Source organism: Streptomyces sp. NPDC006261 (genome assembly GCF_040613515.1).
GTDB lineage: Bacteria > Actinomycetota > Actinomycetes > Streptomycetales > Streptomycetaceae > Streptomyces.
The window spans coordinates 1-56365 of record NZ_JBEXSI010000045.1; the positions used below are offsets into that span (position 1 = coordinate 1).

General features: G+C 72.0%; 50 protein-coding genes and 3 pseudogenes (1 of these 53 cut by a window edge). 21 read left to right on the plus strand and 32 right to left on the minus strand.

The window, feature by feature from the left end:
- Nucleotides 1–106: 106 nt before the first annotated feature.
- From ABZ154_RS25670 to ABZ154_RS25695, 6 genes are all read left to right on the plus strand, one after another.
- The gene (locus ABZ154_RS25670) at nucleotides 107–1306 is read left to right on the plus strand and encodes an ROK family transcriptional regulator (protein ID WP_128851134.1); all 1200 of its coding nucleotides are present in this window, start codon (nucleotides 107–109) and stop codon (nucleotides 1304–1306) included.
- A 120-nt stretch (nucleotides 1307–1426) separates the two neighbouring features.
- Nucleotides 1427–2539 (plus strand): substrate-binding domain-containing protein, encoded by a 1113-nt coding sequence (locus ABZ154_RS25675; protein WP_356836356.1) that lies wholly within the window; start codon nucleotides 1427–1429, stop codon nucleotides 2537–2539.
- Nucleotides 2540–2816: 277 nt separating this feature from the next.
- Nucleotides 2817–3605 (plus strand): ATP-binding cassette domain-containing protein, encoded by a 789-nt coding sequence (locus ABZ154_RS25680; RefSeq protein WP_356836358.1) that lies wholly within the window; start codon nucleotides 2817–2819, stop codon nucleotides 3603–3605.
- Nucleotides 3602–4912 (plus strand): sugar ABC transporter permease, encoded by a 1311-nt coding sequence (locus ABZ154_RS25685; protein WP_356836360.1) that lies wholly within the window; start codon nucleotides 3602–3604, stop codon nucleotides 4910–4912. The genes ABZ154_RS25680 and ABZ154_RS25685 overlap by 4 nt, the downstream gene beginning before the upstream one ends.
- Before the next feature lie 163 nt (nucleotides 4913–5075).
- Entirely contained in the window at nucleotides 5076–6989 is a 1914-nt protein-coding gene (gene dxs / locus ABZ154_RS25690) for a 1-deoxy-D-xylulose-5-phosphate synthase (protein ID WP_356836362.1), read from the plus strand.
- A 191-nt stretch (nucleotides 6990–7180) separates the two neighbouring features.
- Nucleotides 7181–8647 (plus strand): amino acid permease, encoded by a 1467-nt coding sequence (locus tag ABZ154_RS25695; RefSeq protein WP_356836364.1) that lies wholly within the window; start codon nucleotides 7181–7183, stop codon nucleotides 8645–8647.
- On the opposite strand, the gene ABZ154_RS25700 is transcribed toward ABZ154_RS25695, so the two are convergent.
- Nucleotides 8644–9027 carry an NTP pyrophosphohydrolase gene (locus tag ABZ154_RS25700; RefSeq protein ID WP_356836366.1) on the minus strand — a complete coding sequence of 128 codons (384 nt, stop codon included), beginning with the start codon at nucleotides 9025–9027 and terminating at the stop codon, nucleotides 8644–8646. The two genes, ABZ154_RS25695 and ABZ154_RS25700, sit on opposite strands and share 4 nt — an antisense overlap.
- 37 nt (nucleotides 9028–9064) lie before the next feature.
- Complete coding sequence (locus tag ABZ154_RS25705; RefSeq protein ID WP_356836368.1) at nucleotides 9065–10168, minus strand: LCP family protein; 1104 nt, start codon at nucleotides 10166–10168, stop codon at nucleotides 9065–9067.
- A gap of 228 nt (nucleotides 10169–10396) precedes the next feature.
- Between ABZ154_RS25705 and ABZ154_RS25710 the strand changes: the two are divergent.
- Nucleotides 10397–10645, plus strand: a pseudogene (locus ABZ154_RS25710) (hypothetical protein); the annotation flags it as partial.
- A gap of 8 nt (nucleotides 10646–10653) precedes the next feature.
- Complete coding sequence (locus ABZ154_RS25715) at nucleotides 10654–11247, plus strand: hypothetical protein (protein WP_356836446.1); 594 nt, start codon at nucleotides 10654–10656, stop codon at nucleotides 11245–11247.
- A 319-nt stretch (nucleotides 11248–11566) separates the two neighbouring features.
- Here ABZ154_RS25715 and ABZ154_RS25720 read toward each other — a convergent pair whose 3' ends face one another.
- The 5 genes from ABZ154_RS25720 to ABZ154_RS25740 all read right to left on the minus strand — a co-directional run bounded on the left by ABZ154_RS25720 (nucleotide 11567) and on the right by ABZ154_RS25740 (nucleotide 18154).
- Nucleotides 11567–13696 carry a 3-hydroxyacyl-CoA dehydrogenase NAD-binding domain-containing protein gene (locus tag ABZ154_RS25720; RefSeq protein WP_356836370.1) on the minus strand — a complete coding sequence of 710 codons (2130 nt, stop codon included), beginning with the start codon at nucleotides 13694–13696 and terminating at the stop codon, nucleotides 11567–11569.
- Entirely contained in the window at nucleotides 13693–14919 is a 1227-nt protein-coding gene (locus ABZ154_RS25725) for an acetyl-CoA C-acyltransferase (protein WP_356836372.1), read from the minus strand. Before ABZ154_RS25725 ends, ABZ154_RS25720 begins: the two co-directional genes overlap by 4 nt.
- A gap of 308 nt (nucleotides 14920–15227) precedes the next feature.
- Nucleotides 15228–16502 carry a ribonuclease D gene (locus ABZ154_RS25730; RefSeq protein ID WP_356836374.1) on the minus strand — a complete coding sequence of 425 codons (1275 nt, stop codon included), beginning with the start codon at nucleotides 16500–16502 and terminating at the stop codon, nucleotides 15228–15230.
- A 116-nt stretch (nucleotides 16503–16618) separates the two neighbouring features.
- Nucleotides 16619–17281: a response regulator transcription factor gene (locus tag ABZ154_RS25735; RefSeq protein WP_003965521.1), complete on the minus strand. Its 663-nt coding sequence runs from the start codon at nucleotides 17279–17281 to the stop codon at nucleotides 16619–16621.
- 213 nt (nucleotides 17282–17494) lie between these two features.
- Nucleotides 17495–18154, minus strand: a complete 660-nt coding sequence (locus ABZ154_RS25740) for a DUF3000 domain-containing protein (RefSeq protein ID WP_356836376.1) — start codon at nucleotides 18152–18154, stop codon at nucleotides 17495–17497.
- A gap of 92 nt (nucleotides 18155–18246) precedes the next feature.
- On the opposite strand from ABZ154_RS25740, the gene hemE reads away from it, so the two are divergent.
- Nucleotides 18247–19332, plus strand: coding sequence for a uroporphyrinogen decarboxylase (hemE, locus tag ABZ154_RS25745; protein WP_356836378.1), 1086 nt, complete (start codon nucleotides 18247–18249; stop codon nucleotides 19330–19332).
- 30 nt (nucleotides 19333–19362) lie between these two features.
- Here hemE and ABZ154_RS25750 read toward each other — a convergent pair whose 3' ends face one another.
- Entirely contained in the window at nucleotides 19363–20751 is a 1389-nt protein-coding gene (locus tag ABZ154_RS25750) for an FAD-dependent oxidoreductase (protein ID WP_356836380.1), read from the minus strand.
- A 51-nt stretch (nucleotides 20752–20802) separates the two neighbouring features.
- Complete coding sequence (locus ABZ154_RS25755; RefSeq protein ID WP_356836382.1) at nucleotides 20803–21831, minus strand: DUF4349 domain-containing protein; 1029 nt, start codon at nucleotides 21829–21831, stop codon at nucleotides 20803–20805.
- Between the two features lie 126 nt (nucleotides 21832–21957).
- Between ABZ154_RS25755 and hemG the strand changes: the two genes are divergently transcribed.
- Nucleotides 21958–23445: a protoporphyrinogen oxidase gene (gene hemG, locus ABZ154_RS25760; RefSeq protein WP_356836384.1), complete on the plus strand. Its 1488-nt coding sequence runs from the start codon at nucleotides 21958–21960 to the stop codon at nucleotides 23443–23445.
- A 4-nt stretch (nucleotides 23446–23449) separates the two neighbouring features.
- Nucleotides 23450–24178 (plus strand): hydrogen peroxide-dependent heme synthase, encoded by a 729-nt coding sequence (gene hemQ / locus ABZ154_RS25765; RefSeq protein ID WP_356836386.1) that lies wholly within the window; start codon nucleotides 23450–23452, stop codon nucleotides 24176–24178.
- A 142-nt stretch (nucleotides 24179–24320) separates the two neighbouring features.
- Here the strand turns inward: hemQ and ABZ154_RS25770 are convergent, their stop codons facing one another.
- From ABZ154_RS25770 to ABZ154_RS25795, 6 genes are all read right to left on the minus strand, one after another.
- The gene (locus ABZ154_RS25770; protein WP_356836388.1) at nucleotides 24321–25886 is read right to left on the minus strand and encodes an alpha/beta hydrolase; all 1566 of its coding nucleotides are present in this window, start codon (nucleotides 25884–25886) and stop codon (nucleotides 24321–24323) included.
- A gap of 122 nt (nucleotides 25887–26008) precedes the next feature.
- Complete coding sequence (locus tag ABZ154_RS25775; protein ID WP_356836390.1) at nucleotides 26009–27052, minus strand: TIGR04222 domain-containing membrane protein; 1044 nt, start codon at nucleotides 27050–27052, stop codon at nucleotides 26009–26011.
- Nucleotides 27053–27057: 5 nt separating this feature from the next.
- Nucleotides 27058–28353 carry a DUF692 domain-containing protein gene (locus ABZ154_RS25780; RefSeq protein ID WP_356836392.1) on the minus strand — a complete coding sequence of 432 codons (1296 nt, stop codon included), beginning with the start codon at nucleotides 28351–28353 and terminating at the stop codon, nucleotides 27058–27060.
- Nucleotides 28354–28490: 137 nt separating this feature from the next.
- Nucleotides 28491–29237 carry a DUF4142 domain-containing protein gene (locus ABZ154_RS25785; protein WP_356836442.1) on the minus strand — a complete coding sequence of 249 codons (747 nt, stop codon included), beginning with the start codon at nucleotides 29235–29237 and terminating at the stop codon, nucleotides 28491–28493.
- Between the two features lie 235 nt (nucleotides 29238–29472).
- Nucleotides 29473–29676, minus strand: coding sequence for a hypothetical protein (locus ABZ154_RS25790; RefSeq protein ID WP_356836394.1), 204 nt, complete (start codon nucleotides 29674–29676; stop codon nucleotides 29473–29475).
- Entirely contained in the window at nucleotides 29673–30425 is a 753-nt protein-coding gene (locus ABZ154_RS25795; protein ID WP_356836396.1) for a peptidyl-tRNA hydrolase, read from the minus strand. The genes ABZ154_RS25790 and ABZ154_RS25795 overlap by 4 nt, the downstream gene beginning before the upstream one ends.
- A gap of 71 nt (nucleotides 30426–30496) precedes the next feature.
- Between ABZ154_RS25795 and ABZ154_RS25800 the strand changes: the two genes are divergently transcribed.
- Both ABZ154_RS25800 and ABZ154_RS25805 read left to right on the plus strand, forming a co-directional pair.
- Complete coding sequence (locus ABZ154_RS25800; protein WP_356836398.1) at nucleotides 30497–31171, plus strand: AIM24 family protein; 675 nt, start codon at nucleotides 30497–30499, stop codon at nucleotides 31169–31171.
- Between the two features lie 26 nt (nucleotides 31172–31197).
- Entirely contained in the window at nucleotides 31198–31380 is a 183-nt protein-coding gene (locus ABZ154_RS25805) for a hypothetical protein (RefSeq protein ID WP_356836400.1), read from the plus strand.
- A gap of 32 nt (nucleotides 31381–31412) precedes the next feature.
- Here the strand turns inward: ABZ154_RS25805 and ABZ154_RS25810 are convergent, their stop codons facing one another.
- The 7 genes from ABZ154_RS25810 to zapE all read right to left on the minus strand — a co-directional run bounded on the left by ABZ154_RS25810 (nucleotide 31413) and on the right by zapE (nucleotide 38540).
- A complete protein-coding gene (locus tag ABZ154_RS25810; protein WP_356836401.1) occupies nucleotides 31413–32384 on the minus strand; it encodes a GNAT family protein in 972 nt (323 codons plus the stop codon).
- A 357-nt stretch (nucleotides 32385–32741) separates the two neighbouring features.
- The gene (locus ABZ154_RS25815) at nucleotides 32742–33647 is read right to left on the minus strand and encodes a polysaccharide deacetylase family protein (protein WP_356836403.1); all 906 of its coding nucleotides are present in this window, start codon (nucleotides 33645–33647) and stop codon (nucleotides 32742–32744) included.
- A 45-nt stretch (nucleotides 33648–33692) separates the two neighbouring features.
- Nucleotides 33693–34553: a cytochrome c oxidase assembly protein gene (locus ABZ154_RS25820; protein WP_356836405.1), complete on the minus strand. Its 861-nt coding sequence runs from the start codon at nucleotides 34551–34553 to the stop codon at nucleotides 33693–33695.
- Nucleotides 34553–35167, minus strand: a complete 615-nt coding sequence (locus tag ABZ154_RS25825; protein ID WP_356836407.1) for a DUF2243 domain-containing protein — start codon at nucleotides 35165–35167, stop codon at nucleotides 34553–34555. The genes ABZ154_RS25820 and ABZ154_RS25825 overlap by 1 nt, the downstream gene beginning before the upstream one ends.
- A 188-nt stretch (nucleotides 35168–35355) precedes the next feature.
- Nucleotides 35356–36759, minus strand: coding sequence for an alkaline phosphatase PhoX (locus ABZ154_RS25830; RefSeq protein WP_356836409.1), 1404 nt, complete (start codon nucleotides 36757–36759; stop codon nucleotides 35356–35358).
- A 172-nt stretch (nucleotides 36760–36931) separates the two neighbouring features.
- Nucleotides 36932–37357: an OsmC family protein gene (locus ABZ154_RS25835; RefSeq protein WP_128848352.1), complete on the minus strand. Its 426-nt coding sequence runs from the start codon at nucleotides 37355–37357 to the stop codon at nucleotides 36932–36934.
- Between the two features lie 88 nt (nucleotides 37358–37445).
- A complete protein-coding gene (gene zapE, locus ABZ154_RS25840) occupies nucleotides 37446–38540 on the minus strand; it encodes a cell division protein ZapE (protein ID WP_356836411.1) in 1095 nt (364 codons plus the stop codon).
- Between the two features lie 37 nt (nucleotides 38541–38577).
- Between zapE and ABZ154_RS25845 the strand changes: the two genes are divergently transcribed.
- The 4 genes from ABZ154_RS25845 to msrB all read left to right on the plus strand — a co-directional run bounded on the left by ABZ154_RS25845 (nucleotide 38578) and on the right by msrB (nucleotide 41934).
- On the plus strand, nucleotides 38578–39396 hold the full coding sequence (locus ABZ154_RS25845) for a pyrimidine reductase family protein (protein WP_356836413.1): 819 nt from the start codon (nucleotides 38578–38580) through the stop codon (nucleotides 39394–39396).
- A 204-nt stretch (nucleotides 39397–39600) separates the two neighbouring features.
- Nucleotides 39601–40053, plus strand: a complete 453-nt coding sequence (locus ABZ154_RS25850; protein ID WP_356836444.1) for an indole-3-glycerol phosphate synthase — start codon at nucleotides 39601–39603, stop codon at nucleotides 40051–40053.
- A gap of 68 nt (nucleotides 40054–40121) precedes the next feature.
- Nucleotides 40122–41516 (plus strand): UDP-N-acetylmuramate--L-alanine ligase, encoded by a 1395-nt coding sequence (murC, locus tag ABZ154_RS25855; protein WP_356836415.1) that lies wholly within the window; start codon nucleotides 40122–40124, stop codon nucleotides 41514–41516.
- Nucleotides 41517–41526: 10 nt separating this feature from the next.
- Nucleotides 41527–41934, plus strand: a complete 408-nt coding sequence (gene msrB / locus ABZ154_RS25860) for a peptide-methionine (R)-S-oxide reductase MsrB (protein ID WP_356836417.1) — start codon at nucleotides 41527–41529, stop codon at nucleotides 41932–41934.
- Between the two features lie 112 nt (nucleotides 41935–42046).
- On the opposite strand, the gene ABZ154_RS25865 is transcribed toward msrB, so the two are convergent.
- The gene (locus tag ABZ154_RS25865; RefSeq protein WP_356836419.1) at nucleotides 42047–42520 is read right to left on the minus strand and encodes a hypothetical protein; all 474 of its coding nucleotides are present in this window, start codon (nucleotides 42518–42520) and stop codon (nucleotides 42047–42049) included.
- A gap of 384 nt (nucleotides 42521–42904) precedes the next feature.
- On the opposite strand from ABZ154_RS25865, the pseudogene ABZ154_RS25870 reads away from it, so the two are divergent.
- Nucleotides 42905–43294, plus strand: a pseudogene (locus ABZ154_RS25870) (ATP-binding protein); the annotation flags it as partial.
- A 27-nt stretch (nucleotides 43295–43321) separates the two neighbouring features.
- Here the strand turns inward: ABZ154_RS25870 and ABZ154_RS25875 are convergent.
- Both ABZ154_RS25875 and ABZ154_RS25880 read right to left on the minus strand, forming a co-directional pair.
- Nucleotides 43322–43681 carry a hypothetical protein gene (locus tag ABZ154_RS25875; protein WP_356836421.1) on the minus strand — a complete coding sequence of 120 codons (360 nt, stop codon included), beginning with the start codon at nucleotides 43679–43681 and terminating at the stop codon, nucleotides 43322–43324.
- A 275-nt stretch (nucleotides 43682–43956) separates the two neighbouring features.
- Nucleotides 43957–46398, minus strand: a complete 2442-nt coding sequence (locus tag ABZ154_RS25880) for a GTPase-associated protein 1-related protein (RefSeq protein ID WP_356836423.1) — start codon at nucleotides 46396–46398, stop codon at nucleotides 43957–43959.
- Nucleotides 46399–46657: 259 nt separating this feature from the next.
- On the opposite strand from ABZ154_RS25880, the gene ABZ154_RS25885 reads away from it, so the two are divergent.
- The 3 genes and pseudogenes from ABZ154_RS25885 to ABZ154_RS25895 form a co-directional block, all read left to right on the plus strand.
- The gene (locus ABZ154_RS25885) at nucleotides 46658–48136 is read left to right on the plus strand and encodes a hypothetical protein (RefSeq protein ID WP_356836425.1); all 1479 of its coding nucleotides are present in this window, start codon (nucleotides 46658–46660) and stop codon (nucleotides 48134–48136) included.
- A gap of 43 nt (nucleotides 48137–48179) precedes the next feature.
- Nucleotides 48180–48509: a hypothetical protein gene (locus ABZ154_RS25890; protein ID WP_356836427.1), complete on the plus strand. Its 330-nt coding sequence runs from the start codon at nucleotides 48180–48182 to the stop codon at nucleotides 48507–48509.
- Nucleotides 48510–48576: 67 nt separating this feature from the next.
- Nucleotides 48577–49002 (plus strand): annotated as a pseudogene (locus ABZ154_RS25895) (inositol monophosphatase family protein); the annotation flags it as partial.
- Between the two features lie 18 nt (nucleotides 49003–49020).
- On the opposite strand, the gene ABZ154_RS25900 reads toward ABZ154_RS25895, so the two are convergent.
- From ABZ154_RS25900 to ABZ154_RS25930, 7 genes are all read right to left on the minus strand, one after another.
- Nucleotides 49021–50352 carry a protein kinase gene (locus tag ABZ154_RS25900; RefSeq protein ID WP_356836429.1) on the minus strand — a complete coding sequence of 444 codons (1332 nt, stop codon included), beginning with the start codon at nucleotides 50350–50352 and terminating at the stop codon, nucleotides 49021–49023.
- Nucleotides 50349–51248, minus strand: coding sequence for a protein phosphatase 2C domain-containing protein (locus ABZ154_RS25905; protein ID WP_356836431.1), 900 nt, complete (start codon nucleotides 51246–51248; stop codon nucleotides 50349–50351). The genes ABZ154_RS25900 and ABZ154_RS25905 overlap by 4 nt, the downstream gene beginning before the upstream one ends.
- On the minus strand, nucleotides 51245–51907 hold the full coding sequence (locus tag ABZ154_RS25910; protein WP_151512287.1) for a tellurium resistance protein: 663 nt from the start codon (nucleotides 51905–51907) through the stop codon (nucleotides 51245–51247). Before ABZ154_RS25910 ends, ABZ154_RS25905 begins: the two co-directional genes overlap by 4 nt.
- Before the next feature lie 85 nt (nucleotides 51908–51992).
- Nucleotides 51993–52139: a hypothetical protein gene (locus ABZ154_RS25915; protein ID WP_356836433.1), complete on the minus strand. Its 147-nt coding sequence runs from the start codon at nucleotides 52137–52139 to the stop codon at nucleotides 51993–51995.
- Between the two features lie 51 nt (nucleotides 52140–52190).
- The gene (locus ABZ154_RS25920; protein ID WP_356836435.1) at nucleotides 52191–53828 is read right to left on the minus strand and encodes a hypothetical protein; all 1638 of its coding nucleotides are present in this window, start codon (nucleotides 53826–53828) and stop codon (nucleotides 52191–52193) included.
- The gene (locus ABZ154_RS25925; RefSeq protein ID WP_356836436.1) at nucleotides 53828–56323 is read right to left on the minus strand and encodes a GTPase-associated protein 1-related protein; all 2496 of its coding nucleotides are present in this window, start codon (nucleotides 56321–56323) and stop codon (nucleotides 53828–53830) included. Before ABZ154_RS25925 ends, ABZ154_RS25920 begins: the two co-directional genes overlap by 1 nt.
- Nucleotides 56320–56365, minus strand: partial view of a hypothetical protein gene (locus ABZ154_RS25930; RefSeq protein ID WP_356836438.1) — the final stretch only. 1226 nt of this gene lie beyond the right edge of the window; the window shows 46 of its 1272 coding nt (coding positions 1227–1272); the start codon falls outside the window, past its right edge; it ends in the stop codon at nucleotides 56320–56322. The genes ABZ154_RS25925 and ABZ154_RS25930 overlap by 4 nt, the downstream gene beginning before the upstream one ends.

Sequence of the window (56365 nt, forward strand, 5' to 3'; positions counted from 1 at the left end):
CGAGGCGCACAGCGGGGCCCTGGACATCAAGCTGTCCGACTTCAAGGTCGTCACGGTCGGCAAGAGCGGGAAGATCACCGTCGACGTCACCGTCATGGATGAGTCGATGGAGACTCCCGGGTCGCAGACATCGCTGCACAGGGCCAATCTGGAGCGGGTCGTACGGGCCGTACGGATGGCGGGGTCGCTCACCCAGGCGGAGATCGCCCGGAGCACCGGGCTCTCCGCAGCCACGGTCTCCAATATCGTCCGGGAGCTGAAGGACGGCGGAACGGTCGAGGTGACGCCCACCTCGGCGGGCGGCCGCAGGGCCCGCAGCGTCTCGCTCAGCGGCGACGCGGGCATCGTCATCGGGGTCGACTTCGGCCACACGCACCTGCGGGTCGCCGTCGGCAACCTGGCCCACCAGGTGCTGGCCGAGGAGTCCGAGCCGCTGGACGTCGACGCATCCTCCGCGGAGGGCTTCGACCGGGCCGAAGTGCTGGTCAAGCGGCTGATCGAGGCGACCGGGATCGGCCCGGACAAGGTCATCGGCGTCGGTCTCGGCGTGCCGGGACCCATCGACGTCGAGTCCGGAACGCTGGGCTCCACCTCGATCCTGCCGGGCTGGACGGGCATCAACCCCAGCGAGGAACTCTCCGGCCGCCTCGGCGTCCCGGTGTACGTCGACAACGACGCCAACCTCGGGGCCCTGGGCGAGCTGGTCTGGGGCAGCGGGCGGGGCGTCAAGGACCTCGCGTACATCAAGGTGGCCAGCGGCGTCGGCGCCGGTCTGGTGATCGACGGGACCATCTACCGGGGCCCCGGCGGCACGGCCGGCGAGATCGGGCACATCACGCTCGACGAATCGGGCCCGGTCTGCCGCTGCGGCAACCGCGGCTGCCTGGAGACCTTCACCGCCGCGCGCTACGTCCTGCCCCTGCTCCAGCCCAGCCACGGCCCCGGACTCACCATGGAACGGGTGGTCCAGCTGGCCCGCGAGGGCGATCCGGGGTGCCGCCGGGTGATCGGCGACGTCGGCCGCCACATAGGCAGCGGTGTCGCCAACCTGTGCAACCTGCTCAACCCCAGCCGGGTCGTGCTCGGCGGCTCGCTGGCGGAGGCCGGGGAGCTCGTTCTGGGGCCCATACGGGACTCCGTGTCGCGTTACGCGATCCCCAGCGCCGCCCGGCAGCTCTCGGTGCTCCCCGGGGCCCTGGGCGGCCGTGCCGAGGTGCTGGGCGCCCTGGCCCTCGTGCTGAGCGAGATGGGGGATTCGACCCTTTTGGAAAGCACTCTCCCCGCAGCGACTCCTGCCTTCACTTAGATAACGAATGGCACCGTTGTCATCTCGTTAAGGATTTACTCCTTGACGCTGGCGCTGCGGCCGAGTTGACTTCCAGCCACCTCGGCCGCAACGTCGCGGCCTCGTCAGGGAGGTTCGAGAATGAACACGCGTATGCGTCGTGCCGCCGTTGCCGTTGCCGCCACCACGATGGCGATCTCGCTGGCCGCTTGCGGGAGCGCCAAGGAGTCCGGCGACAAGGCCGAACAGGGCTCGGAGAAGAAGGGCGACGACCTGAAGATAGGTCTGCTCCTCCCCGAGAACCAGACGGCCCGTTACGAGAAGTTCGACCGTCCGATCATCGAGAAGAAGATCGGCGAGCTCACGGACGGCAAGGCGAAGGTCATCTACGCCAACGCCAAGCAGGACGCGCCCACCCAGGCGCAGCAGGTCGACACCATGATCACCAACAAGGTCGACGCGCTCATCGTCGGCGCGGTGGACGCCAAGGCGATCGAGAACAGCATCAAGAAGGCCAAGGCCGAGGGCATCCCGGTGGTCGCGTTCGACCGCCTCGCCGAGGGCCCCATCGACGCGTACACCTCCTTCGACAACGAAGAGGTCGGCCGCGCCCAGGGCACCGCACTGCTGGAGGCCCTGGGCGACAAGGCCGACGGCGGCACGATCGTGATGATGAACGGCGCGATCACCGACCCGAACGCCAAGCTCTTCAAGAAGGGCGCCAAGTCGGTGCTCGACGGCAAGGTGAAGTACGGCAAGGAGTACGACACCAAGGAGTGGAAGCCGGAGAACGCCAACGCCAACATGGAAGCGGCGATCACCGCGCTCGGCAAGGACAAGATCGACGGCGTCTACTCCGCCAACGACGGCATGGCGGGCGGCATCATCACCGCCCTGAAGGCCGCCGGTCTGCCGAAGCTCCCCCCGGTCACCGGCCAGGACGCCGAGCTGGCGGGCGTGCAGCGCATCGTCACCGGTGAGCAGTTCATGAGCGTCTACAAGTCCTACCCGGCCGAGGGCGTCGTCGCCGCCGAGATGGCCGTCGCGCTCGCCAAGGGCGAGAAGCTCGACTCGATCGCCACCTCGAAGGTCGACAACGCCAGCCAGAAGGACATCCCGACGGTCCTCGTCCCGGTCATCTCGCTGACCAAGGACAACATCAAGGACACCGTCATCAAGGACGGCATCTGGACGCTGGACGAGATCTGCTCGGGCAAGTACAAGACCGCCTGCGACAAGATCGGCCTGAAGTAGGCCCCAGGGGGCGTCCCGCCGGTCACGGCCGGACAGGATGCCCCCCGCCGTACGCCCGACGCGTCCTCGCGAAGGCGCCACGGCACCCCTGCCGCGCACGCGCCGCCGCACACCGGCCCGCGCGCGCCACGAAGCCTGTCCGGTGTCCCGCCCACCAACCGTCCCGCTACCGGGCGGGGCGCCGGACGGAACGCTTCCCCCCTTTTTCTGTTCTTCTGCTCGACCGCCGCGCCTTCCCCCGGGCGCGGCATCCCCCGCCGGTCAGGCGGCGAAGGAGATGGTTCACGTGACCGCTACGCCCGTGTTGGCGTTGCGAGGGGTCTCCAAGCGATTCGGTGCCGTCCAGGTACTCACCGATGTAGAGCTTGAGGTCCACGCCGGTGAGGTGGTCGCCCTGGTGGGCGACAACGGCGCCGGTAAATCAACGCTGGTCAAGACGATCGCCGGAGTGCACCCCATCGATGAGGGAGTCATCGAGTGGGAGGGCAAGGCCGTCCAGATCGACAAGCCGCACGACGCCCAGAACCTCGGCGTCGCGACCGTCTATCAGGACCTCGCGCTGTGCGACAACATCGATGTCGTCGGCAACCTCTACCTTGGCCGGGAGCTGCGCAAGTTCGGCATCCTGAACGAGGTGGAGATGGAGCGCCGCTCCCGTGAGCTGCTGTCCACGCTCTCCATCCGCATCCCGAGCGTCCGCATTCCGATCGCCTCGCTCTCCGGCGGCCAGCGCCAGACGGTGGCCATCGCCCGGTCCATGCTCGGTGAGCCCAAGCTCGTCATCCTCGACGAGCCGACCGCCGCCCTCGGCGTCGAGCAGACCGCCCAGGTCCTCGACCTCGTCGAGCGGCTGCGCGAGCGCGGCCACGCGGTCATCCTCATCAGCCACAACATGGCCGATGTGAAGGCCGTCGCCGACAAGGTCGCCGTGCTCCGGCTGGGCCGGAACAACGGTGTCTTCGATGTGAAGACCACCTCCCAGGAAGAGATCATCTCCGCCATCACGGGCGCCACGGACAACGCCGTGACCCGACGTGCGGCGCGCAACGCGGAGGTTTCCAAGTGACCACCGACAAGTCCGCGACCTCGCTGGACAAGACCGCCGCCCCGGCGGACGCGCCGGTCGGCAATCCGGACGCGGCCGACGGCGCCGCCACGGTCGTCGACCCCCGCCTGCTCATCCGTGAGCAGGGCTTCGCCGGCTACATCACCGAGTTCAAGCGCAAGATCAGCGGCGGCGACCTGGGCTCCATCCCGGTGGTCGTCGGCCTCGCGATCATCGCCATCGTCTTCCAGAGCATGAACTCCGAGTTCCTCTCCGCGAAGAACATCAGCGACATCGCCACCAGCATGGTGGCCACCGGCATGATGGCCGTGGGCATCATCTTCGTCCTGCTGCTCGGCGAGATCGACCTCTCGGTCGGCTCGGTCAGCGGTGTCTCCGGCGCCCTCGTCGCGGTGCTCAGCGTCACCCAGGGCATGAACGAGTGGCTGGCGATCCTCGTCGCCGTCGTCAGCGGCGCGGTGATGGGCGCCGTCCACGGCTTCTTCTTCGCCCGGATCGGCGCACCGGCCTTCGCCGTCACCCTGGCCGGCCTGCTGTTCTGGCTCGGCTTCATGCTCCAGCTGCTCGGCGACTCCGGCACCATCAACCTGGACGGCGACGGGGTGGTCGGCAAGCTGACCACGTACTACTTCACCGACGTCGCGGCCGCCTACGGACTCGCCGCCGTCGCGGTCATCGGCTACTTCGCGGCCGCCTTCCTGGACACCCGGCGCCGGGAGGCCGCGGGCATCCCGTCCCGGCCGATCGCCGACATCGCCGTGCGCACCGGCGTCCTCGCGGTGTTCGCGTTCGCCGCGGCGTACATGTTCAACCAGTACCGCGGCCTGCCGCTGGCCCTGGTCCTCTTCCTGATCGTCCTGGTCGGTACGGACTTCCTGCTGCGCCGCACGGCCTACGGGCGGAAGATCTTCGCGCTCGGCGGCAGCGTCGAGGCCTCCCGGCGTGCCGGTATCAACGTCACGGCGATCCGGATCTCCGTCTTCTCCATCGCCGGTACGTTCGCGGCGATCGGCGGCCTGTTCTGGGCCTCCAAGATCGCGGCGGCCAACCAGGGCTCCGGCACCGGCGACCTGCTGATGAACGTCATCGCGGCGGCCGTCATCGGCGGCACCAGCCTCTTCGGCGGCCGCGGCCGCACGTGGAACGCGCTGCTCGGTGTCATGGTGATCGTCTCGATCCAGTACGGACTGTCGCTGGAAGGCATCGCCACGCCGATCCAGTACATGGTCACCGGCGCCGTGCTGCTGGCCACGGTCGTCATCGACTCCGTCACTCGTAAGACCCAGAAGACCGCAGGCCGCGCCTGACCGCGGATCCGCGCAGGTGCCCGGCGCCCCAGGGGGGTGCCGGGCACCTGCGCGTCCCCGCCGGCCGCGTTCGAACACAGGCTCCCGCTGCCCAGGCCCGGTAGTGGAACATTAGACTCATCGGATCGGCACGCTCGATCAGCTCAAACGCAAGGAGGCACGGGTGGATCTGCTGACCCGCATCAAGGGACCGCGCGACCTGGACCGGCTCAGCCTCGGTGAGCTGGAGGAGCTCGCGGAGGAGATCCGCACCTTCCTCGTGGACGCGGTGTCCAAGACCGGCGGACACCTCGGACCCAACCTGGGCGTCGTCGAGCTCACCATCGCCCTGCACCGGGTATTCGAGTCGCCGCAGGACAAGGTGCTGTGGGACACCGGCCACCAGGCTTACGTCCACAAGCTGCTCACCGGCCGCCAGGACTTCTCCCGGCTCAAGAGCAAGGGCGGCCTCTCCGGCTACCCCTCCCGTGCCGAGTCCGAGCACGACATCATCGAGAACAGCCACGCCTCCGGTGTCCTCGGCTGGGCCGACGGCCTGGCCAAGGCGAACGAGGTCCTGAAGAAGGACGACCACGTCGTCGCGGTCATCGGTGACGGCGCGCTCACCGGCGGTATGGCCTGGGAGGCGCTGAACAACATCGCCGCCGCCAAGGACCGCCCGCTGGTCATCGTCGTCAACGACAACGAGCGCTCGTACGCTCCCACCATCGGCGGCCTGGCCAACCACCTCGCCACCCTGCGTACCACCGACGGCTACGAGCGGTTCCTGGCCCGGGGCAAGGACATCCTGGAGCGCACGCCCGTCGTCGGCCGCCCGCTCTACGAGACCCTGCACGGCGCCAAGAAGGGCCTGAAGGACTTCATCGCCCCGCAGGGCATGTTCGAGGACCTCGGCCTGAAGTACGTCGGCCCCATCGACGGTCACGACATCGAGGCCCTGGAGTCCGCGCTCCAGCGCGCCAAGCGCTTCGGCGGACCGGTCATCGTGCACTGCCTCACCGAGAAGGGCCGCGGCTACACCCCGGCCCTCCAGGACGAGGCCGACCGCTTCCACGCGGTGGGCAAGATCCACCCGGACACCGGTCTGCCGATCTCCACCTCCGGCCTCGACTGGACCTCCGTCTTCGGCGAGGAGATGGTCAAGCTCGGCCACGAGCGCGAGGACATCGTCGCGATCACCGCGGCCATGCTCCAGCCCGTCGGCCTCGGCAAGTTCGAGGAGGCCTTCCCGGACCGGATCTACGACGTCGGCATCGCCGAGCAGCACGGCGCGGTCTCCGCGGCGGGCCTCGCCACCGGTGGCCTCCACCCGGTCTTCGCGGTCTACGCGACCTTCCTCAACCGCGCCTTCGACCAGGTCCTGATGGACGTGGCCCTGCACAAGTGCGGCGTCACCTTCGTCCTGGACCGGGCCGGCATCACCGGCACGGACGGCGCCTCGCACAACGGCATGTGGGACATGTCGATCCTCCAGTGCGTGCCCACCCTCCGCATCGCCGCTCCGCGCGACGCCGACCAGGTCCGTGCCCAGCTGCGTGAGGCCGTCGCCGTCGACGACGCGCCCACCGTGGTCCGCTTCTCCAAGGGAGCGGTAGGCCCGGCGGTCAAGGCCGTCGGCAGGGTCGGCGGCATGGACGTCCTGCGCGAGCCGAAGGCCGCCCGCCCCGACGTCCTGGTCGTCTCCGTCGGCGCGCTCGCCCCGATGTGCCTGGAGATCGCCGACCTGCTGGACGCCCAGGGCATCTCCAGCACCGTCGTCGACCCGCGCTGGGTCAAACCGGTCGACGAGGCGCTCGCCCCGCTCGCCGAGCGCCACCGCGTCGTCGTCACCGTCGAGGACAACAGCCGCGCCGGAGGTGTCGGCTCCGCCGTCGCCCAGGCCCTGCGCGACGCCGGCGTCGACGTACCGCTGCGTGACTTCGGCATCCCGCCGGTCTTCCTCGACCACGCCTCCCGCGGCGAGGTCATGGCCGAGATCGGACTGACCGCGCCGGACATCGCCCGCCAGGTCACCGGCCTGGTCGCCAAACTGGACGGCCGTTTCGAGAGCCGCGCGGTGGAGCCCGCCCGCGACTGACCCGCGTACCTCTCCGTATGGCCGACGGGCCGGGAGAACCGCCCCTGTACGGGTGGTTCTCCCGGCCCATTCGCATGAAGCGGGCCAGATGGCGCGTCCCTGCGCCGACCGGCTCCCAATCATGGCGTGCACAACGAGTGCGTGGAGGTATGCAGGTGAGCGCGCAGGTCACACCACCCCGCGGAAAAGGCATGTTCCGCACCAAATCCGTCGAGCAGTCGATCCTTGACACCGAGGAGCCGGAACACGCGCTCAAGAAGTCCCTCTCCGCCGTGGACCTCACGGTCTTCGGCGTGGGTGTCATCATCGGTACCGGCATCTTCGTCCTCACGGGCAAGGTCGCCAAGGAGACGGCAGGACCCGCGACCGCACTCGCGTTCGTCGCGGCGGGCGTCGTGTGTGCCCTGGCCGCGCTCTGCTACGCCGAATTCGCCTCCACCGTCCCCGTCGCCGGCTCGGCGTACACGTTCTCGTACGCGTCGCTCGGCGAGCTGGTGGCCTGGATCATCGGCTGGGACCTGGTGCTGGAGTTCGCACTGGGCACGGCGGTGGTCGCGGTCGGCTGGTCCGGCTACGTCCGCTCGCTGATGGACAACGTCGACTGGACGATGCCCGAGGTGCTGTCAGGCCCCGATGTGGCGGAGGGGTTCGGCTTCGATCTGCTGGCCTTCGTCCTGGTGCTCGTCCTGACCGTCATCCTGGTCGTCGGCATGAAGCTCTCCGCCCGGGTCACCGCGGTCGTCGTGGCCATCAAGCTCGGCGTGGTCTTCATCGTGATCATCGCGGGGCTCTTCTTCATCAAGGCCGAGAACTACAAACCCTTCATCCCCCCGGCCGAGAAGCAGCCCGCCGGTTCCGGCTGGGACGCCCCGCTGGTGCAGCTGATCTTCGGCTACGAGCCCACCAACTTCGGCATCATGGGCATCTTCACGGCCGCCTCCATCGTCTTCTTCGCCTTCATCGGCTTCGACGTGGTGGCCACAGCGGCCGAGGAGACCAAGCTGCCCCAACGCGACATGCCGCGCGGCATCCTCGGTTCGCTCATCATCTGCACGGTGCTCTACGTGGCGGTCTCGATCGTGGTCACCGGCATGCAGCACTACAGCGAACTCTCCGTCAGCGCCCCGCTCGCGGACGCCTTCAAAGCCACCGGCCACCCGTTCTACGCGGGCGTGATCAGCTTCGGAGCGGCGGTCGGCCTGACCACGGTCTGCATGATCCTGCTGCTCGGCCAGACCCGGGTCTTCTTCGCGATGAGCCGCGACGGGCTGCTGCCGCGCTTCTTCTCCAAGACGCACCCGCGCTTCCGCACCCCGTACCGCCCGACGATCCTGCTCGGCGTACTGATCGCGATCATCGCCGGGTTCACGAGCATCGACGAGCTGGCCACCCTGGTGAACATCGGCACGCTCTTCGCGTTCGTCGTCGTCGCCCTCGGCGTCCTGGTCCTGCGCCGCACACGCCCCGACCTGCCCCGCGCCTTCCGTACCCCATGGGTGCCGGTGCTGCCGATCGCCTCGGTGGCCGCCTCGGTCTGGCTGATGCTCAATCTGCCGGTGGAGACCTGGTTCCGGTTCGCCGTCTGGATGGCGCTCGGCGTGGTGATCTACATCGCGTACGGGCGTTCCCACAGCCTGCTGGGCAGGCGGGGCCGCTAGGGCCGTACCGTACGGGGCCCCACGCACCGGGCCCCGTACGCCTCGACCCGATGCCGCAGTCCGCGGTCGGCGGTGACGACGACGCAGCCGTGCTCCGGGGCGGCGGCCGCCGCCAGTCCGGCGATCAGGTCGTCACCGCTGCCGGGGGCCGGGGCGACCTCGACACCGGGGACGGACTCGACGCCCCGGGCGGCCCCTTCGACGACGAGCACGATCCGGGCGGGACCGGGCAGTCCCGGCAGCCCGTCCCTCGCGTACGGGACCAGGGAGTCCCGCAGCCGCTCCGCCGCCCCGCGCCGGTCCCGCCACCAGCCGTCGGGCACGGACCCGACCACGTTGGCTCCGTCCACGATCACCAGTACCACCGCGTCCTCGCTCATCCCGGCAGGGTGCCACGGGGAGCGGCGCGATGGGCCGTCAGCCGCCGGTGGCGGGGGACTTCTTCGCTTCCTCGGGGATCGCGGTGTCCTCGCGGATCGCCTTCCACAGCTGACCGGCCTGCGGCTCGGCCGCGACCACGCGGTTCGGGTCGGCCTTGTCGTACGCCACCGGCAGCATGATGGTCTCCATCGATGCCGGGTCGACGCCGTTCATCGAGCGACCGAACTCCGCCAGCGAGGTGAGCGAGGCGAGGCCCGAGTCGGTGGTGAGCGACTTGGTGGCCGAATTGGCGATCTTGTAGGAGCTCGCCGGACTGCCCAGCAGGTCCTGCGACTTGACCTCGCTCAGCAGGGCGATCAGGAACTGCTGCTGGAGCCCGATGCGACCGAGGTCGCTGCCGTCGCCGATGCCGTGCCGGGTCCGGACGTACGCGAGGGACTCGGTGCCGTTCAGCTTCTGCGGGCCGGCGGTGAGGTTCAGCCCGCTCGCCTTGTCGTCGATGTCCTGCGGCACGTCGACGGTGACGCCGCCGATGGCGTCGACCAGGTCCTTGAACCCGGCGAAGTTGATCTCCAGGTAGTGGTCGATGCGGACGCCGGACATCTTCTCCACCGTCTTCACCACACAGACCGGACCGACCTGGGCGTAGACGGAGTTGAACATGACGCGGTCCTTGGCGGGCACCCTCGATCCGCCGTCCTCGACGCACTCGGGCCGGGTCACCAGGGTGTCACGCGGTATGGAGACGGCGACGGCTTTCGAGCGGCCCTCGGGTATGTGGACCACCAGAGCGGTGTCGGAGCGGGCACCGCTCACGTTCCCGCCGCCGCCCAGCTCCTTGTTCTCCGCCCCGGCCCGCGAGTCCGAGCCCAGGACCAGCAGGTTCTGCCCACTGGTGGGAAGCTTCTCCGGGCGGTCCTCGCCGAGCGCCTTGTCGATGTCGACGCCCTTGATGTTGCCGTCGAGCTGACTGTAGAGCCAGTAGACGGTGCCGCCGCCCGCGAGCAGCAGAACGAGCAGTACACCGAGTGTGATCTTGAGGCCGCGGCGGCGCTTGCGCGGTTTCGGCGCGCGTCGGGAGGCGCGGGGGCCGGGTGTCGTCTCGTCGTGGTCGTCCGGTGCCATGGCGTCGTGGCTCATCCTGCGCGAGTCCTCAAATCTCATTGCCCGGGCGGGGCGGAGTGCGGGGGACTCGGGTGGGGGGTGGGACCGGTCCGTGAATGTGTGACTGACCGAGCACTATAGAACACCTGATCCGGCAACGGGAGGGCCGGAGCGGGTCGGGCAGGGCCCCTGCCCGTGCTGCCGGAGCACGGCGTTCGGGCGTCGACCCCTCACAGCGGTGAAGCCTCTGGTGAGGGATGTGACGACATCTGGATCCGCATGGAGCCCCGGCGGACCAGGCCCGGGCATGGGGACGTGGTGGTGTGCGGCGCGTCCGGTGCCAGGCTCCGGCTCGGCCGCCGCCTGCACGACGTACGCCACCCCCTGCGGGTCTTCGCCATGCGTACCACCGTGATCGCCCCTCCCGGCCGGCGGCCGCTCCTCGTCCAGCCCCGCTACACCTCGGCGGGCAACCTCCGCGTCACGTGCACCCCGATGCCGGAAGCCGGCTGAGAGACCAGATGAAGATCACTTTCCTGCTCACCACAGCCGACGCCGTGGGAGGGACCGAACGGGCTGTCTTCAACCAGGCCTCCGAGCCTGATGAGCGGGTGCGCGTCGACTACCTCGTCGACCTCACCGGCGGGGACGCCCAGGGCGAGAACCCCCGCCCCTGGTCGACGGAGCCCGTGGTCGCGGACCGCGAGGCGCACGGGAAGGCACGCCGGAACGGCCTGAAGGCGGCCTACGCCACGATGGTGCTCGGCGATCGCACCGCGGCCTGGACCAGCGGCACCTGGCAGACCGCGGACGGCGGACTCGCGGAGGTCTACTCCCTGGCGGCCGCACCGTGGGTCACGCTGTTCTTCCTCAACATCCGCCAGCACGGCACTCCGGAGGGGCCCTCACCGCGCCCCGGCCGCTCCCGTCCGCCCCCCCCCGGGCAGACCGAGAACGACGAGACGAGCGGGTCCAGCTGCGGTGCGCCGGAGTTCCGGTTGAAGTCACCGGTGAGGACGGCGGGCCGGTCCTCCCCGCGAACGAACTCCCGCACCGTCGCGACCAGTTCCCGGACGCGCGGTTCCTCGCCGGGACGGTCCCGCAGGGGGCAGTAGCCCAACTGGCCCCGTTCCCCGCCCGCCTCTCCGCAGAGTTCCAGGTGATGATCCGCAAGGTCTTCGGCGGGCCCACCGACGGAGCGTCCGGGCCTCCCGCGGACAGCACCCACGCCCCTGCGGCGACCACCACGGCCAGGAGCGCCGCGCCGGTGAGGGCAACGCCGCGAACGGTGGCGCGCATGGGAATCCTCCGGACGGCCGAAACGGGGTCCTGGTGTCACAGCAGGTCAGGAGCGCCCCAGCCGGCCGGGTCGCATGCGAGAGGGGCCGTACGGCGAACAGCTCGCCGCACGGCCCCTCGTACCGCTCGTCCGAACTAGGCCGGCACGCTCGCCACGCCCTGCTCCAGGAACGGCTTGCCGTTCACCCGCTGGGAGACGCCCTCACGGTCCAGGTACGGCGTGATGCCGCCCAGGTGGAAGGGCCAGCCCGCGCCGGTGATCAGGCACAGGTCGATGTCCTGGGCCTCGGCGACGACGCCCTCGTCCAGCATCAGGCCGATCTCCTGCGCCACGGCGTCGAGCACGCGGTCGCGGGTCTGCTCCTCGGTGAGGACGGTGTCACCCTGCTTGAGGAGGGCGGCGACCTCGGGGTCGAGGACCGGCGCGCCGGAGTCGTAGACGTAGAAGCCGCGCTTGCCGGCCTTGACGACCGCCGCGAGGTTCTGCGAGACGGTGAAGCGCTCCGGGAAGGCGCGGTTCAGGGTCTCGGAGACGTGCAGGCCGATGGCCGGACCGACCAGCTCCAGGAGCACCAGCGGGGACATCGGCAGGCCGAGCGGCTCGACGGCCTTCTCCGCGACCTCGACCGGAGTGCCCTCGTCGATGACGTTCTGGATCTCGCCCATGAAGCGGGTGAGAATGCGGTTGACGACGAACGCCGGGGCGTCCTTCACCAGGACCGCGGTCTTCTTCAGCTTGCGGGCCACGCCGAACGCCGTCGCCAGCGAGGCGTCGTCGGTCTGCTCGCCGCGGACGATCTCCAGGAGCGGGAGGATCGCGACCGGATTGAAGAAGTGGAAGCCGACGACCCGCTCGGGGTTCTTCAGCTTCGACGCCATCTCGGTCACCGAGAGCGAGGAGGTGTTGGTGGCGAGGATCGCGTGCGCCGGGGCGACCGCCTCGACCTCCGCGAACACCTGCTGCTTGACGCCGATCTCCTCGAAGACGGCCTCGATGATGAAGTCGGCGTCCGCGAAGCCCTCGGCCTTGTCGAGGACACCGGAGACCAGGCCCTTGAGGCGGTTGGCCTTGTCCTGGTTGATGCGGCCCTTGCCGAGCAGCTTCTCGATCTCGGCGTGGACATAGCCCACACCCTTGTCGACACGCTCCTGGTCGATGTCCGTGAGGACGACCGGGACCTCCAGGCGGCGCAGGAACAGCAGCGCGAGCTGCGAGGCCATCAGGCCCGCCCCCACGACGCCGACCTTGGTGACCGGGCGGGCCAGGCTCTTGTCCGGGGCACCGGCCGGGCGCTTGGCGCGCTTCTGGACCAGGTTGAAGGCGTAGATGCCGCTGCGCAGCTCGCCGCCCATGATCAGGTCCGCGAGCGCCTGGTCCTCGGCGTCGAAGCCGGCGGACAGGTCGCCGTCCTTCGCCGCCGCGATGATGTCCAGGGCGCGGTACGCGGCCGGGGCCGCACCGTGCACCTTGGAGTCCGCGATGGCCCGGCCGCGGGCGACGGCCGCGTCCCAGGCGTCACCGCGGTCGACCTCGGGGCGCTCGACGGCGAGCTCGCCCTTGAGGACGGCCGCGGTCCAGATCAGCGACTGCTCCAGGAAGTCCGCGCCCTCGAAGATCGCGTCCGCGATCCCGAGCTCGTGGACCTGCTTGCCCTTGAGCTGTCGGTTCTGGTTGAGCGAGTTCTCGATGATCACCGAGACCGCGCGGTCCGCGCCGATCAGGTTGGGGAGCAGTGCGCAGCCGCCCCAGCCGGGGACCAGGCCGAGGAAGACCTCGGGCAGCGAGAACGCCGGGATCGCGGTGGAGACGGTGCGGTAGGCGCAGTGCAGGCCGACCTCGACACCGCCGCCCATCGCCGCGCCGTTGTAGTAGGCGAACGTCGGGACCGCGAGGCCGGAGAGACGGCGGAAGACGTCGTGGCCGCCCTTGCCGATCGCGAGCGCGTCCTCGTGGCGGTCGAGCAGCTCGACGCCCTTGAGGTCGGCGCCGACGGCGAAGATGAACGGCTTGCCGGTGATGCCGACACCGGTGATGGTGCCGTCGGAGGCCTCCTTCTCGACCTGGTCGATCGCGGCGTCCAGGTTCGCCAGCGACTGCGGTCCGAAGGTGGTCGGCTTGGTGTGGTCCAGGCCGTTGTCCAGCGTGATGAGGGCGAAGCGACCGGCACCGGACGGCAGGTCCAGGTGGCGTACGTGCGCCTGCGTGACGACCTCGCCGGGGAACAGCTCGGCCGCACCCTTCAGAAGCTCAGTGGTGGAGCTCACTTGTTGCCTCCGTCAGCGTTGAAGTGCGGGTTCTCCCAGACGACCGTCGCGCCCATGCCGAAGCCGACGCACATCGTCGTCAGGCCGTAGCGGACCTCGGGCTGCTCCTCGAACTGCCGGGCCAGCTGCGTCATGAGCCGGACACCGGAGGAGGCGAGCGGGTGGCCGTACGCGATGGCGCCGCCGTACTGGTTCACGCGGGCGTCGTCGTCGGCGATGCCGTAGTGCTCCAGGAAGGCGAGCACCTGCACGGCGAACGCCTCGTTGATCTCGAAGAGACCGATGTCGGAGATCGTCAGACCGGCCTGGGCCAGCGCCTTCTCGGTCGCCGGGATGGGGCCGTAGCCCATGACCTCCGGCTCGACGCCCGCGAAGGCGTAGGAGACGAGGCGCATCTTGACCGGGAGGCCCAGCTCGCGGGCGACGTCCTCGGCGGCGAGCAGGGAGGCGGTGGCGCCGTCGTTGAGCCCCGCGGCGTTACCGGCCGTCACGCGGCCGTGGGCGCGGAAGGGGGTCTTGAGGCCGGCCAGGGACTCCATGGTGGTGCCCGGACGCATCGGCTCGTCGGCGGTGACCAGGCCCCAGCCCGTCTCACCGGCCTCGGCGTTGGTGCGGCGCACCGACACCGGCACGAGGTCCTGCTGGATCTTGCCGTTGGCGTACGCCTTGGCGGCCTTCTCCTGCGAACGCACCGCGTAGGCGTCGGCGCGCTGCTTGGTGATCGTCGGGTAGCGGTCGTGCAGGTTCTCCGCCGTCATGCCCATGAACAGGGCGGACTCGTCGACCAGCTTCTCCGACACGAACCGCGGGTTCGGGTCGACGCCCTCGCCCATCGGGTGGCGGCCCATGTGCTCGACGCCACCGGCCACGACGACGTCGTACGCGCCGAAGGCGATGGAACCGGCCGTCGAGGTGACGGCGGTCAGCGCGCCCGCGCACATGCGGTCGATCGAGTAGCCGGGGACGGACTGCGGCAGACCGGCCAGGATTCCGGCGGTACGGCCGAGGGTGAGGCCCTGGTCGCCGATCTGCGTGGTCGCGGCGATGGCGACCTCGTCGATCTTCTTGGGGTCCAGGTCCGGGTTGCGGCGCAGCAGCTCCCGGATGGCCTTCACGACGAGATCGTCGGCGCGGGTCTCGTGGTAGATGCCCTTCGGGCCCGCTTTGCCGAACGGGGTGCGGACGCCGTCGACGAAGACGACGTCCCGGATGGTACGAGGCACGATGGCTCTCCTCCAGGGTGCGGGATGGCACTGCTGCGGGGCACGCCCGTGGGGCGCACCGCCTGCCCTCATGCTACTTGCGGGTAACCAGACTGCCCACCCCCCGTGGCCGGAGCGTCGAAGGTCACATCGCTCCGGTGCCCGCCGGAGCGTCTGTGAGACGCACGAAGAGGCCTGGAACCTGGCGCGATTTCGACCATCGGTTCGGACCGCGAACAGGGTCCGGGCGGGTCCGGGCGGGCTCCGGACGGGGTCCGGACAGCGGAAAACCCCCGGCCGGTGACCGGGGGTGTCTTCCGCGCAGGAGGTCAGGCGCCGGTGCCGAGCGCCCGGACCAGCAGGGGGCCGACCTGCTCGATCTGCCAGTTCCGGGCCCCGTACGCCGCGAGCGTGTCCTCGACGGCGCTCGGGGTCAGGGTCTTCGGCGGCTCCCAGCAGACCCGGCGCACGGTGTCCGGGGTGATCAGGTTCTCCTGGGGCATGTGGAGCCGCTCGGCCAGCTCGGAGACGGCGGCGCGGGCCGCCGAGAGCCGGGCCGCGGCCGCCGGGTCCTTGTCGGCCCAGGACCGCGGGGGTGGCGGCCCGGCGGGCTGCTGGCCGGGCTGCGGCAGCTCCGACTCCGGCAGCGCCTTCGCCCGCTCCACGGCCGCCTGCCACTGCTCCAGCTGACGGCGGCCCATGCGGTGGCCGAATCCCGGCAGTGCGGTGAGCGCCTGCACGTTGGCGGGCAGGGCCAGTGCGGCCTCGACGATCGCGGCGTCGCCCAGCACCTTGCCGGGGGACACGTCGCGGCGCTGGGCCACCTGGTCCCGGGCGTTCCACAGCTCGCGGACGACCGCCATCTGACGGCGGCGGCGCACCTTGTGCATGCCCGAAGTGCGCCGCCAGGGGTCCTTGCGGGGCGGGGCGGGCGGCGCCGAGGCGATGGCGTCGAACTCCTCCCGGGCCCACTCCAGCTTCCCCTGCTGCTCCAGCTCGTCCTCCAGCGCGTCGCGCAGGTCGATCAGGAGCTCCACGTCGAGCGCCGCGTACCGCAGCCAGGGCTCGGGCAGCGGGCGGGTGGACCAGTCGACGGCGGAGTGGCCCTTCTCCAGGGCGTAACCGAGGACGCCCTCCACCATGGCGCCGAGGCCGACGCGCGGGAAGCCCGCGAGCCGTCCGGCCAGCTCGGTGTCGAAGAGCGAGGTGGGAGCCATGCCTATGTCCCGCAGGCAGGGCAGGTCCTGGGTGGCGGCGTGCAGGATCCACTCGGTGCCGGTCAGGGCGCTGGACAGTCCCGTGAGGTCGGGGCAGCCGACCGGGTCGATGAGCGCGCTGCCCGCGCCGTCGCGGCGCAGCTGTACGAGGTAGGCGCGCTGCCCGTAGCGGTAGCCGGAGGCGCGTTCGGCGTCGACGGCCACCGGTCCGGTGCCCGCGGCGAAGGCCGCGATCACCCGGGCGAGGGCGTCGTCGGAGGCCACCACCGGGGGGATGCCCTCGCGAGGTTCGAGCAAGGGGATCGGCGCCGGGGCGACGTCGTCCGGGGGAGCGCCCCCGGTGGTTCGCAGTGAACTGTCTGCTGCGGTCTCTTGGGCGTCGGTCACGCGCCAAGGGTATCTGTGTATACGCGCCACCCGTCGACGGAACGTTCCGTCGACGGGTGGCCATGCGCGTATTCCGGCCGGAGACGCATCGGTGCACGTCCCGGCGGGGGTGGGGGTCAGTGGATGATGCCCGTCCGCAGGGCGACGGCGACCATGCCCGCGCGGTCTCCGGTGCCGAGCTTGCGGGCGATGCGGGCGAGGTGGGACTTGACGGTCAGGGCGGAGAGGCCCATCGAGACGCCGATGGCCTTGTTGGACTGGCCTTCGGCGACCAGGCGGAGCACCTCCACCTCACGTCCGGACAGTTCGCGGTAGCCGCCCGGGTGGCTCGGGGAACCGGGGGGCCGGCGGTGCATACGGGCGGCGTTGGCACCGATGGGGGCGACGCCGGGGCGGGTGGGGTGGCCGATGTTGGTTCGGGTGCCGGTGACGACGTAGCCCTTCACGCCGCCCGCGAGGGCGTTGCGAACGGCGCCGATGTCGTCGGCGGCAGAGAGGGCGAGACCGTTCGGCCAGCCTGCGGCGCGGGTCTCGGACAGCAGGGTCAGCCCGGAACCGTCGGGCAGGTGGACGTCGGCAATGCAGATGTCGCGCGGGTTGCCGACGCGGGGACGTGCCTCCGCGATGGACGACGCCTCGATGACGTCACGTACTCCGAGGGCCCACAGATGGCGGGTGACGGTGGAACGGACGCGCGGGTCGGCCACGACGACCATGGCCGTCGGCTTGTTCGGGCGGTAGGCGACCAGGCTTGCGGGCTGCTCAAGGAGAACGGACACCAGGCCTCCTGGGGGGAGTGGCGGGACGGGGGCCGGCTCGGGGGATGAAGCCGGGGCGAACCGTGCTTGAAGGGTCATTGACCTCTTCGGCAGCAGACCCGTCCTCCTTTAGAGGAAGATCACGATTTGGTGAGTAACAATTCGGGCAAATAGGACGCGCGATCGATTGTACGAAAAGAGAGTCGGCATGTGTGCGAAATGGGTGACGGGGTGTTACGGAACCTGCGGCCCGCGCCGCTGCGGCAGCGTCACCACCGTCGCGTCCGCCGGGTCCGACGGCGGCAGCCCCGCGATCTGGCAGAGCAGATCACCCCAGGCCATCAGGTGCGACGCCGCATCCGGCACCCCGCCGCGCCCCTCGCGCGGCGTCCACGAGGCCCGGATCTCGATCTGCGTCGCCGGACGGCGCGCGGAGAGCGCGCCGAAGTAGTGCGATCCGGCGCGTGTCACCGTCCCTCCGGCTTCCCCGTACGACAATCCGCGCGCGTCCAGCGCCCCGGTCAGCCAGGACCAGCACACCTCCGGCAGCAGCGGATCTGCGGCCATCTCCGGCTCCAGCTCCGCCCGCACCAACGTCACCAGCCGGAAGGCGCCCTGCCAGGCGTCGTGGCCCGCCGGGTCGTGCAGCAGGACGAGCCGACCGTCCGCGAGATCGTCCTCGCCGTCGACCACCGCCGCCTCCAGGGCGTACGCGTGGGGCGCCAGGCGCTTCGGCGGCCGCGTGGTCTCCACCTCCAGCTCCGGGCGGAGCCGCGCGGAGCGCAACGCGTCGACCGCCGAGCGGAACGCGGGCGGGACGGGAGGACCCTCCGCACTGTCCTTGCCGTCAGCGCCATCGGAATGTTCGGAAAATTGTCCCTGAGCCGGAGCCATGCCGGGAAGAGTAGGCGGAACGCGGGCCTGGCGCAGGGAGAGACACCCGTGCGACGCCGGGCTCCTTCACCACGCGTGCGAAGATTCGGTGCGTGAGTGCCAACGACCGCCCTTCGGGCCAGCAGACGACGACCGCCGCCAGCAACGACGCCACCTACGACTCGGCGTTCCTGAAGGCCTGCCGGCGCGAACCCGTGCCGCACACGCCGGTCTGGTTCATGCGGCAGGCGGGGCGCTCGCTGCCCGAGTACCTGAAGGTCCGCGAGGGCATCGCGATGCTCGACTCCTGCATGATGCCGGAGCTGGTCACCGAGATCACGCTGCAGCCCGTACGCCGCCACAAGGTCGACGCCGCGATCTACTTCAGCGACATCGTCGTCCCCCTCAAGGCCATCGGCATCGACCTCGACATCAAGCCCGGCGTCGGCCCCGTCATCGCCGAGCCGATCCGCTCCCGCGCCGACCTGGCCCGGCTGCGCGACCTGACCCCCGAGGACGTCCCGTACGTCACCGAGGCCATCGGGATGCTCACCGCCGAGCTGGGCGCCACCCCGCTCATCGGCTTCGCCGGGGCCCCCTTCACCCTCGCCAGCTACCTCGTCGAGGGTGGCCCCTCGCGCAACCACGAGCGCACCAAGGCCATGATGTACGGCGACCCGCGGCTGTGGGCGGACCTCGTGGACCGGCTCGCCGAGATCACCGGCGCCTTCCTCAAGGTCCAGATCGAGGCCGGCGCCTCCGCCGTCCAGCTCTTCGACTCCTGGGTCGGCGCCCTGGCCCCCGCCGACTACCGCCGCGCCGTGCTCCCCGCCTCCGCGAAGGTCTTCGACGCCGTCGCCCCGTACGGCGTCCCCCGCATCCACTTCGGCGTCGGCACCGGCGAGCTGCTCGGGCTGATGGGCGAGGCCGGGGCGGACGTCGTCGGCGTCGACTGGCGGGTCCCGCTGGACGAGGCCGCCCGCCGCGTCGGCCCCGGCAAGGCGCTCCAGGGCAACCTGGACCCCGCCGTGCTGTTCGCGCCGGCCCCGGCGGTCGAGGAGAAGACCCGCGAGGTGCTGGACGCCGCCGCGGGGCTCGAGGGCCACATCTTCAACCTGGGTCACGGCGTCATGCCGTCGATGGACCCGGACGCGCTTACCCGGCTCGTGGAGTACGTGCACGAGCAGACCGCACGCTGACGCAGGCCTGTTCCGGGCGCGGGGGCCTCGTCAGCTTCCCGCGCCCCGCACCGCCGCCACCGTCTTGCGGGCGGCCACCAGGACCGGGTCCCAGACCGGCGAGAACGGCGGGGCGTAACCGAGGTCCAGCGCCGTCATCTGCTCCACCGTCATCCCGGCCGTCAGCGCCACCGCCGCCACGTCCACGCGCTTGGCGGCCCCCTCGCGGCCGACGATCTGCACCCCGAGCAGCCTCCCCGTACGGTGCTCCGCGATCATCTTCACCGTCATCGGCTCGGCGCCCGGGTAGTAGCCCGCCCGCCCCGTCGACTCGATGGTCGCCGTGACGTACCGCAGCCCGACCGCACGGGCGTCCTTCTCCCGCAGCCCGGTCCGCGCGATCTCCAGGTCGCAGACCTTGCTCACCGCCGTACCGACGACGCCCGGGAACGTTCCGTAACCGCCGCCGACGTTCGACCCGATGACCTGGCCGTGCTTGTTGGCGTGGGTGCCGAGCGCGATGTGGCGCGTGCGGCCCGCCACCAGGTCCAGGACCTCCACGCAGTCGCCGCCCGCCCAGATGTTCTCGTGGCCCACGGCCCGCATCGCCAGGTCGGTGCGGAGGCCGCCGTGCGGCCCCACCGTGAGACCCGCCTCCCGGGCCAGCTCCGCCTCCGGCTCGACGCCGATGCCGAGGACGACCACGTCCGCCGGGTAGGTCCGCTCCTCGGTCGCCACCTCGCCGACCCGGCCGTCGGGGCCGGTGAGGATCCCGGTGACGGAGGCGCCGTTGACCGTGGTGATGCCGAGCCCGTCCATCGCGTGGTGGACGAGCTCGCCCATGTCCGGGTCGAGCGTCGCCATCGGCTGCTCACCCCGGTTGAGGACCGTCACCTCGAAACCGCGCTTCAGCATCGCCTCGGCCATCTCGACGCCGATGTACCCGGCGCCCACCACGACCGCCCGCCGGCTCCCCCGGGAGTCCACGGCGTCCAGCGAGTCGAGGAGCGCCTGCCCGTCGCCCAGGGTCTGCACCCCGTGCACGCCCGGCGCGTCGATGCCGGGCAGCTCCGGGCGGACCGGACGGGCCCCGGTGGCGATCACCAGCTTGTCGAAGTCCGTCCAGTACGTGTCCCCGCTCGCGCGGTCGAGCGCCCGCACCCGCCCCCCGGCCACGTCGATCTCCGTGACCTCGGTGCGCATGCGCAGATCGATGTCCCGCTCGCGGTGCTCCTCGGGGGTCCGGGCGATCAGGTCGTCCGGGCCCTGGACGTCGCCGCTCACCCAGTACGGGATGCCGCAGGCGGAGTACGAGGTGAACTCGCCGCGCTCGAAGGCGATGATCTCCAGCTCGTCCCGCCCCTTCAGCCTGCGGGCCTGCGACGCGGCGGACATGCCCGCCGCGTCGCCGCCGATGACCACGAGTCGCTCCGCTGCCATGTCCGGGTCCCTTTCGCCGTACCAGCCGTCAGGGAGCCCACGCTACGGCGCTCAGGGGGCCGGTGCGGCCTCCGGCTCCGGCTTCGGCGCCGCCACGGCCGTACGGGCCGTCCGCCGGGCGCGCAGTACCCGCCACAGCGCCAGCAGCAGCGCGGCCGTCACCAGGAACGGGGCGCTGGCGCCGATCGCCACCGCGATCCACCGGAACATCGTCACGAACGCGTCCCAGCCGCCGCCCAGCGCCTCCAGGAACCCCGGGTCGTCGTCCTTCCCGTCCTTGCGCGGGGCGTCCGGTTCGGTCAGCTCCAGCGTGATCGTCGCCAGCGAGGTGCGGTCCTTCAGGCTCGACTGCTGGGCCAGCAGCGACTCCAGATCGGCCTGACGGCTGCTCAGCTCGCCCTCCAGGGTGACGACGTCGGTGAGCTTCTCCGCCTTGTCCATCAGCTCCCGCACCCGCTTCACACTCGCGCGCTGGGTGGCGATCCGGCTCTCCACGTCGACGACCTGGTCGGTGACGTCCTTCGCGTTCGAGGAGCGGGAGAGCAGCTTCCCGGAGCCGGTGAGCTTGCGCAGCACCTCCTGGTAGCCGTCCTGCGGCACGCGCAGCACCAGGTGCGAGGTCTCGTGCCGGTCGTCGATCCGCTCGGTGGACTCGGTCGCCACCAGGCCCCCGCTCGCCTCCACCGCGCTCCGGGCGGAGGCGGCCGCCTTCGGTGCGCTCTTCACCTCGACGGAGAGCTCCGTGGTCCGGATGACATGGGTGCCCGCGGCCCCCGGCTGCGGCGCCTTCTCCTTCTGCTTGCCGGCCTCCGCCTCCTCCGCCATGTCCGCCGGAGCGGCGGACGCCGCCGAGTCGCCCGGGGCGTACTGCTCGTCCACGAGCCCCTTCTGCGCGCTTGCCTTGAGGTCGCTCGACCCCCCGCTCTCGTCGGACGCGCTGTCGCCGGCGGCGCCGCAGCCGCCGACCAGGAGCACCGCGCCGAGCGCACCCGCCGCCAGAGCGCCACGGAGACGGGAGCGGCGCCCGTGTGCCGCACGCGGTGGGCGGGCGAGGAAGCGGTGGTCGATATCGCTGTTCATAACAGGTCCCCCCAGGACGTGTGTTGGTACTGCCGGTTCGACGTACGCCCTCCCGAACCGGTTTCCGGCCGTGGGTTTCGAAGTGGTCACGGTCGGGACCCGGCAGGCGTTTGAGAGAGTGGACCCATGCAGCGTTCACATCAGGATGCGGACTCGCCCGCGCGCCACGTCGTCGTCATCGGCGGCGGCATCGCCGGACTGGCCGCCGCCCACCGCCTGGTCGCCACCGGCCTGCGGGTCACGCTCCTGGAGGCCACGGACCGGCTCGGCGGCAAGCTCATGACCGGCGAGGTCGCGGGCGTCCAGGTCGACCTCGGCGCGGAGTCGATGCTCGCCCGCCGCCCCGAGGCGGTCGAGCTGGCCGAGGCGGTCGGCCTCGGCGGCCGCCTCCAGCCGCCGGCCACCGCGACCGCCTCCCTCTGGACGCGCGACGCGCTGTGCCCGATGCCCAAGGGACACGTCATGGGCGTCCCCGGCGACCCGGCGGCCCTCGACGGGGTGCTGTCCCCCGAAGGCCTCGCCCGGATTGCCGAGGAGCGCGACCTCACCCCGACGCCCGTCGGCGACGACGTGGCGGTCGGCGCGTACGTCGCCGACCGGCTCGGCCGCGAGGTCGTCGACCGCCTGGTGGAACCCCTCCTCGGCGGGGTCTACGCGGGCGACGCCTACCGGATCTCGATGCGCGCCGCCGTACCGCAGCTCTTCGAAGCGGTGAAGGAGGGCGGACCGCTGCTGGAGGCCGTCCGCCGCATCCAGGAGCGAGCAGCGGCGCGGCAGCAGACCGGGCCCGTCTTCCAGGGCATCGAGGGCGGCATCGGCACCCTGCCGGACGCCGTGGGTGACGCCGTACGGGCCGCAGGGGGCGTGATCCTCACCGAGACCCCCGTCCTCGGTCTGACCCGTACGGGCACGGGCTGGGCGGTCCGCACCGACACCGGGGTGATCACCGCCGACGGCATCGTCCTCGCCACCCCCGCCTGGTCCGCCTCCGCGCTGCTCGCCGCCGAGTCCCCGGCCGCCTCCACCGAGCTGACCGGCGTCGAGTACGCGTCGATGGCCCTGGTCACCCTGGCCTTCCGCCGTACCGACATCGAGGCGTACGAGGTGCTGCGCGGCCGCTCCGGCTTTCTCGTACCGCCGGTCGACGGCCGCACCATCAAGGCGTCCACCTTCTCCAGCAACAAGTGGCAGTGGGTCGCCGACGCCGCCCCCGACCTCTTCGTGCTCCGCACCTCCGTCGGCCGGTACGGCGAGGAGGACCACCTGCACCGCGAGGACGGCGAACTCGTTGCCGTATCCCTGCGCGACCTCCGGGCGGCCACCGGACTCGCCGCACGCCCCGTCGACAGCGAGGTCACCCGCTGGATCGGCGGACTGCCGCAGTACCCGGTCGGCCACCACACCCGGGTCGCCCGCATCCGCGACGAGGTGGCGAGGCTGCCCGCCCTGCGGGTCTGCGGCGCGGTCTACGACGGGGTCGGCATCCCCGCCTGCATCGCGAGCGCGCGGCGCGCGGCCGACGAGATCACGAGGGAGATCGCGGGGAAGATCGCGGGGGAGATCATCGCCACGCCCACCCTGGTTCAGGGCACCGGGAGCGAGGCGGGACAATAGCCGTATGAGTGCTCCTGAGACTGCGACATCCAGCAAGAGTCCGAACGCCGGAAAGAAGGCCAAGGACCTCAACGAGGTCATCCGCTACACCCTCTGGTCGGTCTTCAAACTGCGCGACGTACTGCCGCTGGACCGGGCGGGGTACGCGGACGAGGTCCAGGAGCTGTTCGACCAGCTCGCGGCCAAGGACATCACCGTGCGCGGCACCTACGACGTCTCGGGTCTGCGCGCGGACGCGGACCTGATGATCTGGTGGCACGCCGAGACCTCGGACGAGCTCCAGGAGGCCTACAACCTCTTCCGCCGCACGAAGCTCGGACGCGCTCTGGAACCTGTCTGGTCGAACATGGCCCTGCACCGGCCCGCCGAGTTCAACAAGTCGCACGTCCCGGCGTTCATCGCCGACGAGACGCCCCGCGACTACATCAGCGTCTACCCCTTCGTCCGGTCCTACGACTGGTACCTGCTGCCCGACGAGGACCGCCGCCGCATGCTCGCGGACCACGGCAAGATGGCCCGGGGCTACCCCGACGTCCGCGCCAACACCGTCGCCTCGTTCTCCCTCGGCGACTACGAGTGGATCCTCGCCTTCGAGGCGGACGAGCTGCACCGCATCGTCGACCTGATGCGTCACCTGCGCGCCTCCGAGGCACGGCTCCACGTGCGCGAGGAGGTCCCGTTCTACACGGGCCGCAGGAAGAGCGTCGCAGACCTGGTGGCCGGGCTCGCATAGCCAGCGAGTTCCCGCACCACCCCAACCCGGAAGATCAGAAGACGGGCACCGGGCACCGACCGTGCCGCCCGCCGTTCCAGCGACACCGGGTTCGGCTTGAGGGCCCTGCCGGAGTGCACTCCGGCAGGGCCCGTCCGCGTTCCTAGTCCAGCGAGACGGGGTTCGGCTCCGCGCGCGGGGCGCACTCCGCGTCGCCCGCCGGGGTGGCGCCCGTCAGCAGATAGCGCCGCATGTGCTCGTCCACGCAGGCGTTCCCGGCCCCGCCGACGCCGTGCGTCCCCGCGTCCCGCTCGGTGACGAGCACCGCGCCGCGCAGCCGCCGCTGGAGCTCCAGCGCCCCCTTGTACGGGGTCGCCGCGTCGCGCTCCGCGGCCAGGATCAGCACCGGCGGCAGCTCGCCCCACTCGGTGGAGACCTCCTTGGGCTGCTGCCGGGGCGCGGGCCAGAAGGCGCACGGCAGATTGGTGAAGGCGTTGTCCCACGTCTGGAACGGGGCGATGCGGGCGAGGTCGGTGTGGTCGCGGTCCCACACCTCCCACTCCTCGGGCCAGGGCGCGTCGTTGCACTCGATCGCGGTGTAGACGGCCCGGGCGTTCTCGTCGTCCTTCGCCGTGATCGCGCGAGGCGACATCTGGGTGACCAGCGGCTCCGGGTTGCCCCGGACGTACTGGGAGAGGGCGGTGGCCCGCATCGCCCAGTAGTCGTCGTAGTACGCCGCATCCAGGAACGCCGCGTGGAACTGCCCCGGCCCCACCTTCCCGCCCGCCGGCTCCGTGGCGAGGGCGGTGCGGACGTCGTCGTAGTGACGCTGCACGGCCTCGGGCGTGGTGCCGAGCCCGTACACGGTGGCGTGCTTGGCGACCCAGCGCCGGAAGTCCTCCCAGCGGGACTCGAAGGCCAGCGACTGGTCGAGGTTGGAGCGGTACCAGATCTGCTCCGGGTCCGGATCGACGGCGGAATCGAAGACCATACGGCGTACGCGTGAGGGAAAGAGGGTCGCGTACAAGGAACCCAGGTACGTGCCGTAGGAGGCACCCATGAAGGTGAGGCGCTCGTCTCCGAGCGCGGCGCGCAGCACTTCCAGGTCACGGGCGTTGTTGAGCGAGGTGTAGTGGCGCAGCGCCTCGCCCGCGTGCTTCTCGCACCCCCGCGCGTACGCCCGGGCCTCGGCGATGCGCCGCTCCTTGTACGCGGCTGTGGGGTGGGCGGGGGAGTCGGTGGGACTCTTCGCGAAGGCGGCGGGGTCCTGACAGGAGAGCGGGGCAGAGGCCCCGACACCGCGCGGGGCGTAGCCGACCATGTCGTACACCTCGGCGACCTCCTTCCACTCGGACATCTCGCCCATCAGCGGGAAAGTGATGCTGGAGGCGCCGGGGCCGCCCGGGTTGTAGACGAAGGAGCCCTGTCGGCCGGCCGCCGGTCCGGTGGCGAGGGCGCGGCTGACGGTGAGGTCGATGGTCCGGCCGTCCGGACGGGCGTAGTCCAGCGGGACGCGGACGGGACCGCACTTCAAGGTGTCCGGCAGCATCTCCTCCTCCGGGCACGCGCCGAAGGAGATCCCGGCCGCCGCGGCGCGGGCCGCCGCCACCGCCGTACCGCGCTCCTCGGCGGAGGCCGGTCCGGGGCCGCCCTCGGCGGTGGCGGGGACGGCGACCAGGGCGGACAGGACCAGGGAGCCGATCGTCGCGTACAGCGGTACTGCTTTCACGGCGGGACCTCTCTGCGGATGCGGAGAGGGGATGGTGGGGTGCGGGGCGGGTGAAGTACAGCACCGGGCCGGTGTGTTGCGGGGAACGACCCGGTTGCCGTACTCCCTTCACGGTTCGTGACTCAGGAGCTGCTGCCGCAGCTGGAGCCGCCCGAACTCCCGCCGCAGCTGGAACCTCCCGAGCTGCCCCCGCAGCTGGAGCCCGAGCCTCCGCAACTGGACCCGCCACCGCACCCGGATCCTCCGCCGCCCCCGCCTCCGCCCCCGCCTCCGCAACTCGTGTGCCCGGGGCCCGAGTCGGCGCACCACACCGTGGTCGCCGCGAAGGCCGACGCCCCTGCCGCGCCTCCCACGTACCCCGGGGTCCGGCTGCCCGAGAAGCCGGACCGCGACCGCCGGGTCCGCGTGTGCAGCCGTGCCGCCGCGATCAGCTGGGCCTGGAGCACGGGGTCGGGGAGCGCGCGCAGCCCCCGGTTGGCGACGAGGTACGGCGGGGTCAGCACGTACGCGTTGACGGCCCGGAACGCCTGCGCGGCCCGGCGGCCCGCCCGGGTGATCCGGTTGGCGGTGGACGCGGCCACGACGAGCCCGCCGATCCCGCCGAGCAGGATCGCGGGCAGCATCTTCAGGACGAACGGGAACGGCATGTCGAACGAGTCTTCGAGCGACATGTACTGGACGACCGTGAGGATGATGGAGAGCGGGAACGCGACGAAGCAGCTCACGCCCTGGATCAGCGCCCACCGCCGCACGGGACGGCTCTCGGCGGGCCGGACGAGCAGCCCGCGCTGGGCCAGCCCGTCGCCGATCTCCTGCACCGCCGGGTGGTGCATCACCGCCTCCCGTACCGCGTGCAGCGACCCGCTCGGCGCGGTCGACAGCGCCTCCAGCACGGCGCGTTCCACCGGATCCTGCGCGTGCGCACGCTGTACGGAGATGATGCCGGGGCCGCCGATGAGCACCCGGCCGTCCGCGGACAGCGCGACGAGCGCGGTGTCCGTGACCCTGGCCGGGCCGCCGTTCAGGAACGCCGCCTCGTAGAGGTCGTGGACGGCGGGGGAGGGGCCGGCCGACGGGCGGCGGGACCGGGAGACGACCACCTTGGCCAGGAGCAGCACGGTGGAGAGGGCGACCGCGAGGGTCAGTACCAGAGCGAGCGTGTCCATGGCGGTCACTTCCCTGCGAGGACGGCACGCGCCGCCCGGACGATACGGGTGGTCCGGCTCGGCGGGCGGGGCCCGGAGCGGTCCTCCCACCAGTGCGTCAGCCGGCGCTGCGCCACGGGGTCGGCGAGGCCGCCGGAGATCAGGATTCGCTCCACGAAGTCCAGGGCGTCGCGCCGGTAACCGCCGCTCATCGGCCGCGCCTTGGCGTGGTCGAGGAAGGCGGCGCGGTAGCCGTCGCCGAGGATCTCCGGCAGCTCGGGCGCCACCTTGGCGATGACATCGGCGCGCTTGGCGGCCAGCGCCCGGCTCTGCACGCGCAGCCGCCGGTGGTCGAAGCCCTCGGGCGCCGGGGTGCCCGCGACGAGTGCGGAGAGCAGCGCTGTCTGCGCGACGGCGGTACGGTCGCGGGCTCCGGGGCGTACGGGACGGGCCGGGGCGGTCGCCCCCGTACGGATCTCCGTCCGTCCCCCACGTGAGTCGCCCGCCGCCCGCAGCGTGGCTCGGATCGTCTCGAGCTCGGCGGCCAGCTCCACGCCGGGCGGGAAGGCGTCGTCGCGCTCCAGCAGCACACCCGGCGGGTCGACCCGGGAGCGCAGCTCGGCCAGCACGTCCAGGACCGGGGCGGTGACCGGGTGGGCGTGCGTGTCGTGCCAGACGCCGTTCTTCTCGGCGCCGCCGGCCACATGGACGTACGCGATGGCCTCCACCGGCAGCTCGTCGAGCGCCTTCGCCGGGTCCTCGCCGAGGTTGACGTGGTTGGTGTGCAGGTTGGCCACGTCGATCAGCAACCGGACGCCGGTCCGCTCGACCAGCTCCGCCAGGAACTGCCCCTCGGTCAGCTCCTGGTCCGGCCAGGAGACCAGAGCCGCGATGTTCTCCAGGGCCAGCGGCACGGGCAGCGAGTCCTGGGCGATCGCCACGTTCTCGCAGAGCACCTCCAGCGCGTCCCAGGTGCGCGGCACCGGCAGCAGGTGGCCCGCCTCCAGCCTCCGCGTCGCGGTCAGCGGCCCCCCGGCCCGTACGAACGCGATGTGCTCGGTCACCAGCGGCGTACCGAGCAGCTCGGCCCGCGCCGCGAGTCCGGCGAGCCGATCGGCGTCCGGGCGGTCCGCGCCGCCCAGGCCGAGCGAGACGCCGTGCGGGACGACGGTCACGCCCCGTTCCCTCAGGCGCACCAGGGACTCCGGGAGGTGGTCGGCGCAGAGGTTCTCCGCCACCGCCTCCACCCAGTCGATCCCCGTGAGCGCCTCCACCTCGGCCGCGATCTCCGGCCGCCAGCCGATCCCGATGCCCAGCTTCATGGCGTCCCCCTCCTCCGCTCTGTCCCGGGGTGATGGCCCCGGCGAGCGGCGTCCAACCCGAACAGGGGGACGTTCAGAGGAGGATTTGAGGTTCCGGGCCCTCCGGTCTCGTCACGGCACCGGCTTCGGCGGCCGCGTCACGGCATCGGAGGCATGGTCGGCGGCACCGGGCGCGAGGTGAACGACTGGTCGCCGGTCGGCGTCGCCGGTACCGGAACCTGCGGCACCTGCCCGCCCTGCGGCATCGACGGGCCCGAGGGACTGGCCGTGGACCCGCCGGCCGCCTCACGCGCCAGGGCGTCGAAGTCGACGAAGCCGGTGCCCTCCAGCATGGTGATGTGGTCCAGCACGGTCTGGTTGGCGTCGCTGGCGAGCTGCCGGATCAGGGTGTTGCGGGTGGTGTGCCGGACCTGGCCTATCAGGCCGAAGACCTTGCCGTGGGCGGCCCGCAGGATGTTGGCGAACTTCCGCTCGTACTCGTCCCCGCTCGCCGCCGTCAGCTCCTGCAGCCATGCCTGCTGCTGCTCGGTCGGCTGGTTGGGCAGCTCCACCCCGAGCTTCGCGGCCACGTCCCGGGCCCGCCGGTCCAGATCCGTGTGGCCGACGACCAGGTGGTCCCCGGCGGCCTTCGTCGCCTCGCTGGGCGCCCGCTCGATCGCCTGTTGCCCGGCGGGCAGCTCCCACAGCCCGGCGAGCCGTACCTTGACCAGGAAGTCCCGGTCGGTCGCGGAGAGCGGTCCCCACTGGGTGGCGACGCTGGAGGCGTTCAGATTCGCCTCGCCGGTGCCCGAACGGTCCGCGTAGGACCAGACGGGGAAGGCGAGTGCGCCCACTGTGGCGACCAGTGCCGCGATGATGAGGGCCGTTCCGTTGATGCGTCGCAACAAGGTGTCTCCCGGGACGAGGCGTGGCAACATCGATCAGGCGTCAATCAACCGCCAACCGACTCGCCGTGCAGGCTACTTGGCGGTATTGCCGATGGGGCAGTACCGGGAGATACGTAGTCGGGCGCAGAAGTGCTCAGCGGCGGGCGGACCGTTTCCGGCCGTGCGGAGTGTCGAGCTGGTCGGCGGGATCGGCCGGATCGGCCAGCCCGTCGGCGTACAGGTCGAACCGGTCCTACGCGGGGGGCGGGTCGCCGACGGGCCGGGCGAGAGTGGCCATGGTGTCGGGTTCGTCGAGCGGCGGGTCGAGTTCACGGATCCCCGCACACAACCCGGTGGGTTCGTCGACGAGGGTGCCGAGGACGTCGAAGAAGAGGGCGTCGATCTCCAGCTCTGACATGGCCGAGGTCTCCTGGTCCACGAGGAGGTGTGCGGTCACCGGCGGGTCCGCACGCCCGGGAGCGGGCAGAGGCGCAGGCCCCCCTCCGTCACGACCGTGGGCCCCGGCGCGATCTCGGTGAACCCCGCGTCCCGCACCACCGGCAGGCCGCTCGTGGTCAGCTCCCGCCAGCGCTCCGGGGCCGCGGTGGCCACGGACAGCGGGAACCCCGCCTCGCGCCACGCCTTGCGCTCGGTGCCGGAAAGCTCCCACCAGGCGAGCTGGGCACCGTGGCCGACCTGCGCCATCGTCTTGCCCGCCGACATCTCCAGCTCCGGGTTGAGCCACAGCACCGGGCCCTCGGGGTCGGGGGCGGCGGGCGGCTCGGGGTCCTCCAGGTCGGTGCCCGACACCTGGAGCTTGGCCAGCTCCTTGGGCCAGCCGTCCAGGGGGATCGGGGGGTACACCCGTACCTCCGCGCTCCCGCCCGTCACCGTGATCCCGGGCAGTGCGGCCGCCTTGCGCCACTCCGCGCCGCGCGCCCGGCGCACCACCTTGCGGATCCGGGCGTCCTCCCAGTCCCGCATCGCCCCGGCCCACTCGCCCTCGCCGGTGGACCGCTCGTCGGCCAGGATCGTGAGCACCGCGCGGGCGGCGGTGCACAGGGCATCGGTCCGGGCGGGCGGGTCCGTCTTCTCCAGGTGCACCACGAGGGGAAGCACGTACTGAGGGGCTCCGTCCCGGTCGGTGGGACCGTGGTGGAAGGGGCTCTGGGAGACGGGGCTCTGGGAGGTGTCGTCGCTGCTCACCGCCCCAGTCTGCCAGGCGTCGGGTGCCACCTCCTTGGCTTGACGGGCCGGTCCGGGGGAGGATGCTCCGCATGAAGAGCGATCTCTTTTCCAGCGAGCACATGGCCCAGCCGGCCACCGCCCCCGGTATGACCCTGCAGAACTCCAAGTCGATCAAGTACGCCGTCAACGGGGAGATGCACGCCCGGCAGGGCTCGATGATCGCCTTCCGCGGCAACCTCCAGTTCGAGCGCAAGGGCCAGGGCATCGGCGGCCTGCTCAAGCGCGCGGTCACCGGCGAGGGCCTCGCGCTCATGGCGGTCCGGGGCCAGGGCGAGGCGTGGTTCGCGCACGAGGCCGCCAACTGCTTCATTTTGGAGATGGACCAGGGCGACCAGATCACCATCAACGGCCGCAACGTCCTCTGTTTCGACGCGACCCTCTCGTACGAGATCAAGACGGTGAAGGGCGCCGGAATGATCGGCGGCGGCCTGTTCAACAGCGTCTTCTCCGGCTACGGCAAGCTCGGCCTGATGTGTGAGGGCACCCCCATCGTGATTCCGGTGACGGGCGCCCAGCCGGTCTACGTGGACACGGACGCGGTCGTCGGCTGGAGCCAGCAGCTCACGACGACCCTGCACCGCTCCCAGAGCGTCGGATCGATGGTGCGCGGCGGCTCGGGCGAGGCCGTCCAGCTGATGCTCCAGGGCGAGGGGTTCGTCATCGTGCGGCCCAGCGAGGCCCGGCCCGAGAAGACGTCCAACTGACAGCGGGATTACGTAGGCTCGCGGACATGGACGACGCCTCGTACTGCGAAACGCCCGTACCCGCCAGCACGGAAACGGACGTGGGCCCACCGTCGGCGGAGTGCGTGCTGTGCCGCGAGCCGACCGAGTATCCGGAGTCGGCCAAGGGCGCCACGCTCTGCCCGGTCTGCGCCTGGCAGGAGGCGGAGCGCTCGGCCTGTTCCGGCTGAGTCCTGTCCGACGTCTTGTCCGACAAAGGATCTCAGGGCTTCGCGGGGACGTCGTCCCAGGCCAGGGAGGACATCCTCCAGCCCCCGGGGGTGCGCAGGAACTGCGTGGTCTTGTGGCCGCCGCCCTCGAACCACTCGCCGTTGTGGTAACCGGACTTGCGGTACTCACTGAAACGGTGCGCGATCGACCCGAAGACCTCGGTGCGCTCGGCCACTTCCCACTCGGAGAACTCCGTCAGGGTCCCGTCGGTGAGCATCTTCTGGCGGGGTGTGATGAACCCGTCGAGACCGTGGATCACGGATTCGTCACCGACGTTCGCGATGATCCGCCCCTCCGGTACGAAGACGTCACGGATGACGCCGAGGTCCGGCCGCCTGCCACCGGTGTTGGTGAAGGCGCCCACGAAAACGCCCATCAGCCGGTCGAGTTCGGCGCGGACGGCGACCTCGGAGGTATCACCGGCGGCCGGCCACTCCTCGGCCAGGACCGACCACACCTCGATGTCGCGCCGTTCGCCCCGGTGGACGGAGTGCCGGCGCAGCACACCGTCACGGCTCATGCCGAGCCGGCGGGCGACCGCGATGCTGGGGGCGTTGCCCGAGGCGGCCCGCCATTCGACACGGCTCATCCCGCGCTGCGTGAAGGCCCAGTCGATCAGCGCCCGGCAGGCCCGCGTGACCAGCCCCTGCCCTTTCCCCGCCGGCTCCAGCCAGCAACCGACCTCGCACACTCCGAGGGCGGCGTCGAAGTGGGTGAACATGACGCCGCCGACCAGGGTGCCGTCCAGCCGGATGCCGTAAACCCGGGCGCTGTCCGTCGCCCGCCGGTCGGCGTAGCCCTGGAGCGTGGCGGTGGCGGAGGTGAGGTCGGTGCTGAGGGAGGCCCAGGGTATCCACGGGTCGACGGTGGCCCGGGCCCGGTCGATGTGGGCCAGGAACTCCGGAGCCTGCCAGGGCTCCAAGGGGCTCAGCTGAGCACGGTCGCCGAGCGGCAGGGTGAACATGAGGCCTCGCTCTCCAGATTCGTGACAAGCGTTCGGTACGTAAGCCAGCAGCATGCCGCCCGCACCCGGAGATCGTGAAGCCCGCTGCAGCGCGGGCCCCCGTCCGACGAGGTCGTCGTATCCGGCCAGGACAGCACCGTATGGCGCCAACTCCCGGCAACCTCGGCCCGGCGTCGTTCCGCCCGGTTCGGAAACGGACGTCGGTGATCGGGGAGAGGCGTGGGGGAATGCTGACCATCAACGTTGCTGTGCTTCTGACCCCGACCGCCTTCGGGCGCGGACTCCTTGACATATGCCCCGACTGCATGTGGTCGACGGCACCACGCCGACTGCCTGGGCCGGTGGCGGCCGGCCCGGTCAGCCCTCCATCAGCTCCGACACCTTCACGAACCGGTAGCCCCGCTTCCGCAGTTCCGGAACGATTCTGCTGATCGCCTCCCCGGTGACCGGCGCCGCGCTGCGCGTGCAGTGCATCACCACCAGAGACCCCGGCCGCACCCCGTCCAGCACCTGCTCGGTCACCGCCCCCGCATCCGTCGCGAAGGCGTCGCCGCTCACGACGTCCCACTGCACCGCCGTCACGTTCGCCGGGGTCAGCGCGCGCAGCGCCGCGTCGTCGTAGCAGCCGCCGGGGAAACGGAAGTACGGCACCACATTCCGTACACCGGCCTGGCGGAGCGCGGAGAAGGCCCGCTCCACGTCGTGGGCCATGGCGTCCTTCGCGACCACCGGCAGGCCGTAGCAGTCGGCGGTGAAGGCGTAGTGGCTGTACGAGTGGTTGGCGACCTCGAACAGGTCGTCCGTGCCGATGTCCTTCGCCTGCGCCGGGTACTCCTCCGCCCACCGCCCGGTCATGAACACGGTCGAGGGCACCTTCAGCCGCCGCAGCAGCGCGATCAGCTCCGGGTTGTCGAAGCGCTCGCCCGCCTTTGCCCGGGGGCCCTGGTCGGCCGTCATGTCGGCGTCGAAGGTGAGTGCCACGACCTTTTCCGCCACGACCTTCTCCGCCGCGCCGCCACCTGTCGTGCTCCCGCCCGTCGGCCGTCGCTCGAAGACCGGAGTGCGTCCTGCCGGGCCCGGGGCCATCGTGGGCGGCTTCTTCGGGGCAGGGGAGGTGGCGGTGGGAGCGGGAGCGGGCGCAGCGGGAGGGGCGGCGGGCGCCGGGACGGCTGCGGTGGGGGAGGCGACGGGGGCCGCGCACCCGGCCAGGGCGCCGCCGAACGCCAGCACTCCCGCGACAGCCGCGGCCGCCCGGGTAGTCATTTTCCGCGATGATCTGATCATTGACGGAAAATATCGGATATGACATCAAGGGCTTTGCGCGGCACTCCGAGCGTGGCCCCGCCAACCGCGCCCGGGCCCGACAGCCGCTCGCCGACGGTGGCGCGACGGCCGCCATGACGCGACGAGGGCCGCCGCGAGCAGGAGTTCGGCGATGTCCCCGCCGTAGTACATGATCTCCGCGCCACCCCGCACCTGGGCGATCGGAGCGTGTACGTCGATGAGGAAGCCGCCGTACATCAGCTGGGAGATCGTGGCGTGCGCGGCCACCGCGACGCCCAGGACCACCAGGCGGGCAGGCACCCCGGGGCGGGACGGCGCCGGGTCAGGGCCCGCGATCACCCAGGCGAACAGACAGCCGGAGAGCAGGAAGTGGGTGTGCATGAGCCAGTGCAGGAGCGGCCGGTCCATCGTGGCGTTGAACAACGGCGTGAAGTAGAGCACCGCCAGCGTGCCGGTGCTCAGGGCCAGGGCCGGAACCGGGTGGGCCACCGCACGTACGGGGCGGCCGTGCAGCAGCGCGGTCAGGCGTCTGGCCCGCTGGGCGGGCAGGGTGCGCAGCAGGAGGGTGACGGGGGCGCCCAGCACCAGGCCGAGCGGCGCGTACATGCCGATGAGCATGTGCTGGGCCATGTGCCCGCGGAAGTCCTCGTGGGCGAACGGTGCGACGGGCGGCAGCAGCGCCGCGGCCAGGATCGCGCATCCGGCGAGGAAGCTCACCGTCCGCCACCGGCCCCACCCCAGGGCCGGGCGGCGGGCGCGGGCCCGATGGGCGAGCAGGAGGTAGCCGCCTGCGAGCAGGGCGACCGCCATGGCGGGCAGCAGCACCTCCCCTACGGCACCTCCCGCCGCGCCCCCGCCGTGCGGGTGGTGTGAGCCGCCGCCCATCAGGACGGCCGCCCGCCCCGATCGGCGGTCCCAGGAGCGTCGGGGGTGCCGGGGCTGCCAGAGGTTTCGGGGGCCTCGGGAGTCGCGGGATCGAGGGGAGTGCCGCTGCGCTGCAGAAGGTAGCCGCCGATCACCAGAAGGAGCCCCAGGAGCAGGAAGCCGAGGTCCCACCAGAGCTGGTGAGGGCCGCCGTGGACATGGTGGATGCCGAGGATGTGGTGGTCCAGGACCCCTTCGACCAGGTTGAACAGGCCCCAGCCCACCAGGATCCAGCCCCACAGCACCCGGGAGGTCCACACCCGGCGCCGGCCATGGGTCACACGCGAGTAGAGGATGCCGAGGCCCACCAGCACGGCCACCCAGCAGACCGTGTGGAAGATGCCGTCCCACACCGTGTTCATCTCCAGGCCGGAAACCGTGTTCGGCGAGTAGTACTTCACCCCGATCCGGTCGTCGTCGGTGCTGGTCAGCATGTGGTGCCACTGGAGGAGCTGGTGCAGGAGGATCCCGTCCAGAAATCCGCCGAGACCCACCCCCAGCACGATCCCCGGGAGCTGAATGCTCCTGGGGATCGTGCTGGCACCGGTAGGCGCCTCGTCCGCACTGATGGCCATCGCACGTCCTCTCCGTCGAAGTTGAAGCCGAAGCCGAAGCCGAAGCCGAAGCCGAAGCCCAAGCCGAAGCCCAAGCCCGAAACCTGAGCCGCCGGCAGCACGTGTGCCCGCTCCCCGGCCGCCCACCACGGAAACAGACACCCGTTCAGCCTTGCGGCGCCTCGTGCACGGGCAACCGGCTCAGCCCCTCAGCACCAGGGCCCCGTCACTGCGAACGTCGTACCCGGCGCGTAGCAGTTCACGTACATCGTCGAGCCGTCCGGCGAAAAAGTGACCCCGGCGAACTCGCCCCACTCCGGCTCCTCGGGCGTCCCGATGTTCTGCCGCCCGCGCGCCATCGTGTACACCTCGCCCCGCCGCGTGACCCCCAGCACGTGCTGCGCGCCACCGCCGTCCTCGCAGACCATCAGCCCGCCGTCGGCGGCCAGGCAGATGTTGTCCGGGGACTCGCCGGGCAGCTGGATGTCGGTGTCCGGGCCGAAGACCACGACCAGAGTGAGCCGGCGCTTCTTCGGCTCGTACCGCCAGACCTGGCCGTAGTGGTCGGCCGCCGAGCCCTCGTCGCTGCGGGCGAAGCTGGAGACGAAGTAGACGGACGAGCCGCCCCAGTAGCAGCCCTCCAGCTTCTGGGCGTGCGTGATGCCCTTCGGGCCGAAGTCCTGGAGCCGGATCGGGGTCCCGGCCGCCAGCGGATCCGGTATGGGCACCCACTCGACCCGGTCGAAGCTGGCCCCGGTCTCCTGGACCACCGAGAGGTCGGGCAGCCCCGGCACCCGCATCGCCTCCAGCGCCCCGCCCGCCCGCAGCGAACCGGTGCCGCCGAGCGGCTTCTCCGGGAGGAAGCGGTAGAAGAGGCCGAACGGTTTGTCGAACGCGTCCTCCGTCTCGTACACGATCCCGTTCTTCGGGTCGACCGCGATCGCCTCGTGCTGGAAGCGGCCCATGGCGGTCAGCGGGATCGCCCCGGTGCGGCGCGGGTCGGCGCCGTCCACCTCGAAGATGAAGCCGTGGTCCTTGGTGTACCCGTTGGTCCCGGCCTTGTCCTCGGTCTCCTCGCAGGTCAGCCAGGTGCGCCAGGGGGTGGGCCCGCCCGCGCAGTTGACCGCCGTACCGGCGATGGCGACCCGTTCGCCGAGGACCCCGTTCCGGCCGTCCAGCTCCAGGGACGTACAGCCGCCCTTGGCCGCGGGGTCATAGGTCAGACCCGCGACGGTCGGGACGCCGGTCTTCGCGGTGTGCCGGTTCTCGTGGTTGCGGACGAGGTGGACCCGGCCGTGGCGGCCCGCGAGGGCGATCATGCCGTCGTGGTTGCCGGGTACCTCGCCCTCGCCGGAGCGCAGCGGGTCGCCCTCCCGGGACAGCACCCGGTAGCGGAAACCTTTCGGCAGGTCGAGCAGGCCGTCCGGGTCGGGGACGAGGGGGCCGTAACCGCCGTGGCCGCGGGCGGCTGCCGTGCCCGCGAAGAGCTCGGAGAAGGCCCCGGTGAAGGCGACCGCTGCCGCTGCGCCGCTGCTGGCCAGGACCTGTCGTCGTGTCGCGGTGTGCCGGGGGGCGGTCGCTGCGGTCGCGGTGTTCCGGGTTTCGGAGGACATGAGGCAACTCCCTGTTGGCGGACAGGTGACGTGACCCGCATGTGTGTAGCACGCACTAAGGCGCGGGGGAACCATGCGCGCCCCCGCGCCTCCGGTTTGCTGCCGGGCGACCCGGACGGAAGCCGCCGAAGCGCCGGTCGGCGCTCGTGGGCTCCGGCCGGCCCGCGCAGGGTCAGGCCAGCGAGGCCGACAGCGTGATCGTCGTACCCGTCAGCGCCTGGCTGACCGGGCAGTTCGCCTTGGCGTCCTCGGCCGCCTTCACGAAGCCGTCCTCGTCGAGGCCGGGGACCTCGCCCTCGACGGTGATGTGGATGCCGGTGATGCCCGTACCGGGCTGGAAGGTCACCTCGGCCTTGGTGTTCAGCTTGGTCGGCGGGGTGCCGGCCTTGGCGAGCCCGTTGGAGAGCGCCATGGAGAAGCAGCTGGAGTGCGCGGCCGCGATGAGCTCCTCGGGGCTCGTCTTGCCGTTCGGCTGCTCCGAGCGGGCCGGCCAGGAGACGTCGTACTCACCGATGCCGGAGGAGTCGAAGGTGACGACCCCCTTGCCCTCGATCAGGTTGCCTTCCCAGACCGTGTGCGCCTGACGCGTGGTAGCCATGCTGGATCCCTTCAAACGGTGTACGCGGTTGTACGCGAACGGAGTTACGGGCACGCCGTCGAACGGGCACCCGGTGTCACCCCCGAACCTACTGCGCCACCAGGCCCTTCGCGTCACGTGCCAGTGCCGTCAGCCGCGAGATAGCCCGGAAGTATTTCTTCCGGTACCCGCCGTTCAGCATCTCGTCGCTGAACAGCCGGTCGAACGGCAGCCCGGAGGCCAGTACCGGCACCTCGCGGTCGTACAGCCGGTCGGCCAGCACCACCAGGCGCAGCGCGGTCGACTGGTCGGGCACCGCGCTCACCCCGGTCAGGCAGACCGCGCCGAGCTCGTCGGTCAGCGCCCCGTACCGGCTCGGGTGTACTCGCGCCAGGTGATCGAGGAGCCCCGGGAAGTCGTCCAGCGATGCGCCCGGCGTGGCGTACGCGGCGCGGGTGACCTGCTCGTCGGAGTACGGCGGCGGGGCCTCGGGCAGTCCGCGGTGCCGGTAGTCCTCGCCGTCGATGCGCAGCGGGCGGAAGTGCGCGGACAGGCCCTGGATCTCGCGCAGGAAGTCGGCGGCCGCGAACCGGCCCTCGCCGAGCTTGCCCGGCAGCGTGTTCGAGGTCGCGGCCAGCGCCACCCCGTGCTCCACCAGCCGGCTGAGCAGCGAGGAGACCAGGACGGTGTCGCCCGGGTCGTCGAGCTCGAACTCGTCGATGCAGAGCAGCCGGTGCCCGCTCAGCGTCTGCACCGTCTGCTGGAAACCCAGCGCGCCGACCAGGTTCGTCAGTTCCACGAACGTGCCGAACGCCTTCAGCGCAGGCTCCGCGGGCGTGGCGTGCCAGAGGGAGGCGAGCAGGTGGGTCTTGCCGACGCCGTAGCCGCCGTCGAGATACACCCCGCGCGGCCCGGTCGGCGCGGCCGGCTTCTTGCTCCCGAACCACTTGCGGCGCCCGGTACCCGTCGCGTGCGACCCGCCGAGCCCGGCGGCGAAGCTTGCGAGGACCGTGACCGCCTCGCTCTGGCTGGGCTGGTCGGGGTCGGGTACGTAGGTGTCGAAGCGCACCGAATCGAAGCGCGGCGGCGGCACCATCTCCGCGACCAGACGGTCGGCGGGGACGCGCGGCTCGCGGGCGCACAGGGACAGCGGGGCCGTTTCGGCAAGGGGGCTCTGCCCCGGAAACGCGGTGGAGGACGACACAACTCTCCACCTTAAGGCCCGTGCCAGACTGCACCCCATGCGAAGCCTGTTCCCTGTGACGGACCTGACAACAACAGCCGCTGCCCCCGACCCCTCGGGGCTGCTCACGGACCGCGAGTGGAGCCTCGACGAGCTGGCCGACGCGTACGCCTACCCCACGGACCTCCCCGCCGAAGGGCCCGGGAGCGCCTGGCTGCGCGCCAACATGGTCTCCACCCTGGACGGCGCCGCCCAGCACGACGGCCGCTCGCAGCCCATCTCCTGCGCCGCCGACATGCGGATCTTCGGCACCCTGAGGGCTCTGGCCGATGTGGTGATCGCCGGAGCCGAGACCGTGCGCCTGGAGGGGTACCGTCCGGCCCGCGCCCGGGAGGCCTTCGCGGCGCGGCGGGCGGCGGCCGGGCAGGGCCCCGCGCCCGCCGTCGCGGTGGTGACCGGCTCCCTGGACCTGGACTTCTCGCTGCCCCTGTTCACCGAGCCGCTCGTCCCGACCCTCGTGGTGACCGGTGCCGGAGCTCCCGCCGACCGGATCGCCACGGCCCGGAAGGCGGGCGCGGAGGTGGTGATCGCGGGCGAGGGCACCCGGGTGGATCCGGCGCGCGCGGTGCGCGAGCTGGCGGACCGGGGGCTGCGGCGGCAGCTGACCGAGGGCGGGCCCCGGCTGCTCGGCCAGCTCGTGGCGGCGGGGGCGCTGGACGAGCTCTGCCTGACGCTCTCCCCGATGCTCACGGCGGGGGACGCGCAGCGGATCGCGGGAGGCCCCGGAGTGATCGTGCCGGAACGTTTCGCCTTGGCATCGCTCCTGGAAGAGGACGGGTTCCTCTTCGGGCGCTACCGACGGAGGGACGTGCGGTGACCGAGGGAGGGACCCGCGGTGACCGAGGGAGGGACACTTAGCGGAATTACCCGTTCCGGTTAGCTTCGGCTGGGCACACTTACCTCTGCAGTCCCCGTGGGATCACGGGGAAGGATGGTTTCAGCAAACGACCGTCGACGGCCGAGCCGGCTGTCGGCGAGACGCAGAAGCGGAAGGGCGCCTGTCGTGTTCACAAGCGTTTTGATGATCGAGAAGCCGCTCACTCCGGAGGACGTGGACTTCGTCACCACCCTCCACGGCGAGGAGCGGATCTCGTTCGTCGTTCTGTTGCAGCCGCGCGGCGACCAGGCCGATGTCCTGCTGCGCGCGATCGACGACGTGGCGATGGGGGAGCTCAAGGAGGCCGTCCGCGAGGGCGAGGAACCGGAGGGCAAGGAGGCCCGCGAACCCGCCGAGATCGGCCTGGAGTACTCGCTACGGGCCCTGCGCGAGGCGGGCGCCGAAGCGGTCGGACAGGTGATCGAGGACCACCCCCTGGACAAACTGACGACGGTCGTCGAGGAGGCGGGGGCGGACGAGGTCATCGTCCTGACCGCCCCGCACTACGTGGAGGAGTTCTTCCACCGGGACTGGGCCTCACGGGCCCGGCACAAGGTCGGCGTCCCGGTGCTCAAGCTCTTCGCGCACAGCGAATAGGCTGGTCTCGCGGTCCGGGCTGGCCCTCGGCCGCGACTCGAAATCCGAACCGACGCGCAGGAGCACAGATGGCACCCGGCATCCCCGCCGCCATGGAACGACCGCACTTCATCGGCATCGGCGGCGCCGGAATGTCGGGCATCGCGAAGATCCTCGCCCAGCGCGGAGCGAAGGTGGCGGGCAGCGACGCCAAGGAGTCCGCCACCGTCGAGTCGCTGCGGGCGCTGGGGGTGACCGTGCACATCGGGCACGAGGCCCGGCACCTGGCCGACGACGCGTCCTGCGTGGTCGTCTCCAGCGCCATCCGCGCCGACAACCCGGAGCTGCTGCGCGCCGCCGAACTGGCCGTCCCGGTGGTGCACCGCTCCGACGCGCTGGCCTCCCTGATGAACGGCCTCCGGGCCATCGCGGTCGCCGGCACCCATGGCAAGACCACCACCACGTCCATGCTCGCCGTCGCCCTGTCCTCGCTGAGCCTGGCCCCCTCGTACGCCATCGGCGGCGACCTGGAGGGCCCCGGCACCAACGCCACGCACGGCGAGGGGGACATCTTCGTCGCGGAGGCGGACGAGAGCGACCGCAGCTTCCAGAAGTACGACCCCGAGGTCGCGATCGTCCTCAACGTGGAGCTGGACCACCACGCGAACTACGCCTCGATGGACGAGATCTACGACTCCTTCGAGACGTTCGTCGGCAAGGTCGTCCCCGGCGGCACCCTGGTCATCTCCGCCGACCAGCCCGGCGCGGTCGAGCTGACCCGACGGGTCCGTGACCTCTCGGACCTCAAGGTCGTCACGTACGGCTCCGCCGAGAGCGCCGACGTCCGCGTCCACAAGGTCACCCCGCGCGGCCTGACCAGCGAGGTCACGGTCCTCCTCAACGGCAAGTTCCTCACCTTCACCGTCTCGGTCCCCGGCAGCCACTACGCCCACAACGCGGTCGCCGCCCTGACCGCCGGGGTCGCCCTCGGCATCCCGGCGCACAACCTGGCCTCCGCGCTCGGCAGCTACACCGGGGTCAAGCGCCGCCTCCAGCTCAAGGGCGAGGCGGCGGGTGTGCAGGTCATCGACTCGTACGCGCACCACCCCACCGAGATGACCGCCGACCTGGAGGCCATGCGCGGCGCCGCCGCCGACGCCCGCATCCTCGTCGTCTTCCAGCCGCACCTGTTCTCCCGTACGCAGGAGCTGGGCACCGAGATGGGCCAGGCCCTCGCCCTGGCCGACGCCTCCGTGGTCCTGGACATCTACCCGGCCCGCGAGGACCCGGTCCCGGGCGTCACCAGCGCCCTGATCATCGACGCGGCGAAGGCGGCGGGCGCGGAGGTCACCGCCGTCCACGACCAGGCCGACGTCCCCGCCGCCGTCGCGGGAATGGCCAAGCCCGGCGATCTCGTTCTCACCATGGGAGCGGGCGATGTCACCGACCTCGGCCCGCGCATCCTGGACCACCTGACGAGCTGAGGAGCGAGCCGTGCCGTACGACGTCGACAAGCCGGACGAGCAGTGGCGGGCGGAGCTGTCCCCCGCCGAGTACCAGGTCCTGCGCCAGGCCGGCACCGAACCCGCCTTCCGTGGCGAGTACACCGACACCAGGACGGCGGGCGTCTACTCCTGCCGGGCCTGCGGGGCGGAGCTGTTCCGCTCCGACACCAAGTTCGAGTCGCACTGCGGCTGGCCGTCCTTCTACGACCCGAAGGACACCGACGCGGTCGAGCTGGTCGAGGACCGCGCCCACGGCATGGTCCGCACCGAGGTGCGCTGCGCCCGCTGCGGCTCGCACCTGGGCCACGTCTTCGAGGGCGAGGGCTACCCGACCCCCACGGACCAGCGGTACTGCATCAACTCGATCTCGCTGACCCTGGCACCGGACGAGAGCTGACGCCGCTGGGCGGCCCTGACAGCCGGGCGCCCCGGCCCGGACCCTGAGGTTCCGGTGGCCGGGGCACTGTCATGGGGCCCGCCTGCTCCGCAGGACGCGTTCCCCTCAGCTGTCACTCGTCGTCGTTGCCGTTCTCGGCCGCCTCGGACCGCAGCAGCGGGTGGATGACCCCGGGGAAGACCCGGGCCCGTACGACCTCCTCGGCCGACCCGCCCTGTACGACGGTCTCCGCGACGCCCCAGGGCCGTCCGGCCAGGTGGATGGTCAGGGTGTACGAGGAGGAGCAGCCGGTGCACTCGTAGCGGTCGGCCCAGGTCTCGACCTCGGTGGTGGAGCCCGGGTAGCGCTTCACATGGCGGTGGAGGGCGTGGCAGTGGCCACAGGTCTCACCGGGCTCACAGGTCCCGCCGCACGGACACGGCACGTCGAAGCTGTCGGCGGGGGTCCAGCGTTGCACGAGAACGGCCTCGCGGGTGGCGCCCATGTCCTTCATGGCCTTGAGGTTGCGGGCGGCGACGTTGTACGACTCGCCGGTGGCGGCCATCCGGTCGCGGATGACGTCCTTGCGTCCACGGTTGGTCGTCATATCGGCTCCTCCTGGGGTTCACGCAGCCCGCCAGGAGGCCCACGAGTCAATCAGTACCTCTTTAACGTTACCCGCCCGGCACTGGCGTCCGGACCGGGCGGGCGTCCACCTTGCAGGCCTCGGGCAGATCGCTGTCGCAGAAGGCACAGACGAAGTCCTCCTCGCGCACGATGCTGCCAGGCCGGACCGCAGCAGCCTCCAGCTCGACCGGTCCGGCCTATCGGCAACTCCGCCCCTGCGCGTCCGTACGCGCCAACCTGCGCGCTCGATCTCCTCAAGAGCCGTCAGAGGTCATCGAGGTTCATGGCGGAGGCGATGGCGTGGGACCCGGCTTCGTTGGGGTGCAAGCCGTCCGGGAAGACGTAGCCGGGGCGCGGTAGGGGGGGTGCCCGGCTCGCCCGCCGCGTCGGCCTCTACCAACTGCACACCTGGGGCATCCAGTACCTCAGTGACGCCTCGGATTCGGCGGCCCTGATCATCGGGAAGCTGACTGCCAACGCCGTGACCCATGGGAGGATTCCCGGTCGCGACTTCGAGCTGTGCCTGACGCACATGCCCGGCGACCGGGAGGTCCTCGGGGTCCTGCGGACCGAGGTGTCCGACACCCGGGGCGAGCGCCGGCCGCCGGGGCCCGGCGAGATCGCCGTACCGGAGGACGGGGACGACAGCGGGCACGGGCCGCTGATCGTGGACGCGCTGGCGGACCGCTGGGCGGTCGTCGCCCGTGAGCCGCCGGGCAGGACGGTCCGTGCGGAGCTGGACGTGCTGTACTGAGCGCCGACGGCCCCGGTGGCGGTGCGGTCAGTGGTCGGAGTAGCTGAAGTCGCCCATGGTCCAGGCGCTGACGTCCTCGACCGCCACGCGGTACATCCCGCCCGTCTCCGGAATCCCCACCGAGCCCTGCAGGATTCGCGCCACATGGAAGTGCAGATGCGTGGGCCGCCCCTCCTGGCGCGCCGCAGCGGTGAAGGCGGCCGAGAACTCGCTCAGCTGGGCCGAGTCCGCCAGGACCTCCGAGACCCGCTGCCTCCAGACGGCCTCGGGGGCCAGCCGGCCGGTGATGACGGCACCCCCGGCGACGACGGTCAGCGACATCTGGTTGCTGTTTCCGGACTCCACCAGGGCGGCCACATCAACGAGCAACTCGTCAGGCTTCGACATGAACACGATTCTAGTCGGCGGCTCCGGCCCTGTGGTGTGGCCCCGCCCGGCCCGCTTGCACCGCCCGCTCGCACCACCCGCGCGCTCTGGCTGGGTCAAGCGCTGCTGTGCACCGTCGGTCATGCGCACTTGAGCTCTTTCTGAGCGAAGGCGGTGAACTGGCTGAGGAGGCCGGGGAGGGTTTTGCGGTGGTTCTGCACTCGAGCGCCGCTGAGGAAGATGTCGAGCTCAAGGTCCTGCAAGGCCGACCGGCTGAGGGGACGCCCTCTGCCGGCTCAGCCCCGCCGTACCCGCCCCGCGATCCGCCGCCCCAGGCGGCCCAGCGCGCGCGACCGGTTCCAGTCGCGGAAGGCGTTCGCCCGGCCGCTGCTGCCCGTCCGGCCCACCGTCTCCTCCACCTCCGCGACGGCCTCCGCCGTCATCCCGCGCACCGCCGGGCGCAGCACCTCGTCGAGGAGGGCGGCGGCCGTGGTCGTCCAGGCGGGGCCCGCGTGAGGGTGGGCGGTCCAGTGGGTGAAGCAGTCGGCCGCGTAGGCGGGGTGGGTGCCCAGGCGTGCGCGGGTCGGCTCGGCGCGGGCCGCGCGGTCGTAGGCGGCGATCAGGTCGGCATCGTCGCTCCGGACGAAGGCGTACAGCTCCGCGCCCGGCCGGTCCGGGGCCAGCAGGCGTTCCACCAGGGCGGTGAACGCCCGCTCCTGGATGGCCGGTTCGAGCGGGGCGGCCCGGTCGCGCAGCGTGCGGACCTGCTCCGTCCAGCCGGGCTCCGGTGCGCCGGTGTGCAGGTCGCGGCAGAGTTCGAGGAGCTGGAGCGCGGCCCGCTCCCGGCCGCCGATCTGCTGCGGGAAGGCCCGCAGCAGGTCGTGGGCGAGCGCGGTGCCGTCCGCCGTCTCCGCAGGGGCGCCGAGCGCCGCGTCGACCAGGCGGGCCCACGTCCCCGCCGCCCGGTGCGCGTCCGAGGTCGCCGCCTCCAGCAGCAGCCGGGCCTCCTCCACCGTGGGCGCCCGGTCCTCCCAGACCAGGCCCACCCCCGTACGCAGCACCAGGGGCTCGGCGAACGGGGAGAGACCGGCCGCCCGCAGGACCCGGTGCCAGACAGTCGTCCGGTCCCGGCCGAGGGTCGTCATCGCCCCCGGTACCTCGGCGCACATCCGCAGGTGCGGCAGGGCCTGCGTCCCGGTGAACGGCAGCGCGACCCGCTCCAGGAGCCGGGCCACCGCCCCGGGGTCCTCCGGCGCGATCCGGTCCAGCGCGCCCAGCAACGCCGTCCGTACGTCGAACTGCTCGTCCAGCAACTCCAGGAGCGCCGGGGCGAAGTCAGGTGTTCCCTCGGACCCGTCCGCCTCCGCCAGGATCCTCCGGGCCAGCCGGTCGACGACCTCCGGCAGCACCTCCGAGCCGTTCACGCCCAACAGCTTCGCCACACGCAGTAGTTGTACGGTCCGCGCCACCGGGCGCGCCCCGCCCGCACCGCTCTCCAGCTCCGTCAGGAGCTCCGGGGCCAGCACCGCCGCGATGGCCTCCCCCTCCGGGCCCACGAACGCGTCCCGGCGCGGCAGTTCCAGCGAACCGTTGCCGCCCCGCACCGCCTCCGTCACCAGCATCTCGGCGAGCGGCGCGGTGACCGAGGCCGGGCACTGCCCGTCCAGCGCGCCGAACAGCCGCCCCACCGCGTCGAACTCGGAGCCCGTACGGTCATCGATCCCCGGCGACGTCAGCGCCTCCACCAACTGGCCGGTCCGCTTCGCGTCCAGCGCGTACGGCCGCTCCGCCGCCCAGCCGGCCGCCGCCGCACGCTCCTCGGGGCCCAGCGCCACCCCCGCGCACAGCGCGATCACCGCCAGCGGCCCGGCCGCGAAGGGGTCCCCGGGCAGCTCGCGCGCCTCCTCGAACAGCTCCGGCGCCCGGCTCCGCCACACCCGCGCCGCCGTCCGGGCCCACGCTTCCGCCGTACCGTCCACTGGGGGCCGGTCCGCGCACACATGGACCCGCAGCCCCGCCTCCCGCGCCGCCGCCGCGTCCTCGGGCAGCGCCCCCACCACCCGCAGCGCCGGACTCCCCGGCCGCCGCGTGTACGTGGTGAACGTCAGCCGCTCCACGCTCTCCCTCGGCAGGGTCACCGCCGCCAGCCCCAGCCAGCGCGCCACATCCGCGCTCTGCCTCTCCACCAGCACCACCGGCCCGCCCGCAGGGGCCTCCTCCTCACTCGCCCGGCGGAGATCGGCGAGGACGGCCGCCAGCCACGGACCGCGCGACACGGCGAAGTCGTCGAGGCCCTCCCGTACGGGCGCGGGGCCCGGCGGCAGCAGGCCGAGCGGGTCGGACAAACTGCCACCGCCGACCGGCGTCGCGGACACCCAGTGCGGTGAGCGCCACGCCTCCACCGGCAGCCGGCCGCCCGGCAGCGGGACGCCCGGGGGTATGTGCACCGCGTGCGTGTGGAACCGGACCGGTGCCGTGCCGTCGCCGCGCGCCGGAGCCGTACGGCCGACCACACGGCTGCCGTCGGACAGCACCACGTACGTGAACGCCTGCGGGAGGGCGCGGAGTTCGGTGCCGACGGGCCTGTGCGGGACTCCGTCGGGGAGCGCGTAGCCGATCAGCGGCTCCAGCTCCGCGAGCAGCGCCGCCGACACCCCCGGCCCGACCGCTGTGAACCGGCCCGCAGCCTCCTCGTCCCCCGGCGCGGCGGAGATGTGGTGCACCTGTGCAAGGCTCAATTGTCGGCCCTCTTCGTCCTGCCGCGACCGGGTCCCCGCTCCACCCACACGCGACCGGGTCGGGGGAGAAGCGCACGGCCGCGGGGGCGACGTTATCAAGGACGGGGGCGGTTTCCCTACGCTGCGTCAGGTGCTGGCCTCAGGGCCGTTCCCGGACCCATGAGCGGCCGTTGTGTAGAAGACTGTGGGGGGTGCGCCGGCCCAGGCGCACCGGCTCGTGCCCATCAGGGCTCGCGAAGGGCTCATAAGGGGGGAAGCGATGCGGCAGGTGCCCAATCTGCCCACGTACGACAAGGACGCCACCACCAGACTGCTCTGCTCGTCGGTGCACCTGGACGACGCGTTCGCCCGGTACGCGCACCAGGAGCTCTCGGGGGACCGCCTCACCGCTCCCGGCCTGCCGCTGGGCGTGAACCTGCTGGCCCTGGCCCGCCACGCGAGCCGCGCGACCGGGCGGACCGACCTCCGCGACCGCAGGCTGGCCTGGCTCTGCGCGGTGTGGTGGCTCGCCGTGCTGAGCGTGATCGGCGGCCTGGTCACCGGCTCATCGGCGTTGTGGAGTGGGGCGGTTGCGGTGCTGCTGATCGTGCTGGGCTGCACCTGGTGGCTGGTGCGGCGGGCCGAGGCCCAGGCCCGTGGCGACGCCCTCGCCGTGCGCTACTCCGCCGCCCGCCCCCAGGATCTCGCGCCCGAGGTGGCCGACGAGGTCGAACGGCGGCTGCGCGGCCTGCGGCGCCCGAACATGGTGCCGTACACCCAGAGCGCCGAACGGCAGAACCCGTTCGTCGGCAGCGGGGACAAGATCAAGGAGACGGTCTGGCAGCCGATCGACGTCAGCCGCCCCGCCGACGCCCCCGGCGGCGGCAAGGCGACCCTGGTCCCCTTCGACGCCGTCGACCTCCACACCTACCTGGCACGGGAGTTGGGAAACCTCGCCGGTCTCGAAGGGCTGCGGGCACAGAACCGGCTCTACGTGCTCGGCCCCCAGGTCATCTACCTCGGCGACGACGTGCTGCCCGACCGGCTGCGGCCCCCCAACAGCGAGATCCCGCCGCCGCTGGTCAAGGCGGGACTGCTCAAGCCCGGTGCGGGCATGCGGACCTACCTCAGCCTGGAGCGGGTGGGCGAGGGCGGCCGGGTCATCGTCTCGATGCACCTGCGGGCCCGGCTCCAGCACCCCAGCCTCTCCTGGGAGGTCGCGGCCTACTGCATCCCGCCGCTGCACGCCCGCTACTACGGCGCGGACTACGTCCCGCGCGACGGGTTCGAACGCTGGTGGAGCCTGGTCCGGTTCGCCACCTCGCACACCTGGTCCGGGCTGACCGGCGCCCCGGGGCGGATCGGGCGCCGCAACGCCGAGCACAAGCGGCGCGCCCGCGAGCTGGAGAAGGCGCGCAGGGAGATCACCAAGAAGCACGCGCTGTACGACTACGGCACCACGGACAGCCTGCGGGAACGGGTCGCCTCCTGGGACCAGTTGGGCCACTCGGAGCGCACCGACTCGCAGGACTTCCTGCACCGGCTCCAGCAGGGCGTGCTCATCGCCACCGAGCGGTTCCTGAAGGACCACAACGTGGACACCAGCTCGTTCGACCAGGCCCAGCAGGTCATCAACACCCAGACGTACAACATCTCCGGCGACATCACCGGACCCGCCAACATCGGCAACAACGGACAGATCTCCGCCGCCTACGGGCAGGGAGCCCAGGCCCCGGCGGCCGCGGGCCCCACGCCCTGAGCCCGACGCGTTGAGCCCGCACCCACCGAGCACCAGGAGCGACATGAGCACGTACAACTTCCACGGCGACATCTCCGGACCGAGCAACTTCGGCGACCACGGAAGGATCGAGGTCACCTACGGCACCCCCCCGGCCGAGGCGCTGAAGCTGGCCGCCGACCTCGTACAGCTCGTCCGCCAGGAGGCGGCGCGGCCGGAGCTCGCGGCGCAGGCGGAGATCGTGCGCGGCGAGCTGGTCCGGGCGGGGGAGGAGGGGCGCCCCGCCGACCAGGGGCGGATCCGGCAGGCGCTGGAGACGCTGACGGTGGGGCTCGCGGCGGGCAGCGGCGGAATCGCCCTCGCCCAGGAGATCGGGCGGCTGGTCGGGCTCTGACATGACACCTACCGATGTCGACGTAGCGATAGCCGGGGCGCGGGCCGGCGCCGAGGTGGTCCGCAGCCTGCACTTCACCGACGGGCGGACCGCCCACGTACGGCAGGACGGGGCCGCCGACACGCTGCTGGCACCCACCTCCGCCACCCGGCTGGTGGACGTCAACCTGGATCCGCCGTTTCCGAGCGCGCCGGGGTTCCGGGCCGTGGAGCTCCTGGCCCACCCCGGGTTCGCCGGACACTTCCGGCCGCGCGTCGTCTCCACGACCCTGGCGCTGGCCTGGGTCGCCGCCGGGAAGCGCCCCGCGTACGTCACCGACGGCGGCGACCTCTCCGGGAGCGTGCACTTCTCCGCCGGTATCGCCCTGTGCCGGGCGGCCGGGTGCGTCGTCACCGGGATCGACGGCGCCCCGGTCGGCGAGGGCCACGGGCTGGTGGCCGCCGCCGACGAGGAGACCCACGGGCTGCTGATGTCGATGATCTGCGGCGGCTGAAGTCCGTGCAACCCGGCGCTACTTGGCGTGGACCGCCGCCTGTGCTCCGCCGAGGTCGAGCCGCAGGCCGGCCCGGAGCGGGACCGTCTGGCCCGGGGCGATCTCCTGCGAGGTTCCGTCGGAACGCGTCCCCGTCCAGCTCGTCGATGACCGGTTCGCCAGCCCGAACTTCCCCGGCCTGCTGGGGTGCTCGGTCAGCTCGGCCACCAGCGTGGCGTCGCTGTAGTCGTGCCGGGACGGTTCCGGCGCCAGGTGGTGCTCGTGCACCCGGGCGTCCCGGCGCAGGCGGATATGGCGCTCGGAGCGGGGCAGGGGTGTGGTGATGCTCAGCCGGGGCGGCAGGATCAGGGGGCTGTCGCAGGACCAGCACGTGCCCGCCGTGCTCGCGGCGGGCTGCGTCATGTTCTGACGGCCGCAGTCGGCGCAGTCCACGATGGCGTCCAGGACGGAGCGCAGCGCGTCGCGCCACTGCGACTCCCGCACCCGGGCGGTCGGCTGGTGCAGGCCCACGGTGAAATTGTGCGTGAACAGGTCCTGGAGGGCCGGGGGAGCCGCAGCCCAGGTGTGCAGGACGGTGGTCTGCTCGACGGGGTCGGGGGCGTTCGCCTGATCGGCGAGGTCGAAGACGAACAGCGGCTGCTTCCCGTACAGCCGCTTCTCCGCCGCTTCGTCCAGGCAGTGGATCTCCAACTCCCGTTTGCCCTTCAGAGGGTGATGGTTCATCAGCAGCATGAACAGCAGCACCGACAGCGAGTGGAGGTCGGACTGGGTGCCGGGCCTGGCCCCCCTTTCGCCGCGCACCAGCTCGGGCGCCATGAACTCCATGGTCCCCGAGATGCCGGTGGTGTCCCCCTCGACCACGGCGTTGTCGTTGTCGCAGACCAGCACGTCACCACTGTCCGGGTCGAAGAAGATGTTGCCCCAGGAGATGTCCCGGTAGGCGATCCCCCGCGAGTGCAGAGCTTGGTAGGCCTCAACCGTGTAGAGCGCGGCGGCCAGCAGGGCGCGCGGCGTGGTCCGCAGCCTGCGGCGGAAGAGATCGGGCAGCCCCTTGAACCGGTCCGGCCGCAGATCCATCAGATAGCCGAACGCGCCCGTGCCGGACGGCACGTACGCCGTCGGCCACAGGAAGCGGTCGTCGTCGAAGTCCCGGGCGGCCAACTCCCGTACGATGTCGGACTGCTCGGGCGTCGCACAGGACGGGTAGTACCACTTCAGGGCGCGGTCGCCCGACGCGGTCGCCACCCGGTACACCTCCCCCTGACCGCCGGCCCCGAGCATGTCGATGACGCGGACGGACTCCCCGTCGTCAGCGGTGAGGAGCGTTCCTCCGTCGAGCATGCCGGTCATGCGTCACTCCGTGGTCTCTCTGCCGCGGCGCCGTGGTCCGCCGCGTCGGGGCCGGGCCGCCGGGCGGCGACCAGGGTCGTGTCGTCACCGGAGTAGCGGGCCGCCTCGGCCAGCCACCCGGGCAGGGCGTCGCGTACGTCGTCGGTGCCGCCGTCCTTCGCGAGCCGCTGGTCGAGCCCGGTCATGAACTGGGCGAAGCCCTCGTCGGAGGCGAAGCTCTTGGAGAGGCCGTCGGTGGACAGGGCGATCAGCCGGGGGGTGCGGTCCCGCGCGACGACCGGCGCCCAGTGGACCCGGACCATCTTCCAGGCATCGCGGCTGCAGAGGGACTCCGTCTCGTCGCCGAGATCCACCTCCATCGGGGCCAGCGGCAGCGCGATCGCCCCATCGGCGCCGATCACCGTCAGCTCACCGTCGCCGAGCTGCCAGGCCGCGAACATCTTCGGGGTGAGCACCGCACCGACCAGCGTCGCTCCGTACAGCAGCAGCTTCTGGCCCTTGCGGGGCGGCTCGGCCGCCGGGTTCACCGTCTCCGGGTAGCGGTCCCAGTGGGCGAGCACCTGCTCCTGCCAGGCGGCCACCAGCTGCCGGGGCAGCTCGTTGCGCGCGTAGTTCATCAGCCAGCTCAGGCTCTGCGTCGTCCCGTCCGGGCCCTCGGAGCGCGCGAGTTCTGCGAACCTGCGGGCCTGGACGGCGAACAGGTCGACCGCGCACCGCGCCCCGATATGGCTGCGGGCGTGCGCCGCCGAGCCATGGCCGTCCGCCACCGAGAGGATCAGCGGATCGCCCTTGGACCCGGACCCCTCGGCGACGTACCAGTCCTGGTTGATCTGCTTGTTGACCCCCCGCACGCTGTGTTCGAGCGTCTCCCACAGCGGCCGCTCAGGAGCGCTCACCAGACGTCGTCATCGTCGTCGTCCAACTGCGGCGGCGCGTAAGGCGGTTGCTTTACCGTGGCGTCGGTGGGGGCCGCCACCGGCTGGGACGCGGCCTTGACGGCGGCGGTCGAGGCCCAGCGGATCGCCGCCGCCAGCTGCTTGGGGCTGTTGGCGTCCAGCGGCTGGAGCTCGGGGTTGCCCAGGAACTCCTGGAGCACGCTGCGGTCCGCGTCCGCCCCGATCGCGATGGCCACCCGCACGGCCTTCTTGCCCCACGGCGTGGCGTCCAGTGCCCGCAGGCCCGTCTTCCAGTCGTCCGTCGGCACCCCGTCGGAGACCAGTGCCAGCACCGGCTTCAGGGCCCGCTGCGGCATCGGCGGGGTCTGGAACTCCCGGGAGACCACCTCCAGCGCCTCACCCAGGTTGGTCATGCCGTCGACCTGGACGTCCTGCCAGGTGAAGTCGTCGACCGGCACCGGGTCCTTGTGGTGCCAGCGTGCCTCCGTGGAGAAGGTCAGCGTACGCAGCAGGAGTTGGGCGGCAGGGTTGTCGTGGGCCACCGACCGCATCTCGGGAACCGCTTCCCGGATCGCGTAGTTGAGCTGTCCGATCTTCTCGCCCTGCATGGAGTACGAGCAGTCCAGCAGCCAGATGAAGTGGACCGGCCGGTTCGCCATGGGACCGCCGGGGATGTCACTCACTCGAAGCCCTCCTTGTCATGGTGTGTTTCGTTGTGCCGTCGGGGACGGACATGGGGTGTCCTCACTCGCTCAGCCACCCGCTCAGCAGCTCTCCGAGGTGCACCAGGCCCCAGGCCAGGAGCCCGCCCAGCGTGAGCACGGAGGCGATGACGAACAGGGCGAGGAGCAGTCGACGCCCCCGCGCGATGTTCGGTGTGACGACCGGCATGGCCGTGGACCGTTCCTCTCTTCTCGGACGTGACCGACCTTAACGACCACGTCAGGCTCCGTCAGCGGGTTGACGATCTTGTACAGGCGCGGTTCGCATGCCGGGCACGGACGGGTCGGCATCGGAGCCCTCCGAGAGCAGCTTGCCGACCCGCAGCCCCGTGCGGGCCAGAATCCACAACACCGCCTCAGCCGCCCGCTGCTGCTCGCTCACCAGGGGGCCCGTACCGGTGGCCGCGTAGGCGCTGAGCGCCCAGTACCGCCGGGTCCGGAAGCGGTGCCCCAGGTCCCGTACCAGCGGGTCCAGACCGATCGTGGCCAGCCAGGGGGCGATCCCTGTCGCGGGGACCCGCAGGCGCTCGATCCGGTCGAGCACATCCCGCTTGGTGACCACCACCGCCAGCGGCAGCCGACCGCGCCGACGCCGTCCGGTCAGCGCCGAGAGCTCGCCGGTGAACGTCTGGTACGTCTGCCACGGCCCCGGCTCCGAGGGGCCGGCCGCGCGCGCCAGCTCCTCCTCGGCGGCCGAGAGGGACCGGCGCACCTGGGGCTCGGCCAGGACGTCGACGACCAGCACCACCCCGTCCGCGTGGGCCAGGTACTCCTGGCGGCGCGTGGAGTCCACGTCGTACAGGGACTCGCCCATCGGGTCGTAGAGGTAGAGCAGCCGGTGCCCGCGGCGGTGAGTGACTCGCAGCATCAGCGCCCGTGGCTGGCCGCCCTGGGTCTTGCGCACGCGACCGTCCTGCTTGAGCTGCCCGTCGAGGTCCACGACGTCCCGCCGGTCGTCGTCCGTCGCGAACGACACCTTCAGCGCGCTCCGCCCGGCCGTCGCGTGCAGCCCGGAGACCGCCGCCGCCATCAGCATCGTCTTGCCCGACGAGGTCCCGCCGATCACCGGAACGTGCACGATGCGCAGGCGCCCGATCCCGGCCGGGAGCGATCGGTCGCAGTGCGGGCACTCGACCGCGAGCCGGTCGCGGCCGGCCAGGGAGACGGTGGTGAGCCGGCGCCCGCACGAGCAGACGTGCCACAACGCGCCGAACCCGCCCGGCCGCAGCTCCCGGTGGGCCGCGCCGCAGCCCGGGCAACGGTGCACGGCGAGCGGGAAGGCCCGGTAGCAGCCCGGGTAGGGGCACTTCATCCGGACCCGCCGCACCAGAGCCCCGGCCCGGTCCGCACCGCGCAGCACCACGACCCCGGCCACCGCGGCCAGCCACACCAGGCCCGCCAGCAGCCACATCACGAGGTGGACGAGCACCATGACCGCCGAGGCGAGGAGCGCCCCCGTGATCGCCCCGAGTGCGGTGCCCGGGGCCAGGAGGCGGACGACGAAACGGGCGATCCAGTGGCCGAAGCGGTAGCCGGTGGACGGCTGGTGCCCGGTGAACATGCGCCGGGCGGTGACCGCCATCCAGCGGCCCAGCAGCCGGTGCCGTACGGCGGAGGCGGCGGCGCGGGCGGAGGTGTACGCGTCCACCCACATCAGCCGCGACCAGTACGCGCGCTGTGCGGGCTCGGTCCCGACGGGCGGGATCCGGGGGTCGGGTGTGCCGGGCGTCCGGGGGCCGAGGACCTTCGCGGAGGCACCCAGCGCCAGCGCGAGGAACTCCCAGAACGCGCGGAACAGGCACACCCCCGCCCAGACCGCCACCGTCAGCCAGACCGCCGCCGTGATCAGCCCGCCCATCAGGCGCCCCCGTCCCGGCGCCGCTCCCCGGAACCGGAGCCTCGGCGGCGGGGCGATCCCTTGCCCGGGCGGCCGTCCCGCCCGCCGAACCGCAGCCCGAGCCGGCTCAGCGCCCCCGGCCGGTTCCAGGCGCGGAAGTCCTCCGCGTGCCGTGCACCCCGCTTGGCGAGGGCCGCTTCGACGGTGGCCAGCTCCTCGGTGGTCAGCGCCCGCGCGGCCGGACGCAGCACCCCGTCCAGCAGTGCGCCCCGGACGTTGCCCCAGGCCCCGCCCGCCTGGGGGTGGGCGTTCCAGTCGACGAACCGGTCCGCGAAGTAGCGGGGATCGCGCAGGAGTCGGCTCCGCACCCCGTCCTGCTGGGCGGCCCGCTCGTAGGCCGCGCAGAGGTCGGCGTCGCCGCTGCGGATCATCTCGTCCAGCTCGCGGCCCGCGCCGGGGTCGGTCAGCAGCCTCCGGGTGAGCCTGCCGAAGACGTGTTCCAGCACCGCGGGGTTCACCGGTTGGGCCGTGCTCCGCAGGCCGAGGACCCGGCTCACCCAGCCGGGTGGGGCACCGCCCGCCCGCAGGTCACGCGCGAACTCCAGCAGCAGGAGGGCCGCCCGGTCGTGGGGCCGCAGCTCCTTGGGGAAGGCCGCGAGGAGTTCGTGTGCGAGCTCGTCCGCGTGCGGGTCTCCCGGCCGACCGTTCAGCGCCGCCGTGACCAGGAAGGGCCAGGTCTCCGCCGCGCGGTGGACGTCGGCCCCGGTCTCGGCGAGGACGTACCGGGCCTCCTCCGGCGTCGGTGTGTCGGAGCCCCACACCAGGCGGAAGGCGACGCGCAGGAGTGGCGGATGCGCGAAGACGGAGACCCGTGCCGCGTCCAGCACGGCGCGCAGCTCACCGCTCCGGTCGCCGCCCCCGCCCCCGGCCGGGCCCCTGGCCCGCCGGCCGCACATGCGCAGATACGGCAGCGCCTCGCGGCTCGCCAGCTCCACCGGAGCACGCTCCAGCAGCACGGTGACCGCGGCAGGACCGGCCAGGGCCGCCGCGTCCAGCTCCCGCAGCAGGGCGGTGTGCAGGCCGGGGCGGTCCGTCAGCGTCTCGTGGAGCTCACCCCCGTACGCGGACGGATCGGCCACGAGCGCGGACGCCAGCCGGTGCGCGAGCGGGGTGACGAGGTCGGAGCAGTCCACCGCGAGGAGACCGGCCACCCGCAGCAGCCGCAGCGGACGCGCGAAGCCGCCCGCCGCGTCCGCGATCCCGGCCCGCAGCTCCGGGCCCAGCTCGGCCGCCAGCTGCCGGGCCACCACGTCGGTCAGGGCTCCGAGCTCGGGCGGACGTACCGGCTCGGCCGAGCGGACGGCGGCGGTGAGCAGGCGGGCTGCGAGCGGAGCGGCGGTCTCCGGCCGCAGGCCCCCGCCGGCCCGGGCGAACAGCTCGGCCAGGGCGGCGGTTTCGGCCGCCGGTACCGCCTCCTGCCGGGGGGCCGCCAGGGTCTGTACGAGCCCGTCCAGCTCCTGCTCGTCGAGCTCGGCGGGGTGTTCGCACGCCCACAGGGCCGCCGCCGTCCGGTGCGGCGACGGCAGGTCGATCCCGGCGCACAGGGCGAGCGCCGACGCGGGTCCTGCCGTGAACGGCTCTCCCGGGAGGCGGTGGGCGTGCTGGAAGAGTTCGAAGGCACCGGCCGACCAGATCCGGGCGGCGGCCACCGCCCAGGGGGCCGGCTGCGACCCGTCGGGGCCGGGCGCCGGCCCGTCCGGGGCGGGCGGGACGGCGCAGTCGTGGACCCGGTAGCGGCGCCCGGAACCGGCGAGCCCGTGCGCGTCGTCCGGCAGGACGCCGATGATCCGCTGCCCGGCGAGGTGCGGGCGCCGGGTGTACGTGGTGAACGTCAGCCGGTGCGCCGCCTCCCGGGGCAGTGCCGCGCTCGCCAGGGCCACCCAGCGGGCCACATCCGCGCTGTCCCGTTCCACGAGGACGACCTGCGGCGCCGTCTCGTCCTCGGCCTGACGCTGGAGGTCGGTGAACACGGCGGCGAGCCAGGGCGCCCGGGAGGCGGCGAAGGCGATCAGGCCGGCCGGGTCCAGCAGGGTGGAGGGCGGCAGCGCGGCCAGAGCCGGCGGGGCGCCTCCCTCCGGGGTGGCCGCGGTCCATCCGGGGGACTCCCAGGCACTGACAGGCAGGGCCCCGTCCGGCAGCTGCTGCCCCGGGGCCAGGTGGACGGCGTGGGCGTGGAAGTTGCCCCAGCGGCCGCTGTAGTCGGCGCCCGTGTAGACCGTACGGGCCAGCAGCCTGCTGCCGTCGGACAGTTCGCTGTAGCTGAACGCCCGCGGAAATGCCGCGAGTTCGGTGGTGGAGGGGCGCGAGGGCGCGTTCCGGGGCGGCTCGTAGCCGATGAGCTGCTCGGCCTCCCGGAGCACCGACTGCGGCAGCCCCGGGGTGAGCGCGGTGAAGCGGAACCCCGAGCCGTCCGGGCCGGGCGGTGCCGAGGTGTAGTGCAGCTGTCCCAGGCTCATGCGTCGGCCTTCCCCATGCGGTCCGGGTTCTCCCGCCGGTCC

What these genes read in the sequence shown, in the direction of transcription:
- ABZ154_RS25670 (WP_128851134.1), top strand. Translation starts at nt 107, where the DNA reads ATGGAGACTCCCGGGTCGCAGACATCGCTGCACAGGGCCAATCTGGAG.
- ABZ154_RS25675 (WP_356836356.1), top strand. Translation starts at nt 1,427, where the DNA reads ATGAACACGCGTATGCGTCGTGCCGCCGTTGCCGTTGCCGCCACCACG.
- ABZ154_RS25680 (WP_356836358.1), top strand. Translation starts at nt 2,817, where the DNA reads ATGGTTCACGTGACCGCTACGCCCGTGTTGGCGTTGCGAGGGGTCTCC.
- ABZ154_RS25695 (WP_356836364.1), top strand. Translation starts at nt 7,181, where the DNA reads ATGTTCCGCACCAAATCCGTCGAGCAGTCGATCCTTGACACCGAGGAG.
- ABZ154_RS25700 (WP_356836366.1), bottom strand. Translation starts at nt 9,027, where the DNA reads ATGAGCGAGGACGCGGTGGTACTGGTGATCGTGGACGGAGCCAACGTG.
- ABZ154_RS25705 (WP_356836368.1), bottom strand. Translation starts at nt 10,168, where the DNA reads ATGAGCCACGACGCCATGGCACCGGACGACCACGACGAGACGACACCC.
- ABZ154_RS25715 (WP_356836446.1), top strand. Translation starts at nt 10,654, where the DNA reads ATGAAGATCACTTTCCTGCTCACCACAGCCGACGCCGTGGGAGGGACC.
- ABZ154_RS25740 (WP_356836376.1), bottom strand. Translation starts at nt 18,154, where the DNA reads ATGGCTCCGGCTCAGGGACAATTTTCCGAACATTCCGATGGCGCTGAC.
- ABZ154_RS25750 (WP_356836380.1), bottom strand. Translation starts at nt 20,751, where the DNA reads ATGGCAGCGGAGCGACTCGTGGTCATCGGCGGCGACGCGGCGGGCATG.
- ABZ154_RS25755 (WP_356836382.1), bottom strand. Translation starts at nt 21,831, where the DNA reads ATGAACAGCGATATCGACCACCGCTTCCTCGCCCGCCCACCGCGTGCG.
- hemG (WP_356836384.1), top strand. Translation starts at nt 21,958, where the DNA reads ATGCAGCGTTCACATCAGGATGCGGACTCGCCCGCGCGCCACGTCGTC.
- hemQ (WP_356836386.1), top strand. Translation starts at nt 23,450, where the DNA reads ATGAGTGCTCCTGAGACTGCGACATCCAGCAAGAGTCCGAACGCCGGA.
- ABZ154_RS25775 (WP_356836390.1), bottom strand. Translation starts at nt 27,052, where the DNA reads ATGGACACGCTCGCTCTGGTACTGACCCTCGCGGTCGCCCTCTCCACC.
- ABZ154_RS25780 (WP_356836392.1), bottom strand. Translation starts at nt 28,353, where the DNA reads ATGAAGCTGGGCATCGGGATCGGCTGGCGGCCGGAGATCGCGGCCGAG.
- ABZ154_RS25800 (WP_356836398.1), top strand. Translation starts at nt 30,497, where the DNA reads ATGAAGAGCGATCTCTTTTCCAGCGAGCACATGGCCCAGCCGGCCACC.
- ABZ154_RS25805 (WP_356836400.1), top strand. Translation starts at nt 31,198, where the DNA reads ATGGACGACGCCTCGTACTGCGAAACGCCCGTACCCGCCAGCACGGAA.
- ABZ154_RS25810 (WP_356836401.1), bottom strand. Translation starts at nt 32,384, where the DNA reads ATGTTCACCCTGCCGCTCGGCGACCGTGCTCAGCTGAGCCCCTTGGAG.
- ABZ154_RS25815 (WP_356836403.1), bottom strand. Translation starts at nt 33,647, where the DNA reads ATGACTACCCGGGCGGCCGCGGCTGTCGCGGGAGTGCTGGCGTTCGGC.
- ABZ154_RS25820 (WP_356836405.1), bottom strand. Translation starts at nt 34,553, where the DNA reads ATGGGCGGCGGCTCACACCACCCGCACGGCGGGGGCGCGGCGGGAGGT.
- ABZ154_RS25825 (WP_356836407.1), bottom strand. Translation starts at nt 35,167, where the DNA reads ATGGCCATCAGTGCGGACGAGGCGCCTACCGGTGCCAGCACGATCCCC.
- ABZ154_RS25830 (WP_356836409.1), bottom strand. Translation starts at nt 36,759, where the DNA reads ATGTCCTCCGAAACCCGGAACACCGCGACCGCAGCGACCGCCCCCCGG.
- ABZ154_RS25835 (WP_128848352.1), bottom strand. Translation starts at nt 37,357, where the DNA reads ATGGCTACCACGCGTCAGGCGCACACGGTCTGGGAAGGCAACCTGATC.
- ABZ154_RS25845 (WP_356836413.1), top strand. Translation starts at nt 38,578, where the DNA reads ATGCGAAGCCTGTTCCCTGTGACGGACCTGACAACAACAGCCGCTGCC.
- ABZ154_RS25850 (WP_356836444.1), top strand. Translation starts at nt 39,601, where the DNA reads ATGATCGAGAAGCCGCTCACTCCGGAGGACGTGGACTTCGTCACCACC.
- murC (WP_356836415.1), top strand. Translation starts at nt 40,122, where the DNA reads ATGGCACCCGGCATCCCCGCCGCCATGGAACGACCGCACTTCATCGGC.
- ABZ154_RS25865 (WP_356836419.1), bottom strand. Translation starts at nt 42,520, where the DNA reads ATGACGACCAACCGTGGACGCAAGGACGTCATCCGCGACCGGATGGCC.
- ABZ154_RS25875 (WP_356836421.1), bottom strand. Translation starts at nt 43,681, where the DNA reads ATGTCGAAGCCTGACGAGTTGCTCGTTGATGTGGCCGCCCTGGTGGAG.
- ABZ154_RS25885 (WP_356836425.1), top strand. Translation starts at nt 46,658, where the DNA reads ATGCGGCAGGTGCCCAATCTGCCCACGTACGACAAGGACGCCACCACC.
- ABZ154_RS25890 (WP_356836427.1), top strand. Translation starts at nt 48,180, where the DNA reads ATGAGCACGTACAACTTCCACGGCGACATCTCCGGACCGAGCAACTTC.
- ABZ154_RS25900 (WP_356836429.1), bottom strand. Translation starts at nt 50,352, where the DNA reads ATGACCGGCATGCTCGACGGAGGAACGCTCCTCACCGCTGACGACGGG.
- ABZ154_RS25910 (WP_151512287.1), bottom strand. Translation starts at nt 51,907, where the DNA reads ATGGCGAACCGGCCGGTCCACTTCATCTGGCTGCTGGACTGCTCGTAC.
- ABZ154_RS25915 (WP_356836433.1), bottom strand. Translation starts at nt 52,139, where the DNA reads ATGCCGGTCGTCACACCGAACATCGCGCGGGGGCGTCGACTGCTCCTC.
- ABZ154_RS25920 (WP_356836435.1), bottom strand. Translation starts at nt 53,828, where the DNA reads ATGGGCGGGCTGATCACGGCGGCGGTCTGGCTGACGGTGGCGGTCTGG.
- ABZ154_RS25925 (WP_356836436.1), bottom strand. Translation starts at nt 56,323, where the DNA reads ATGAGCCTGGGACAGCTGCACTACACCTCGGCACCGCCCGGCCCGGAC.